Raw genomic sequence first — 56,786 nt, 5'->3', positions numbered from 1 at the left:
TACACGTATGACGCAACAATTGCTTGGTCCCCATAAACCTTGCGCACCACGCGCCCCAGGGCATCGTATGTGTAGCTGCTAGCCGTGCCATTGGCGTCAACCTGCTTCGTCTGCTGCCCTGCACTGTTATAGCTGGCAGTGGTCGCGCCCGTGTCGGGGCTCTGGCGGCTCAACAAATCACCAAGCCCCGAGTAGCCGTAGGTAGTCGCCAAGCCCTTGGGATCAATAACCGAGGTGGTCCTGCCCTCTGCGTCATACTCGTATCGCGTCTCGACCGCCAACCCGGAAACGTCCTGAAGCACCCTGCTGGGCCTTCCATAGGGATCGTAATCAAACTGCGTCTTGCGCTTCAGGGCATCCGTGATGAGCTGGACGTTGTTCGCCAGGTCATATGTAAAGTCGGTTGAATTCCCCGCTGCCGTCTTCTGAGACACCAGCTGCCCCAGCTTGTTGTAAACGCGAGAGAGCGAACGCTTCAGTCCACCACCTGCGTCGAACACCTCCTCTTTGGTGCGATTGCCTGCCACATCGAGGGTATAGCGGATGTTGTTCCCGGCCCCGTCATTGATCTGAACGACACGGTGCGCATCATCGTAGGTGTAGCTGAGGGATACTCCATCGGGGTCAACAATCGATGCGACGTTGCCTGTCGGATCGTAGGACAAGGTGGTCACTCGATCGCTGGTAGACGCAGCTCCGTCCACGCTGTTCCGCTCGGTTATCGAGGTGAGCTTGCCTCGACTGGAATAGCCAAAATCATGGATTGTGCCCGTCGTTTCCCGAACGCGCGTGACACGTCCGTTGCGGTCGTAGGCCAGCCGTGTCGTCACTTGACCTACAGCATTGGTCTCGGACTGAAGGTCACCAGCACGGTGGCAGGAGCCCCCTAGAACTCCGCAACCCGACTCATCCGCGGTGAGGTAGTAGCTGTACTTGGTAACGTCCTGAACATCAGACTGCGGCCCGTCTTCGGTAAGGACAAGACCGACTTGCGGGCATTGGGTGGCATCCACCGCCGAGCAGTAGGCGGTGGTCCATTGACGAACCCCAGCTGGTGCATTGGTCGCAGCTCCGCACGCATACCCGACCGCAGCCGGAATGGCAGGATCCACCTCGCACCGCGCGACCTCCAGGCCCAACGCGTTGTACTTCCATGAACTGCTGGAAACGGCGACGCCCGCAGAGTTTTTGACCACCCGGCTCAGGGGCAAACGCAGTGCGCCGTCCCACGTGGTCGTCGTGGTGCGCTGCTGCGGGGTATCGGCGGCGTCAACCTGTTCGGCCAGCAGCCCGTCTGCCGTGTACGTCGTCCTTGTAGTGATTCCCTTGAAATCCTTGACCGACGCCGGGTAGCCGTTCGCGTCATAGGTCATGGCCTTGTAGGGCTGATTGCACTGGGTGCCGCAAGCCGCAGAGCCGCCTGACGGCATGATCCGCCCCTTCCCAGTGTCCACAAAGCCATAGTTTGACGTTGCGCCCAGCGGCCCCTTGACCGTTACCGGCATGACGCCTTTCATGATGTAGGCGGCGTAGTCAATGGTGGTCGCGTCTACCCCACCCGCGAATTCGGCGTAGTAGGCGCGGTGGCCTGCGTTGTACTTGATCGTCTCGTAGCGGATGCCCTTCTCGTCCACGATACCCGTAAGGAACGACGTGCCGGCCACGGTTGGGCTGTTGGCCGGCTCGTTGTAGACATAGCCATTGCTCGTGCCATCCGGATAAGCAACCGATGCAAGCTGCCCTGCCGTGGTGTAGCTGAATGTCTGGGACGCACCATCCGGCAATGTCACCTTGCTCAGGCGAGAAGCGGCGTCGTAGGAGAAACCCATGGTGCGACCGCGTTCGTCGGTTACCGCTAGCAGCAATCCGGGTGCCGGTGCAATTTCCGACGGCGTGGCGGCGTCTGAATGCTGAAGGGACAGCAGCTTTTTGCCTGCGGAGTCGAAGACTTCTTTCAAAAGCCCTGCCGCGTCATAGATTTCGGTCTGGCGATTGGCTGCCAACTGCAGCGCGTAGCCCACACCATCTGGGCCGGCCACCATCACGTCAGCCACGTCAGGATCCGACGACCATCCACCGCTGACCTTGGTGAACAACTCCGAGCTGCCGTCAGGCCGCAATGCCCTCAGGTAGGTGGGCTCGCCAGCCACGCCGGTATTAGACTCGAACAACTCCAAGCGCCTATCGAACAAGTGACGCCACTGAGGCCCCAAGGAAGATCCTGGCGCACGCGGGGAACTGTTGTAGAAGCGACGGAACGTCAGTCCAGAAGGGGACTCGTAATCGGTTTCCTGCCGGTAGAAGTTACCGGTCGCCGTGTTGATCGGGTCGCCCTCGAAGGGACTGCCTGGGTCGCGGGCATTGGCTGCGGCAGCGCTGTTCCTCGCGCCTCGGGCACCTGTTCCGTCCGTGGCTGAGCCAAGCCCGGCCGAGCACCGCTTTTGGCAGCCCCCAAAGTTCTTCTGGGGCTGCCCAATGCTGATCTCGGAGGCGAAAACGCTGTCGCTGGCCTTGCCATTCACGTAGATGCGCGCCGCCCAGCCGTCGTTTCCGTAGCGAACCGTGACAACAGGCGGCTTGGTGCACTTCGGGTCCTGTTGGCAGGGAGCCTGGATTTTCCCCACCAAGAAATTCACCGCGGCACCAACGCTATCAAACGACCCAACCCCGCGGAACGACTGAACCTTGTAGGGAGGACCGTAGTAGGTCGCTGCACTTGCGGTCGATAGCCCCCCCAATGCCAAGCATAAAGAGACGATCACGGCAGCCTTGTGGCTGCGTAGAGGCATGGCTGACGCCATTGGTGCACACTCCATGTGAACAGCGGTTGGCAAATCCGGCCAAGGGGCTGTGTCCGACATCAATCCCTAATGCGCGGAACGAACATCCCCCTATCACTGGGGGCCTGCACATCCTAGAACAGCCGAATGACGGTTTTTGTGCAGGAGCACACGCTTTTCGGACAGCAACGAGACAGCGACGCGCCTCCGAAAAGGAACAACTAACCACACCGCGCTAGGTCGCGTTCGGATCCAAGTGCTTCTTGATGAGATTGAGGACCCCAATGTGACGCTCTGCGGGCAATCGGGCCAGAAGAAGAATGACTTCGGCCAGCACATCCGAACTGCCATGGAAGTAGACCGGTGGCACGCCCACGCCTCACTGAGCACCGACAGGGTCTCATGGTCAGGCTCGCGCTCTCCGCGCTCATAGCGAGATAGACGGAAAGCCAGTTGGCGCTCCCTGGTTGCCGTCCAAGACGCGGTAAGGCTTTCCGGGGTCTGCGGGTGGTCGAGGGGCGATGCCCCCCCCCTGCTTGCCGTCGAGCGGGCTCTTGGCCACGCTCAGTTCGCAGATTTGGCGGCAGGTCAGCTTAAACTTGGTGCCTCGCTGGCGCGGGGCATCTGCCTGCGCCGCAACAACCGTATCCATGGTCGATCCGCCGTGTATCCGTCGCAACATCGATTTGATGCTCTTTGAGTGACCGCCGCAACCGTGGCGCAACGAAGAACCCCGTTACTCGCCGTCAGTGACCTGGATCGATCGCTACAAACGTAGGAAGCTCAATTGCAAACCACTGATTCAAAAGCGAAACCGTCTGCATCCAAGGCCAGTGCAGAGCACACGCCCCTCATGAAGCAGTTCTTCGCAGCCAAGTCCGACTACCCGGACCTGCTGCTGTTCTTCCGCATGGGCGACTTCTACGAGCTGTTCTACGACGACGCGCGCAAGGCCGCGCGCCTGCTCGACATCACCCTGACACAGCGCGGCAGCTCCGGTGGTGCACCGATTCCGATGGCCGGCGTGCCGGTACACGCCTACGAGGGCTACCTGGCACGACTGGTGGCGCTGGGCGAATCGGTGGCGATCTGCGAACAGATCGGCGACCCGGCACTGGCCAAGGGTCTGGTCGAACGCAAGGTGGTGCGCATCGTCACCCCGGGCACCGTTACCGACGAGGCGCTGCTGGACGAGCGCCGCGACACCCTGTTGATGGCCCTGTCGCGCAACAAGAGCGGCTATGGGCTGGCATGGGCCGATCTGGCCGGCGGCCGCTTCCTGGTCAACGAAGTCGACACCGACGACGCACTCGAGGCCGAGCTGGCCCGCCTGGAGCCGGCCGAACTGCTGGTGCCGGATGAAGAGAACTGGCCCGACTTCCTGCGCCAGCGCAGCGGCGTACGTCGCCGCGCGCCGTGGCTGTTCGACGCCGACAGTGGCCGCCGCCAGCTGCTGAACTTCTTCAAGCTGCATGACCTGAGCGGCTTCGGCATCGACGACAAGCCGCGCGCCACCGCCGCTGCCGGCGCCCTGCTCGGCTATGTCGAGGAAACCCAGAAGCAGCGCCTGCCGCACCTGACCTCCATCTCGATGGAAACCGCCGGCGAAGCGATCGCGATGAACGCGGCAACGCGGCGCCATCTGGAGCTGGACACCCGCGTCGACGGCGATACCCGCAATACCCTGCTCGGCGTGCTCGACAGCACGGTGACGCCGATGGGCGGCCGCCTGCTGCGCCGCTGGCTGCATCGGCCGCTGCGCCTGCGCGAGGTGCTGGTGCAGCGCCACCACGCGGTGGAAACACTGATCGACCGTGGCGCGGACGCAGATATCCGCGAGCAGTTCCGCCGCCTCGGCGACCTGGAACGCATCCTCACCCGCGTCGCCCTGCGCTCGGCACGACCGCGCGACTTCTCCACCCTGCGCGATGGCCTCGGCCTGCTGCCGGCCGTACGTGAGGTGCTGGCACCACTGGATTCACCGCGCCTGCAGACCCTGCACGCCGCGCTCGGCGAACACGATGAATGCGCCCACCTGCTGGCCAGCGCGATCGCCGACATGCCGCCGCTCAAGCTCAGCGATGGTGGCGTGCTGGCCGATGGCTTCGACGCCGAGCTGGATGAGCTGCGCCGCCTGTCGACCCACGCCGACCAGTTCCTGGTCGACCTGGAACAGCGCGAGCGCGAGAGCAGCGGCATCGCCACCCTGAAGGTCGGCTACAACCGTGTGCATGGCTACTACATCGAAATCAGCAAGGGCCAGTCCGACCGTGCGCCGGTGCACTACACCCGCCGGCAGACACTGACCAACGCCGAGCGCTACATCACCGAAGAACTGAAGGCATTCGAGGACAAGGTACTGTCCGCCCGCGACCGTTCGCTGTCGCGCGAAAAGTACCTTTACGAGCAGCTGCTGGACACGCTGGGCACCCAGCTGGAGCCGCTCAAGCAGTGTGCTGCCGCACTCAGCGAACTGGACGTGCTGGCCGCCTTCGCCGAACGTGCGCAGGCGCTGGACTGGGCGCGCCCGGAACTGCAGGCCGAGCCGTGCCTGAAGATCGAGCGCGGCCGCCATCCGGTGGTGGAAGCGGTGCGTGACCAGCCGTTCGAGCCCAACGACCTGGACCTGCACCCGGACCGTCGCATGCTGGTCATTACCGGCCCGAACATGGGCGGTAAATCGACCTACATGCGGCAGAACGCGCTGATCGTGCTGCTGGCCCACATCGGCAGCTTCGTGCCGGCCAGTCGCGCGTTGATCGGCCCGATCGACCGCATCCTGACCCGCATCGGCGCCGGTGATGACCTTGCCCGCGGGCAGTCGACCTTCATGGTCGAGATGGCCGAAACCAGCTACATCCTGCATCACGCCACTGCGCATTCGCTGGTGCTGATGGACGAGATCGGCCGCGGCACGTCCACCTACGACGGCCTGGCCCTGGCCGACGCGGTGGCGCGCCACCTCGCCTACGAAAACCGCTGTTACACGCTGTTTGCGACCCATTACTTCGAACTGACCGCGCTGGCCGACGAACAGCACGAGGGTGGCCGCAGCGGCATCGCCAACGTGCATCTGGATGCCGTCGAGCACGGCGAAGCGCTGGTGTTCATGCATGCGGTGAAGGACGGCCCGGCCAACCGCAGCTTCGGCCTGCAGGTGGCTGCCCTTGCCGGTCTGCCGCGCGCCACCGTGGCACAGGCGCGTCGACGCCTGGCCGAGCTGGAACAGCGCGGCGGCGAAAGCCATGCCGCCGAACTCGCCCCGCAGGCGCTGGATGCACCGCAGCAGTTCGGACTGTTCGCCGCCCCGCCGAACAAGGCGCAGGAAGCGCTGGCCGCGATCGACCCGGACGAGCTGACCCCGAAGCAGGCACTGGAAGCGCTGTACCGGTTGAAGGCCCTGCTGTAACGCAGAGCGCAGGTTCCGCCGGCCCTGCCCGGCAGAACCCCGCCATGAAGTCTTCGCATTGCCGTCGTGTACACGGCGTTATGCTCGGGCGGTTCGCCCTTCACAGACCGGAGACCGCCATGAACACCGAATCCCTCGCCGCATCCCTCTTCCAGCAGCTGCAGCAGAGCCAAGGCCTGCAGCAGGTCTCGCAGCAGCTCGGCCTGGACAGCAGCCAAGCTACTCAGGCTGTCGGCAGCGCCCTGCCCCTGCTGCTCGGCGCGATGGGCCAGAACGCCAGTGAGCCGCAGGGCGCGCAGTCCCTGCTCAATGCCCTGCAGCGCGACCACCTCGGTTCGGCCGGCGGCGGTGGTGGCGGCTTCGATCTCGGCAGCATCCTCGGCGCGGTGATGGGCGGCGGCGGTGGCAACGCCACCAACGGTGCCGGCATCCTCGGCCACGTCTTCGGTGGGCAGACCTCGCAGGCGGCCGAAGCACTGGGCCAGAAGACCGGCCTGGACAGCAGCAAGTCCAGCCAGCTGCTGGCGATCCTCGCCCCCATCGTCATGTCGTTCCTGGCCCAGCGGTTTGCCCAGAGCGGCAACCCCGGCCAGCTCAGCCAGGCCCTGGGCCAGGAAGCACAGCAATCCGGCGGCGGCATCGGCAGCCTGCTCGGCGGTGCGCTCGACCAGGACGGCGATGGCCAGTTCGGCGCCAGCGATCTGCTCAAGCTCGGCGCGGGGCTGCTCAAGCGCTGATCGCGCACAACGATCCAAGCGCTGCCGACCATAGGTAGCCACTATCGCAGCGGTTGAATCAATCGAATTTACCCATCGTTAGGCGATGCCTATGGTGGGTAAGCGATCTGATTCCCTCATTCGCCAGTCCACAGGTAGAGACCCATGAAAAGCGAAGCGAAGTGCCCGTTCAACCATGCCGTCGTCGGTGATGCGACGACCAATCGCGACTGGTGGCCGAACCAGCTGCGCGTGGACCTGCTCAACCAGCACTCCACGCGCTCCAACCCCCTCGATGCGGGCTTCGACTACGCCAAGGCCTTCAACGGGCTGGACTACAGCGCTCTGAAGGCCGACCTGAAGGCGTTGATGACCGAGTCGCAGGACTGGTGGCCGGCTGACTTCGGCCACTACGGCGGCCTGTTCATCCGCATGGCGTGGCACAGCGCCGGTACCTACCGCATCGACGATGGCCGTGGCGGCGGTGGCCGCGGCCAGCAGCGCTTCGCGCCGCTCAACAGCTGGCCGGACAACGTCAGTCTGGACAAGGCGCGACGCCTGCTGTGGCCGATCAAGCAGAAGTATGGCCAGGCCATTTCCTGGGCCGACCTGCTGATCCTGACCGGCAACGTCGCATTGGAATCGATGGGCTTCAAGACGCTCGGCTTTGCCGGCGGCCGTCCCGATACCTGGGAGCCAGACCAGGACGTGTACTGGGGCCGCGAGACCACCTGGCTCGGCGGCGACGTGCGTTACAAGCACGGCTCGGAGGGTGTGGAAGAGAACCACGGCGTGCTGGTGTCCGATGACGACGCTGATGGCGACGTGCATTCGCGCAAACTGGAAAACCCGCTGGCCGCAGTGCAGATGGGCCTGATCTACGTGAACCCGGAAGGCCCGGACGGCAATCCCGATCCGGTGCTGGCCGCGCATGACATCCGCGATACCTTCGGCCGCATGGCGATGGACGATGAAGAGACTGTCGCCCTGATCGCCGGTGGCCACAGCTTCGGCAAGACCCACGGCGCCGGCCCCGCCGACAACGTCGGCAAGGAACCGGAAGCAGCGGGCCTGGAAAGCCAGGGCCTGGGCTGGGCCAACAGCTTTGGCAGCGGCAAGGGTGGCGACACCATCACCAGCGGCCTGGAAGTGACCTGGACCCGCACCCCGGCGCAGTGGAGCCACGACTTCTTCGAGATCCTGTTCGGCAATGAGTGGGAACTGAGCAAGAGCCCGGCCGGTGCCCACCAGTGGGTCGCCAAGAATGCGGATGCGGTGATTCCCGATGCGCACGATCCGTCGAAGAAGCACCGCCCGACGATGCTGACCACCGACCTGTCGCTGCGCATGGATCCGGCCTACGAAAAGATCTCGCGGAAATTCCTGACGGATCCGCAGGCCTTCGCCGATGCGTTCGCCCGCGCCTGGTTCAAGCTGACCCATCGCGACATGGGTCCGCGTGCGCGCTATCTCGGCCCGGAAGTACCCGCCGAGGAATTCATCTGGCAGGACCCGGTGCCGGAAGCGAAGCACCCGCTGATCGACGCCAAGGACATCGCCGCGCTGAAGCAGAAGATCGCGGCGACCGGCCTGAGCGTGACTGAGCTGGTGTCGACGGCGTGGGCCTCGGCCTCGACCTTCCGCGGTTCGGACAAACGCGGTGGCGCCAACGGTGCGCGCGTGCGCCTGACGCCGCAGAAGGACTGGGCGGTAAACCAGCCGCAGCAGTTGGCCAAGGTGTTGGCCGCGCTGGAAAAGGTCCAGGCCGAGTTCAACGGCGCGGGCAGCAAGCAGGTGTCGCTGGCCGACCTGATCGTGCTGGCCGGTGGCGTCGGCATCGAGCAGGCGGCAAAGGCCGGTGGCCATGACCTGAGCGTGCCGTTCACCCCGGGCCGCACCGATGCCAGCCAGGAGCAGACCGACGTCGAATCGTTCGCGGTGCTGGAACCGGCTGCCGATGGCTTCCGCAACTACCTCAAGGGCGCTTACAGCGTGCCGGGTGAGGCGCTGCTGATCGACAAGGCGCAGCTGCTGACCCTCACCGCACCGGAAATGACCGCGCTGGTCGGTGGCCTGCGCGTGCTCGGCACCAACGTCGATGGCGGTAAGCACGGCGTGTTCACCAATCGACCCGGCACGTTGAGCAACGACTTCTTCGTCAACCTGCTGGACATGGGCACGACCTGGAAGGCGACCGGCCGCGAAAGCTATGAGGGCCGCAGCCGCGGCGATGGCGCTGCACGCTGGACCGGCACCCGTGCGGATCTGGTGTTCGGTTCCAACGCCGTGCTGCGCGCATTGGCCGAGGTGTACGCCAGTGCCGATGGCGAGAAGAAGTTCGTGCAGGATTTCATCGCCGCCTGGACGCGGGTGATGGAACTGGACCGCTACGACCTGCACGGTTGACGTGACCGGGTAGATGCCAAGCTTGGTTGGCACACAACACAGCGCCCACCAAGGTGGGCGACTACCAAAGCGGTCGCACCATGCTCTGGTAGGTGCCAACCTTGGTTGGCACACGGCACAACGCCCACCAAGGTGGGCGACTATCGATGCACTCGCCGGGCATGGCCCGGCGCTACCGCGGAGGCGTCAGCGCGCCCCCGCCTTCAACCGCTGCAGGATCGGTGCGAACAACGGCGCCTGCATCGAACGCGGCGGCTGCACGGCTTCACCCTTTTCGACCGCCTGCCAGTACGATCCCGGCAGCGGCTTGTCGCCCAGTTCGTAGTCCATGCCGTCCCAACCATCCTCACGGAAGGCATAGAACGCCCAATGCACCTTCTGCTGCTCGGCCACCGCCAGCACATCGCGCAGGTAGGCGCCGCAATCCGGCCAGCGACGCATGCAGCCGAACTCACCGATCACCATCCGGTTGGCACCGATGCCATGCGTCTTCGCCCAGTCCATCGGCTGCTGCAGGTAGCTGCGCACGCGTGAGGCGTCCCAGCGCTCGCTGCGGTCGCCAAACGGCACTTCGGCGGGATAGCGGTACGGTTTGTCGCGCTTCTGGTTCGGCGCACTGGTGGCCGCGTACGGCTCATACATGTGCACGCTGTACAGCAGCTTCGTGTCGTCCAGCGGCGCAGGCCAGTAGTCGAACGCATCGGCCGCGGCATACCAGCCGGCATCAAGCATCAACGGCATGTCTGCATCGACTTCGCGCACGCTGGCAACCAGCTCCTTGTACAGCTGGCGCAGGTCGCGCGGCCCACCCTGCACCCCGGCGTACCACTTCAGCATGTCCTCGCGGGAGGCATGTTCGGCCAGCGCAGTGCCATATTCCGGCGCCGGCTCGTTGATCAGGTTGTAGCCGGCCAACGCCGGGTGCCCCTTCAGCGCGGCGGCCAGATCACGCCAGAAGCGCTGCGCAGGTGCATGGTTGTCCAAAGACTGCCACAGACGCTGGTCGACCACGTCGCCGTTCTTCTGTTTCCAGCGCAGCAGCGGCAGTGACAGCGGCACCAGCACCACCTTCAGGCCCACGGCATTGGCGTCATCCAGCGCGCGACGCAGGGTGGTCACGTCGGCCTGGACCAGTCCTTGATAGTGATCGGCATCGCCCATCAGGAAATCGCGGCCGCCGGCACTGCGCCACTTGTCCGGGGTCAGTCGTACCCAGGTAGCGCCGGTGTCACGCAGGGCCTGGAAATAGGCCTTGTCCGGCGGCGCTTCATTGAAGCTGTTGCCACCGCGCTGCGGGGTATCCCAGAAGGTGATGTCGGCGGCGAACACCGGGACGGCGGCGGACAGGGCCAGGCACAGCAGGCTGCGGCGCAGGAACATGGCGGACTTCCATGAGGAGGACGTTCCAACGTGCGGGGCGCAAGCCGAACGGTGGCTGAGCGCAGGTGCCACAGCGCCCACCAAGGTGGGCGGCTACCAGAGCCGCGCATGACCCGGTAGCTGCCAACCTTGGTTGGCATTCGCAGATTGCGTCAAAGCGCGTCGAGATCACCCAGGGCGCGGATCAACCGGCGTGCGCGCTTGTCCGGCTTGTGCTCCGGTGCCTGGTAGCCATCACGCGCGGCAATGCGCAGCGCACGCAGTTCGGCACGACGCGCTTTGGAGGCCTCGCTCTCGGCATACAACTGCTGCGCCATCGGCGCCGGACCGCGCTGGTCGCTCAGGCCCAGCACCTGGATCTCGAAATGTTCTTCACCGCGATCGACCAGCAGCTGCTCCCCCACACGCACCGCGCGCGAAGATTTCGGGCGCTGCCCGGCCACGGATACCTTGCCGGTCTCGATCGCCTGTTTGGCCAGGCTGCGGGTCTTGAAGAAGCGGGCCGCCCACAGCCAGATGTCCAGACGGACGCTGGGCGCCAACGGGGAAAGCTCGGACATCGGTAGGGACTACTCCGTTCGCTTGTTCAGGGGGCGCGGATTGTCGGGGTCGGTACGGCAACCAGTGCCCCCGATCAATGCCGGCGTTCCGGCCGCCAGATCCTGGCGCTGGCTGCCGACCAGGCACTCGGGGCGGTCGGTCGGCCGCACCTGGGTATCGCCCAGCCGGTCACCTGACGAACATGCGGCCAGTGCCGCTGCGATCAAGGGCACCGCGATCATCCGCATCGCCTGCTGTCGTTGATGCATTGCCACATCCTGCAAACCGGCTTGATGCTAGTGTGCGCCTCCCGGGAATCGATCACCACTCCATGGCCAAAGCGCCGCTTGACCTGACCTCTGGCCCGATCGGGCGCAACCTGCTGCTGTTCGCTCTGCCGATCCTGGCAGGCAACATCGCGCAGTCGCTGAACGGCTCGGTGAATGCGGTATGGGTGGGGCGCTTCCTCGGCGAAGCGGCACTGACCGCAACCGCAAACGCCAACAACATCATGTTCTTCCTGATCGGTTCGGTGTTCGGCTTCGGCATGGCCTCGACCATCCTGATCGGCCAGGCCATCGGTGCACGCGACATCGCCCAGGCACGGCGCGTGGTCGGCACCAGCGCCACGTTCTTCATCGGCCTGTCGGTGATCATCGCCATCGCCGGCTGGTTCCTGGCCCACCCGCTGCTGGCGGCGATGGGCACGCCTGCCGCCTCGCTGCCCTTGGCCGAGGCCTACCTGCGCATCATCTTCCTGGCGATGCCGACGCTGTACGCCTTCGCCTTCCTCAGCGCGGCGCTGCGTGGTGCCGGCGACTCGCGCACACCGTTCCGCTTCCTGCTGGTCTCGGTGGTGCTGGACATCGCCCTGAACCCGGTGCTGATCTTCGGCATGGGGCCGTTCCCGGAACTGGGCATCGCCGGCTCGGCCTGGGCCACGCTGGTGTCGCAGACGCTGTCGCTGGCCGGCCTGCTGCTGTACATGCGGCACAAACGGCACACGCTGTGGCTGGGCCGCGCCGATATGCACCTGTTCAAGCTGGACATGACCATCCTGCGTTCGCTGGTGGTCAAGGGCGTGCCGATGGGCCTGCAGATGGTGCTGATCTCGCTGTCGGTGATCATGCTGATGACGATGGTCAACCAGTACGGCACCGACACCGGCGCGGCCTACGGTGCGTCGCTGCAACTGTGGAACTACGTGCAGATGCCGGCGATGGCGATCGGCGCGGCGTGTTCGTCGATGGCCGCGCAGAATGTCGGTGCGCAGCGCTGGGATCGCGTGCGTGGTACCGCACGCCAGGGCATCCTGTTCAACTTCCTGCTGACCGGCGCGTTGATCCTGCCGCTGGTACTGCTGGACCAGTACTCGTTGGCATTGTTCCTGCCGCAGGGCAGCGAGTCGCTGCAGATCGCACGGCATCTGAACCACATCGTGATCGGTTCGTTCCTGTTCTTCGGCGTCAGCTTCGTGATCTCCGGCGTGGTGCGCTCCACTGGCGCGGTGCTGCCACCGCTGCTGATCCTGGCAGCGTCGCTGTGGGGCGTGCGCGTGCCGTTCGCCGAATTCCTGCAGCCGTACTGGGGGGCGGACGCGATCTGGTGGAGCTTCCCGGCCGGTTCGCTGGTATCGATGCTGCTGTCGCTGGCGTATTACCGCTGGGGTGGCTGGCGCAAGGCGCGGATGATCAGCAAGCCGGTGCACGCGGAAGAACTCGCCACGCCATCGGAGATTCCGGCCTGCCCGCCCTCGCCGGTGGCTGATCCGGATGCGGCGCTGGAAACCACCCCACCGCGTTGAACCTGTCCGGTAGTGCCGGCCGCTGGCCGGCAACCGCGCGAGCCTGCGAAGTCCATGGAGTTGCCGGCCAGCGGCCGGCACTACCGCTTCTTCTTTTCTACGTTGTGCTTGGGGGAACTACATGCGTTCGCCGGGCAGAGCGCTGGCCTGCTGCACCCAGTCAAGGAACCGCGCCTCGTCCAACGCCTCATTTTCAAGGATGTGCAGGTAGCGCGTGTCGGCGCTCTTGGACGGTTCCGGCGGAACAGGCTGCAACAGCGCACCGCGGAAGAACGCGACCTTGATGTAGCGGGCGAAGCAATGAAAGCTGAGGAACCAGCCCTCGCCGGCAGCAACGCCGTACATCGGCGAGTTCCATTTCACCGCCTTGTGCACGCCGGGCACGGCCTGTTCGATCAGTGCGTCCAGACGTGCACCAACGGCCCGCTTCCAATCCGGCATGGCGGCGATATAGGCCTGCACGGGCACATCACCCTCGCCCTTGGCGATCTGCGGGTTACCACCGGACAGCAGCTTGGGCGCAGCACTGTTGGCAGATCGCTTGGCGGGCATCGCAGGGGCCATGGGGGGGTCGAAGGCCCGAGCCTACGCCGCCGCCCGGCAGCGGTCACGGCGCACTGCGCCATGGCCTCAGAGGCTGCGGCGGAACTGCTGCCAGGTGGGCAACTTGCGGGCGCCGCGCAGGAACCACATCAGGGTGGCCATCACCAGGCCGAACATCGCGCCGGCTGCCACCCCGGCAAGCAACAGCAGCTCCAGCGCCGGGGCCCTGCCCTGCCACAACAGCAGCCACATCAGCACCGTCCAGAACACGCCGAACAGCAGGCCCTGCAGCAATGCATTGGTCAGGAAACCAGCCAGTATCGGCGGTGGCAGCGCGATACCCAGCCGCCACAGCATGCGGTGCAGCAAGGGGGCCGCTTCCCGCCGCGGTACGCCGGAACCGTCCAGGAAGCGCAATGCCACCTGGATGTCTGCCGGATATCGATGGTCGGTTTCATCCATCCACTGAAACTAACGAGACGATCCCGCAAACGCAAACGGCCGCCCGAAGGCGGCCGTCGCGGCAACAACCGAAGTTGTTTATCAGCCCTTGGTTGCCAGACGGGCAGCCTTGGCGGCAGCAGCAGCAGCCAGATCTTCCTTGATGCGGGCAGCCTTGCCTTCCAGGCCACGCAGGTAGTACAGCTTGCCGGCGCGGACCTTACCACGACGCTTCACTTCGACCGAGTCGATGATGGCGCTGTGGGTCTGGAACACGCGCTCGACGCCGTAACCGTGCGAGATCTTGCGCACGGTGAACGAGGAGTTCAGGCCGCCGTTCTTGGTCGCGATGACAACGCCTTCATAGGCCTGCACGCGCTCGCGGGTACCTTCCTTCACCTTCACGTTGACGATAACGGTGTCGCCCTGGCTGAACTGCGGCAGTTCACGGGTGATCTGGGCGGATTCGAATTCCGCGACGATGGACTTGTTCAGCTTGCTCATGGGTTACACCGATTCATTGTTCGGGTGGGCGTGTCATTCGACAGCGTAGGCTCATGCAGTCACCGGACTGTGCTGCACGTTTGTTTTGGGTACTGCGCGCCGGCCGAGGCTGGCGGTAATTGACCATCATAGCCGATAAAGCGGGGCTGGCGCTAGGGCCTGCCCTTTTCTGCAGGGGCCTGGCGGGCTTGTGCCAGCAGCTTGCGGTCGGCCTTGCCCAGCGCCTGTTCATCCAGCAGGTCCGGGCGCCGCTGCGCGGTACGGATCAACGACTGCTGCCGGCGCCAGGCGGCGATGGCGGCATGGTTGCCCGAGCGCAGCACGTCCGGCACGTCACCCAGCGGATGCTGGGCCGGCTGGCTGAAATGTGGGCAGTCGAGCAGGCCGAGGTCGCCCTCGAAACTGTCCTGAGCGGCCGATTCGGCGTCATTCAAGGCGCCTTCCTGCAGCCGGGCCACCGCGTCGATGATGACCGCAGCCCCCAGCTCGCCACCGGACAACACGTAGTCGCCGAGGGAGATCTCCTCATCGACATTGGCGGCCAGGAAACGTTCGTCGATGCCCTCATAGCGGCCACAGAGCAGGACCATGCGCGGCAATGCCGCCAGTTCCCGCACCTTGGCCTGGGTCAGCGGCGCGCCCTGCGGGCTGAGATGGATCACCCGCGCAGGCGTCGGATCGGCCTCGCGGATCGCCTGCAGGCAGGCCTGCAGCGGTTCGATCAGCATCACCATGCCCGGGCCACCGCCGAACGGACGGTCGTCCACCCGGCGGTAGTTGCCCTCGGCGTAATCACGGGGATTCCAGCCATGCAGGCTGAACAACCCCTTTTCCTGCGCACGGCCGACCACGCCCAGCCCAGCGGACTGGGCGAGGAAATCGGGGAACAGGGTGATGACGTCGAAACGCATGCTCACACTCAGAACTCGGGGTCCCAGTCGACCACGACCAGATTGGCCTCGAAGTCGACGGATTTGACGAACTCCGGCACGACGAACGGAATCATCCGCTCGCGATCACCGCGTACGACCACCACATCGTTGGCGCCGGTACTGAACAGGTGCGAGACCTGGCCGAGGGCAACGCCTTCGACGGTCTTCACATCCAGGCCTTCCAGGTCGACCCAGTAATACTCGTCGGCACTCGGCGGCGGCAGCGCACTGCGGGCCACGAAGACCTCGGTGCCGTGCATTGCCTCGACCGTGTCGCGATCCTCGATACCCGGGAAACGGGCTACAAGGTGCTTGCCGGTATCCCGGCCACGGGCGCCTTCAAGCGTCGATTCCTGCCCGTTGGGGCTGCGCAGGATCCACGGTTGGTAACGGAAAATAGCGGAACGCGGCTCGGTCCAGGACTCGAGCTTAATTTCGCCGCGCACACCAAAAGCGCCGACAACCCTGCCAAGCAGGATGCGGCGCTCGTTATCTTTCATCTGCGTTCAATCAGATGGGCCGCACCAGGGCGCGGCCCGTCAGGCTCAGGCCGCAGCGGCCTGGGACTTGCTCGCTTCCTTGATCAGGTTGCGAACTTTCTCGGTCGGCTGGGCGCCGTTCTTGACCCAATGGTCAACGCGGGCCAGGTCCAGCTCGATGCGCTTCTCGCCACCCTGTGCAACCGGGTTGTAGAAACCAACGCGCTCGATGTTGCGGCCGTCGCGGGCGCTGCGGACGTCGGTGACGATGATGTGGTAGAACGGACGCTTCTTGGCGCCGCCGCGGGTCAGTCGAATCTTGACCATGGTGGTTTTTTCCTATTGCCCAGTCGCCAGGATGGCGCGGTAAGCGGGCGATTATAGCGGCAGAGTCCGGCCGAGCCAACCCCGGGGTAGACGCCCGGGGTCAGATCCCTTTTGCCGAGCAAAAGGGATCTGACCCCAGCGACTTCCCGTTCAGGAAAGCGCCTGCCAAGGCACCCGGTCCAGCACCGCCCTGCCCTGTTCGGCCAGGGCCTGCGAACCCGGCAGCACGTAACCGTCGATGGCATCCAGCGCCCACAGCCCGCTGGCATTGCAGGCGAAGGCGGCCTGTATGCCGGCCAGCTCATTCAATTGCAGCGGGCGGATCTGCTGTTCGCCCACCCAGCACGCCTGCAGCAGCGCTTCAGCGGTTCCCCGCAGCGCAGGCGCCTGCGGCCAGATCAGCTGTTCGCCATCATGTACGGCCAGGTTCCAGGTCGTGCCCTCGCTGATCTGCCCATCGGCGGTCACCAGCAATGCATCGTCGAACCCCGCTGCCAGCGCGGCACGGCGCTGGGCGAACAGGCCGAACGTGCCGACATGCTTGATCTGCGGTAGCTCGCGCTGCCAGGTCACGCTGCGTACGCGCTTCGGTGCGGTCAGCGCGACCGGCGCGGACACGGCAACCAGTACATCCACCGGCACGCTGGCCAGCGGATCGCGGAAATCGAAACGCCGCGAAAACACGGTGACCCGCATCGCTGCGTCGACCTGGCGGGCCTGCTGCAGCGCCTGTGCCATCCACGCCTGCACCTGCACGATATCGAGCCGGCTGCCGAACAACGCCTGCGTTGCCTGCGCCAGCCGCTGCAGATGCAGATCGAGCCCCTGCACCGCGCGGCCACGAACCTGCAGCGAGGTGAAGTGGCCGTAGTTGGTCAGCGCCGGCAACAGGTCTTCGACCCGCGCCGTGGCGCCGTTGCAGGTTACCGTCATCGCAGCAGCGCCTGCGCCTGTTCCCACATATCACGCAGCACGTCGGCGGCTGGCGCTGCCGGTGCCATCCACGCCGACTGCCCGGCCCAGGCCTGCATCGCGGCAAGCCGGTTTTCCTGCGTGGCCTGCTTGCGCATCGGTCCGGTCAGGCCACGCTGCACCGGATACGGGCGCGGCGCGGGTGCGCCCTCGGCGGCAGCTGCACGCACGTAGGCGGTCGCCAGGCCACGGCCCAGGCGCCCACTGAAAGCGCGGGTCGGCCAGGTGTCTTCGGGTTCGCTGCGGGCCAACGCATCGGCCCATGCCGGTGCCAACGCCGCTTCGGGTGTGCGCAGGAAAGCCGTGCCGATCTGCACCGCGCTGGCCCCGAGCATCAAGGCAGCAGCAATGCCGCGACCGTCGCCGATTCCACCCGCAGCGATCACCGGAATACTCAGGTTGTCCGCCAGCCGCGGCAGCAGCGCAAACAGGCCGACCAGCTGCTGTTCGGCGCGTATCGGATCGAAGGCGCCGCGATGGCCACCGGCTTCGGCGCCCTGCGCGACCACCGCGTCAGCACCCGCATCCTGTGCAGCACGCGCTTCGGCCAGCGTCGTGGCGCAGGCAATCCAGGCGATGCCCGCATCCTTCAACTGCTGCACATGACGCGGCGACAGCACGCCCATGATGGTCGAGGCCACCGCCGGCCGTGCCGCAAGCAGTGCACTGAACTGCTCCTCGAAATCGGCAGGCGTGGCATCCGCTGCGCTGGCCGCAACCTCCGGCCCCCACTGCCCCAGGAAAGCACGCGTGGCGGCCTCGGCGGCCACATCGCGCACCGGCGCGGGATCGGGCAACCACAGGTTCACCTGCGCCGGCCCGCTGGACGCGGCCCGGAAGTCCTCCATCCATCGGCCGATATCAGCCGCGGGCGACAACACGGCGCCCATCGCGCCCATGCTGCCGGCGTTGGCCAGCGTGGCCGAAAGCGGAACCGGACAGGCGCCGGCCATCGGTGCCAACAGGATCGGCAGCTGCAATGAAAAACGCCGACAGAAATCGTCGGCGCGTTCGAGAATCGGCGAAAGGCTCACGCGACGCACCTGTGGGAGGAGTCGCTGCCAGCATACGCCAGACATTGTGGACGGGAGCGTCGCATCGGGCGATCCGCTCCCGCGTTGCTCAGCGTGCAGACACCGCGTAGGTGCGGACCAGCTGGCTGTCCATTTCTTCGTTGAACTTGAAGGTCACATAGCGCGCATCGTCCGCGGCGAACTCCTCCTCGGCGCTGGCGCGGCCGATCTCGGTGCCCTCGGCATCCAGCGCACGCGCCACCAGCTTGCCCTTGAAGGCCTTGTCGGCCACGACGTAGACCGCCGCGTCCTTGGAGCCCATGCCCCGGCTCTTGCCGAGGGTGACGGTAAGGCCCTGCGCGGCCAGGCCCGGATCGGCCTGCAGCGTCACGTTCATCTTCTTGTCCACGCCCTCGCCCAGCCCGGCGACGAAATCGGCAGCGGTGCCACTGATGGCACTACCGGCCTTCTGCGACACGGAGGTGTCGTCCTTGCAGGCAACCAGGCCCAGGGCCAGCGCCATCACCACGATCGACTTGTTCATGCACATTCCTTTGATTGATTCCGCGGGTTGTTCAAGCGTTCGATACAGCGCGCGCTCAGCGGAACGGCATGCCACGGCCGCCCATGGCGCCCATCATGCCCTTCATGCTGCGCATCATGCCCTTCATGCCGCCACCGGCCATCTTGCTCATCATCTTTTCCATCTGCATGTACTGCTTCATGAGCTTGTTGACGTCGGCCGGCTGGGTGCCCGAGCCGCGCGCGATGCGGGCACGACGCGAGCCATTGAGCAGGTTCGGGTTGCGCCGTTCCTTCTTGGTCATCGAGCTGATGATGGCGATCATGCGCGGCACTTCCTTGCCCTGGCTGACCTGCTGCTTGAGGTGCTCGGGAATCTGGCCCAGGCCCGGCAGCTTGTCCATCAGGCCACCGATGCCGCCCATGTTCTGCATCTGCTCCAGCTGGTCACGCATGTCGTTCAGATCGAACTTCTTGCCCTTGGCGACCTTCTCGGCCAGCTTCTGCGCCTTGTCCTTGTCGACCTGCTGCTCGACCTGCTCGACCAGCGACAGCACGTCGCCCATGTCGAGGATGCGGCTGGCGATACGGTCCGGGTGGAAGACATCCAGACCTTCCGGCTTTTCGCTGACACCGACGAACTTGATCGGCTTGCCGGTGATGTAGCGCACGCTCAGCGCGGCGCCGCCACGGGCGTCACCATCGGTCTTGGTCAGCACCACGCCGGTCAGCGGCAGCGCATCGCCGAAGGCCTTGGCGGTATTGGCCGCGTCCTGGCCGGTCATGGCGTCGACCACGAACAGGGTTTCAGCCGGGTTGACCGCAGCGTGCAGGGCCTTGATCTCGGCCATCATCGCTTCGTCGATGGCCAGGCGGCCGGCGGTATCGACCAGCAGCACGTCGACGAACGACCTGCGCGCGTCATCAATGGCGGCGCGGACGATGGCCTCCGGCTTCTGGTCAGCGCTGGACGGGAAGAACAGCACGCCCACCTGCTCGGCCAGCGTCTTCAGCTGCTCGATCGCCGCCGGACGGTAGACGTCGGCCGAGACCACCATCACCTTCTTCTTGCGCTTTTCCTTCAGGTGCTTGGCCAGCTTGCCGACCGTGGTGGTCTTGCCGGCGCCCTGCAGGCCCGCCATCAGGATGCTGGCCGGAGCGGGAACGTTGAGGTTCAGGTCGCTGGCTTCGGCGCCCATCACCGCGGTCAGCTCGTCGCGCACGACCTTGATCAGGGCCTGGCCCGGGGTCAGCGACTTCAGCACTTCCTGGCCGACCGCACGCACCTTGATGCGCTCGATCAGGGCCTGCACCACCGGCAGCGCGACGTCGGCTTCGAGCAACGCGATGCGGACCTCGCGGGTCGCCTCGCGGATGTTCTCTTCGGTCAGGCGGCCACGGCCGCGCAGGCGCTCGATGGTGCCGGAAAGGCGCTGGGTCAGGGACTCGAACATGCGGCGCAACCTGTCTGAAAGCGGGGGACAATAAGGCCCACAGTATAACGGGTCCACCGCGCTCCCCGGACTGCGACGCCAGGCCCGTCGCCAGCACCCCGGGGGTATGCGAAACTTCAACGATGACAATCGTTCTCATCGCCGTCCTGCTCTACCTGGCCGCCAGCGCCCTGCTGGTGCGCGCCCTTGGTCGCGACGACGGGGTGGCCTCGCCGGCTTGGTTGTGGCCTGCGCTGCCGGCGATGCTGCTGCATGGCGGCTACCACGTGCTGGTGGCGATGCGCACGACCGGCGGACCGGACATGCACTTCTTCGCCGCGCTGTCGCTGGTGGGCCTGGGAATGGCCTGGCTGACCTCGCTGGTGGGCGCACGCGGGCGCATGTCCACGTTGGGCGTGGTGGTGTTCCCGCTGGCCGCGCTGCTGCTGGTGGTCTACCACGGCTACGGCCACGAACCGAGCAAGCTGCTGGGCTGGCGTCTGGCCAGCCACGCCTGGTTGGCGCTGCTGGCCTACGCCACGTTGAGCATCGCAGCGCTGCTGGCGATCATGCTGTGGCTGCAGGAACGGGCGCTGCGCCGCCGTGAATTCCGTCCGTGGCTGCGTGCGCTGCCGCCGATGGCCGACCTTGAATCGCTGCTGTTCCGGGTGATCACCGTCGGCTTCGCCCTGCTAACCCTGACCCTGGTCACCGGCGTGCTGTTCGTCGACGACCTGCTGGCGCAGAAGCTGGTGCACAAGACCGTGCTGAGCGTGCTGTCGTGGATCGTGTTCGGCGTGCTGCTGATCGGCCGCCGTCGCTACGGTTGGCGCGGCACGAAGGCGGTGCACTGGACGCTGACGGCGATGCTGTTGCTGCTGCTGGCGTTCTTCGGCAGCCAGTTCGTGATCGAACTGGTGTTCGGGCATTCGCGATAGAGGCGTGCCGGCCGCCGGTCGGCACCCACCCCAACATCACCTGGTAGTGCCGGCCGCCGGCCGGCAATCGGAGCACAGTAGATCCACGCCATGCGTGGATGCCCCAGATGCTCAGGGCACCGGCTGGGCCAGGATCTTCCGCACCGAGCGGCCGCTGTTGGTGAGGATGTCATCGACCTGCCAGCAGCCCTCGCCCTTGCGCACCATCGGCAACCGCGTCACGTAGGCCTTGTTCCATACCGCATAGCGCATCTCGACCTGGCCCGCCGTGGCTGACGCCTGTTTCCAGCTGTAGCGCACGGGGCCGTCGATATCCCCGTCCTGCGCGTCCAGCCACGGATCGGAATCGATCGTGCAGATGCCCTCTTCGCGCGTCTGGCAGGCACGCTCGCTGTGCAGCGCCTTGGCAAACGCCACGCTGACCAGTGCCTGCGGCGGCTGCAGCAGGTCGCCCTTGCCGGTGGTCGCTTCGAAGAAGGCACGTGCTACGTCGGCCGGTTCCTGGCAGGTAGGCGCGGCCTGCACGGTGGGGGCCAACAGTAGCCCGGCGATCACCAACATCCCTGTCTTTCGCATGTATTTCTCCTTGAGGTAGTGCCGGCCGCTGGCCGGCAACGCAGGATCCCATGGGGTTGCCGGCCAGCGGCCGGCACTACCGGCAACACGTATGGGTAGCGCCGGGCCATGCCCGGCGAGCGCAGCGCGGCAGGGATTACAGCCCGTACCGCTCGATCGCGTCCAGGTGCGGCTGGCGATCCTGGTCGCAGGCCTCGGCCAGGCGCAGCCAGCAGTGTGGGTGCGCCCAGTCCGCCGTAGCCTGCTGCAGGAAGCGATGCAGTGCCAACGGCGCGTGATCCTGCGGCTGGGCGACAGTGAACAACAGACCCGGCAGCGTGCCGTCTTCCGCGTCCGGATCGGTCACGGTGTAGTCCGCACGGCTGTGCGACCACACCTGCCAGCCCTGCGCCTCGGCGGCTTCCACGAAAGCGTTCCACGCCTGCTCGCCCGGGTGAGCGCCATCGATCAGCCAGCTGCGCGCGAAACCACCGCGCTCCAGCACATGCACCTGCGCATAGGTCGGAATGAAGTGCTCGCGCTCCGCTTCGTCCTCTGGTGCGGGGTGCACCAGGCCGGCGTCGAACACCACCCAGTCACCCACCTGCTGTGCGCGGTTGGCCGGTGCGTTCTCGACGATGCGCGCAGTCACCGGGCCGCTGCGGCGGGCGTAATACTCCATCGGCTCGCCGCCCTCTTCGCTGCGGATGATCACCCAGCCCCAGGGCTCTTCGACCACGCCCTGCTGGCTGGACAGTTCCATGCCGATCGCTGCCGCCGAGCGGCGCACTGCATCCCAGTCGCGCGCCGCGCTGGCCGCACTCATGTGGTCCCAGTGCGCAGCGTTGGGTTCTTCCAGCAGTTCGACCAGCTGCGCATAGCAGGCCTGCGCCTCGCTGAAGCGGCCGGTCTCCATGTACATCCGGGCAAGCGTCCCGCGCGCACCGTTCGAGCCCGGCGACAACGTCAGCAACGCCTGCGCGGCCTGCTCCAGCGCCGGCCAGTCGGACGCGCGCCGTGCGCGCTGCACCTCGCACCAGTGCGCGAACACCGGCACGCTGTCGCGGTAGGTCGCGGCCAGCCTGCGCAGGCCGTCATCATCGCCCTGCTCGGCCAGCCAACGCATCAGCGTGTAAGCCGCTGCGCCATCTTCCTGCGCGTGGCTGCGCACGAAGTCCCACAGCAGTGCCTGCGCTTCGCTCTTCGCGCCACAGGCATGCAGCGCCGACGCGGCGACCTCGGCCAATGCGCCGTCATCCGGCCGCTCGGCGTGCGCCTGCAGCAGCCACTGCGCTTCACGCTCGGGATCGCGTGACTGGTTCTGTTCGCCCTGCGCTTGCAGCCACGCCAGCAGTTCATCAGCAGGCACCGGTAGCGGTGCCGTCACCGGCAGCGCCTCGATCCGTGCCGCCAAGCCAGCCACCAGCGCGGCAGCGCCACGGTCCTGCCGCAGCTGCGCCAGATGGGTGCGGGCCAGGCCCAGCTGGCGCTGTGCCACCCAGCGTGCACCGCGCTGCAGGGCCAGTTCCAGGCTCAACGCAGCGATTTCGATCACCAGGCGATGCGCGCCAACAGTGGCGAAGTGCTCGATGATGGTGTTGAAGCGCGTGCCCAGATCCCAGGTGTTGCGTTCGCCATCACGACTGCACAGCGTCGAAGCGGTATTCGCCCACAGCCGCCAGTGGTTCGGCGTCAGCTCGCTCCAGGGCACCAGCTGTTGCAATGCCTCTTCATCACGCCCCAGCTGAGCCAGTGCCCAGGCCTTGGACAGACGGCGCGGCACCGTGCAGTTGGCCGGTTCGTATTCGCCTGCGGCGGCTACTTCGGCTTCGCGCTGCTCGATCAGTGCCAGCGCCTCCGCCGCACGGCCGCTGGCCAGCAGGATCTTGATCTGCATTTCCGGGAAGCTGTCGAACACTTCCTTGCCGCGCGCCTGGATCGCCGCCGCCTGCACCTGCAGGTAATCCAGCGCATCCTGGCCGCGGCCGTCATCCAGCAGCGCGTCGGCCTTCTCGCAGCTCAGGCACTGGAAGCAGGCCCAGCTCGGGTCGATGCGGCCCAGCGTCTCGTCGCAGACTTCGATGCGCTCGGGCACCCAGCCCGGACCATCGATGTTGCCGTAGCACGCGGCAAGATCCTGGGTGACGCAGATCGACTGCGGGCAGTCCAGGGTATCGGCACGGTGTGCGCGCTCGAACAGCGCTACCGACTCGCCCAGCGCACTTTCACCTTCCACGCGGTTGCCGACGCGGTTGCGCAGCGCCCAATGACCGACGTAGACGTCGACCCAGGGGTTGTCCAGCGCCTTGCCCAGCGCGCGCGCTTCGGGAAGCAACGCATCGACGCGGTCGACCTGCAGTTCACTGACTTCATCGGCAAGGCGGGTCAGCAGGTGGGCGTTCTGTGCCTGCCCGGCCTGGCGCAGGTCTTCCTGCAGTTTTTCGACCCAGTTCCAGATATCCATGGGGGTAATGCTCCTGTCTAGCGAAGGCTGGATGAGAGGGGGCGGTGCTCAGCGCAGCAGCTGCTGCAAGGCACCGGCAATATCAGTGAATGCACCATTGAGATCGGGACCCGGCGTCGCCGCACTCCGCTGCAACGGCCGGCCCTGCGCGGACACGATGATCTTCAACGAGCGCAGCAGGCGCGCGGCCGACGCGGCCTGCGGGTGGCCATCGCGCTGGGCCTGCAGCAATGCCTGCACCGCTGGATTGTCCAGGTTGAGGTAAAGCCGCGACGGCGCACGCGCCTCGATGCGCGCGGTGAACTGGCGCGCCAGCCGCAATGCAGCCATCGATACGCGCTTGTCGTTCTCGTCGTCTTCCAGGCGCTGCTTCAGTTCGGCTTCGCGGTCGGGCACCACCACCACCGGCAGCGCCTCGGGGCTGAACCGCGCCGGCAGCAGCTGTTCGCCATCGCCCAGATGTTCGCGAAGCCAGGCCAACTGCGTATCGTCAAGGCTGTCGTCGGTGCGGAACAGTGCGCGATTGCCCTGCTCGGTACCGAGTTCGACCAGCCGCAGGCCTTTGGCCTGGGCCCAACGGCGCAGGAATGGCACCACGGCATAGCGATGGCCATGCGCGACCGGCACACCCATCGCACGGAACAGCATTTCCTCGAAGCCGCCACCGTTGTCGAGGATCACATGCACGGCGCCGCGCGCCGGCAATGCGCTGGCCGGCAGGTCACCCTGCGAGGTCGGCACGCGCACGTGTTCCAGCAGCAGGTCGAACAGGCGCTCATCGCACAGCGCCGCGCCCAGCAGGGCCTCGTTGTGGCGGCTGAGCACGCGTCGCCAGGCTTCGGGCTGCTGCCGCGCAACGTCGGCCAGGCCATCGATCAGCGCTTCCAGCAGGGCGTGCTGTACGGCGCGATAGTGGTCATCGCGCTGCAGGTCCTCGCGGCTGGCGGTCGGGGTCAGCTTCGACGATTCGATCACCCCGCCGATGAAGCCAGCCCACGGCGGCAGCAGGTCGCGCGCATCGTCGTCCAGCAGCATGCCGCGCACGAACACCGACAGGTTGCGGTTGTCGCTGGTGCCATAGGTGGCACCGTCCTGCACCCAGAGCATGCCGACGGCATCACTGCTGCCATCGGACTGCAGCGGCATCGTCACGATGGGCTCGAAATCGTGTTCGAAGCGGGCAGCGAACTGCTGCGCCTGGCGGCGTGCCTGCACCGGATGCAGCACGACGTCACCCTGCCCGCGCCACGGCGGCGGTTCGGGATTGATCGCGGCGGTCGCCGCACCGATGAAGATCGGCTCGGACAGCAGAGCGCAGTAGCGGCCCAGCACCTCGTGCAGGCGCGCTTCGTTGGCCAGCGGCAGGAAGTCCGGATGCAGCTCCAGCTCGACCTCGGTACCGATCGCGCGCGCCGGCACTTCGCTGACGGTGTACTGCTCGGCATTGCTGGACACGTACAGGTGGCCCAGCTCGGGTGACTGGTAGGAGGTGGTACGCACGCTGACACGGCGCGCCAGCACGAAGGCCGACAGGAAGCCCAGACCGAACATGCCGATCAGGCCTTCATTGTCCTCGCCGTCCTGGCGCAGGCCGCGGGTGTAACCGACACCGACCGTGGCCAGGTAATCGTGGATTTCCTGCCGGGTCAGGCCGGCACCGGTATCGGTGATGCGCAGCACGCCTGCGGCAACATCGACCTGCACGTCGATGCGCGACACACTCTGGATGCCGGGCTGCTCGATACGGCGACGGATGATCGAGTCGTGCGCGTTCTGCACCAGCTCACGCAGCGCCACCATCGGAGTGGAATACAGGTGCTTGCCCAGCACCGTCATCAGTCCATTGAGATCGACCCCGGCGCGGCGGATTTCGGCGGCGGGGGTGCTGAACATCGGGTCCTGCATGTAATCGATTACTCCTTGCCACGGAAAGGCGCCAGGGGGCGCCTTCGTCGAGCCGGGAAAACTAGCACAGGCAGGCTGAGCGCTGCTGTGCCGTCGGCCGAATCTGCGGGTCCGCGCACGGACCCGGCCCCGGTCACGCCGCGTCGATGGCCTCGGACAGGCGTTCGACCGCGATCACCTCCATCCCCTTCACCGAGCCACCCTTGGGGGCATTGGCCTTGGGCACGATGGCGCGCTTGAAGCCATGGGTCGCCGCCTCGCGCAGGCGGTCCTCGCCGTTGGGTACCGGCCGGATCTCACCGGACAGGCCGACTTCACCGAACGCGATGGTCTTCTCGGCCAGCGGACGGTCCTGCAGCGAGGACAGCACCGCCAGCAGCACCGGCAGGTCGGCGGCGGTCTCCTGCACGCGGATGCCACCGACGACGTTCACGAACACGTCCTGGTCGCCGACCATTACGCCGCCATGCCGATGCAGCACCGCCAGCAGCATGGCCAGGCGGTTCTGTTCCAGGCCCACCGCCACGCGGCGCGGATTGGACAGCGGCGAGGCGTCGACCAGCGCCTGCACTTCCACCAGCAGCGGCCGGGTGCCCTCGCGGGTGACCATCACGCAGCTGCCCGGCTGATGCGTGCTGGCACCGGACAGGAAGATCGCCGACGGGTTGGAGACTTCCTTCAGGCCCTTGTCGCCCATCGCGAACACGCCCAGCTCGTTGACCGCACCAAAGCGGTTCTTGAACGCGCGCAGCAGGCGGAAGCGGCTGCCGCTCTCGCCTTCGAAATACAGAACGGCATCGACCATGTGTTCCAGCACGCGCGGGCCGGCGATGCCGCCCTCCTTGGTTACATGGCCGACCAGGAACACCGCGGTTCCGGTTTCCTTGGCGAAGCGCACCAGCCGTGCCGCGCTCTCGCGCACCTGGCTGACCGAACCAGGCGCAGCGGTCAGCGTCTCGGTCCACAGCGTCTGCACCGAATCGGCCACGATCAGCCGCGGCCCACTCTTGGTGGCGTGCTGCAGGATGGATTCAACACCGGTCTCGGCCAGCGCGTTGACGCCCTCCAGCGGCAGCTCCAGCCGGTGCGCACGACCGGCGACCTGGGCCAGTGATTCTTCACCGGTGACGTAGAGCACCGGCAGCACCGCGGCCATCTTGGCCACGGCCTGCAGCAGCAGGGTGGATTTGCCGATGCCCGGGTCGCCGCCGACCAGCACCACCGCGCCTTCGACCAGGCCGCCACCGAGCACGCGGTCGAATTCACCGATGCCGGTGCTGACCCGGTTGTGCTCGGTCTGCGCGACATCCTTCAATGCGGTGATCTTCGGCGGGTCGATCTTGCCTGCCCAGCCAGCACGGCGCGAGGCGGGCGCCTTGGCCGCCGCCGCGCTCTCAAGGACGATTTCCGACAGCGCGTTCCAGGCATTGCACTCGGTGCACTGGCCTTGCCACTTGCTGTATTCGGCGCCGCATTCATTGCAGACATACGCGGTGCGGGCTTTGGCCATCGGAGATTTCCTGCAGGGGCAACGAGCGTGGCAGGATAGCCGAGCCGGGTCGCAGCTGCTGCGACCACTCAAGTCCCACCCGTTGGTGCCGATAGCGGTGGCGGGCGTGCGCCTTGCGGGCGCCCTTCCCTCCCCCTCTGGATTCAACATGACTGGTAGTTACAGTCAGAGCCTGGTCGCCATCTCGTTGCTGGTGGCCATCCTGGCATCGTATACCGCGCTGGACATGGCCGGCCGCCTGGCCACGGCCGAGGGCCGGGTCGCGCGCTGGTGGCTGGCTGGCGGTGCCGCGGCGATGGGCCTGGGCATCTGGTCCATGCATTTCATCGCGATGCTGGCGTTCAAGCTGCCGATTCCAGTCGGTTTCGACCTGGCGATCACCCTGTACTCGCTGGCCGTATCAATCGGCGCGTCGGCCTATGCGCTGTGGCTGGTGTCGCGGCCCAGCCTGCCGCTGCAGCGGTTGGCCGCAGGTGCGGTGCTGATGGGACTGGGTATCGCGGCCATGCACTACCTGGGTATGGCCGCACTGCGGATGGAGCCCGGCATCGATTACCACCCCGGCTGGTTTGCCGCATCGATCGCGGTGGCCATCGGTGCCGCGGGTGCAGCGCTGTGGATTGCCTTCCGGCTGCGCGTAGAGCAACGCAACACGGTGCGCCTGCGGGTACTGGCGTCGCTGGTGATGGGCCTGGCCATCGTCGGCATGCACTACACCGGCATGGCCGCCGCGCGTTTCCCGGCAGGCAGCGTCTGCGGCGCGGTCGGCAGCGGCGGCATCGATCCCCGCTGGCTGGCAGTGCTGGTGATCGTGACGACTCTGGCAACGCTGGGCATCGCCCTGGTTGCCTCGTTGTTCGACCGCCAGATGCGCGTGCGCACCGGTCTTCTGGCCGATTCCCTGGCACACGCCAATGACAAGCTGATCCAGGCGGCACTGCACGATCCGCTGACCCAGCTGCCGAACCGCATGCTGCTGCAGGATCGGATCGAGCAGGCCATCGAGAAGGCGCAACGCCGCCAGCAGTCGGTGGCGGTGATGTTCTGCGACCTGGACGGCTTCAAGGCCGTCAACGATGCCTATGGCCACCAGCTGGGTGATCGTCTGCTGGTCGCGGTGGCCCAGCGCATCGGGGCGCAGCTGCGGCCGCAGGACACCCTCGCCCGCCTCGGTGGCGACGAGTTCGTGATCGTGCTGGCCATCGATGCGCCTGACGATGCGGCGGTGGTCGCCGAGCGGGTGATCGCGGCGGCCAGCGAACCTTTCGTGCTGGATGCGGCGGAACTGCAGGTCACCGCCAGCCTGGGCATTGCCCTGTATCCGGACGATGCCGGCGACGAACGCGAGTTGATGGCACATGCCGATGCGGCGATGTACCACACCAAGGAAACCGGCCGGAACGGCTACACCTTCTTCATTCCTTCGATGCAGCTCAGTGCCAACCGCCAGCTGCGCCTGCTGCAGGACCTGCGCAAGGCGATCGCGCGCAATGAACTGCTGCTGCACTACCAGCCGAAATTCCCGGCAGCCGATGCAGCCGCCACCGGCGCCGAGGCGCTGCTGCGCTGGCAGCATCCGGAGCTGGGCCTGCTGGCACCGGACGTGTTCATTCCCATCGCCGAACGCAGCGGTCTGATCCTGCCGATCGGCGACTGGGTGCTGGACCAGGCGTGCGCGCAGCTGCGGGCCTGGCATGACGGCGGACACAGTGAATGGACGATGGCGGTGAACCTGTCGCCGCTGCAGTTCGCCTCGCCGGCCCTGCTGGACAGCGTGCGGTCGGTGCTGGAACGGCATCGCATCGACCCCGCGCGGCTGACCCTGGAGATCACCGAAACCACGGCGATGAAGGATGTCGAAGCCAGCCTGGCGATCCTCAACGATCTGACCGCGATGGGCGTACACATCGCCATCGACGACTTCGGCACCGGTTATTCCAGCCTGCTGTACCTCAAGCGCATGCCGGCCACCGAGCTGAAGATTGATCGGGCGTTCGTGCATGACCTCGAACGCAATGACGAGGATGCGGCCATCGTGTCCTCGATCATCGCACTGGGCCGCACCCTGCAGCTGCAGGTGGTGGCCGAGGGCGTGGAGACCCAGGCGCAGCGGGATTACCTGAGTGAGCTGGGCTGCGACCAGCTGCAGGGCTATCACCTTGGACGGCCGATGGACGCCGAGGAGTTCCTGCGCAAGGTGGGTTGAGAGGCAACCGCATCCACGCATGGCGTGGATCTACTGGCTGCCGGCCAGCGGCCGGCACTACCGGACAACGGAAAAACAAAAAGGCCGCCCTGGGGCGGCCTTTCTGCGTGGCAACGTCGCGAAGACGTCAGTGCATCATGTGCACGTTCATGTTGTGCATGACCCACAAGGTACCGACCACGATGATGCCGATCACCACCACGGTGAAGGCCGCAGCGTTGACGTTCCAGCGGCTCTCCGACGAGCGGTCCAGGTGCAGGAAGAACACCAGGTGGACCAGCATCTGCAGCACCGCGGTGATGGCGATCACCACACCGTTGACGGTGCGCGAGAAATCACCCGACATCACCATGTAGAACGGGATGACGGTCAGCACCACCGCCAGCACGAAGCCGATCAGGTACGACTTCACGGTGCCGTGGCTTTCGCCACCGGCGGCGTGGTCGTGTGCATGGTTGTCATGTGCCATTACAGCGCTCCATTGAGGTAGACGACGGAGAACACGCCGATCCAGATCAGGTCCAGGAAGTGCCAGAACAGGCTCAGGCACGCCATGCGGGTCTTGTTGGTCGGGGTCAGGCCGTACTTCTTCAGCTGCACGAACATCACCAGCAGCCACAGCAGGCCGGCGCTGACGTGCAGGCCGTGGGTACCGACCAGGGCGAAGAACGCCGACAGGAAGGCACTGCGGTCCGGACCATAGCCCTGATGGATCAGGTGCTGGAACTCATAGACTTCCATGCACATGAAGCCGAAGCCCAGCAGCCAGGTGATGCCCAGCCACAGGAACATCTGACCAACCTGCTTGCGGTGCATGGCGATCATGCCCAGGCCGAAGGTCAGCGACGAGGTCAGCAGCAGCGCGGTTTCCCACGCCACGAACGGCAGCTCGAACAGGTCCTTCGCGCCGGGGCCACCATCGGTGCCACCGGCCAGCACCACGTAGGTGGCAAACAGCGAGGCGAAGATGAGGCAGTCGCTCATCAGGTACACCCAGAAACCGAAGACGGTGTTGCCGCCGGTGTCGTGGTGCTCGTGGTCGTCATGGCCATGGGCCGCCGCGTGTGCGGCGTGCCCGTGGTTCACGGTCGAGGTATTGGTGCTCATGCCTTCAGCTCCGACTTCACCAGGCCCTGGGCTTCCAGGTGCTTGCGGTGTTCGTTCTCGATGCGTTCCACCTCGGCAGCCGGGACCCAGTAGTCCACGTCCTGGTCGAAGGTGCGGTAGATGAACGTGGCGATCATGCCGACGAAGCCGATGATGGCCAGCCACCAGATGTGCCAGATCATCGCAAAGCCGAACACCATGCTGAAGGCGCCGATGACAACGCCGGTGCCGGTGTTGCGCGGCATGTGGATGTCGGTGTACTTGGCTGGCTTCGGCCAGGCTTCACCACGCTGCTTGCGCTCCCAGAAATCGTCCAGCTCGGTGACTTCCGGCAAGGTGCCGAAGTTGTAGAAAGCCGGCGGCGAAGAGGTTTCCCACTCCAGCGTACGGGCATCCCACGGGTCGCCGGTGAGGTCGGCAGTCTTCTTGCGGTCGCGGATCGACACGGCCACCTGGATGATCTGGCACAGGATGCCGGCACCCACGATGAAGGCGCCCACAGCGGCAACCAGCAGGAACGGCTCGTAGGCCGGGTTGACGGTGCTCTGCAGACGACGGGTCATGCCCATGAAGCCCAGCACGTACATCGGCATGAAGGTCACATAGAAGCCGATGAACCAGCACCAGAACGCGCACTTGCCCCAGAACTCGTTGAGGCGGAAGCCGAACATCTTCGGCCACCAGTAGGTGATGCCGGCGAACATGCCGAACACCACGCCGCCGATGATGACGTTGTGGAAGTGGGCGATCAGGAACAGGCTGTTGTGCAGCACGAAGTCGATGGCCGGGATCGCCAGCATCACGCCGGTCATGCCGCCGATGGTGAAGGTGACCATGAAGCCGATGGTCCACAGCACGGGCGTGGTGAACTGCACGCGACCGCGGAACATGGTGAACAGCCAGTTGAAGATCTTCACGCCGGTGGGGATGGAGATGATCATCGTCGTGATGCCGAAGAAGGCATTGACGTTGGCACCCGAGCCCATGGTGAAGAAGTGGTGCAGCCACACGATGAACGACAGCACGCCGATGCAGGCGGTGGCGTAGACCATGCCCTTGTAGCCGAACAGGGCCTTGCGCGAGAAGGTCGCGATGACCTCGGAGAACACGCCGAAGGCCGGCAGCACCAGGATATAGACTTCCGGGTGACCCCAGATCCAGATCAGGTTGATGTACAGCATGGCGTTGCCGCCACCGTCATTGGTGAAGAAGTGCGTACCCAGGTAACGGTCCAGGGTCAGCAGCACCAGGGTGATGGTCAGCACCGGGAAGGCGGCGACGATCAGCACGTTGGTCACCAGAGCGGTCCAGGTGAAGACCGGCATCTGCATGAGCTTCATGCTCGGGGTGCGCATCTTGAGGATGGTGATGAAGAAGTTGATACCACTCAACGTGGTACCCAGACCCGCCACCTGTAGTCCCCATATGTAGTAGTCCATACCTACATTGTTGCTGTACTCGATGCCCGACAATGGCGGGAAGGCCAGCCAGCCGGTGGCGGCGAATTCACCGATCCACAGCGACAGCATGATCAGCACCGCACCGGACACGAACAGCCAGAAGCTGAGCGAGTTGACGAACGGGAACGCGACGTCGCGCGCACCGATCTGCAGCGGCACGGCCAGGTTCATCAGGCCGGTGATCAGCGGCATCGCCACGAAGAAGATCATGATCACGCCGTGGGCGGTGAAGATCTGGTCGTAGTGGTGCGGCGGCAGGTAACCCTCGGACCCGCCGACGGCGATGGCCTGCTGGGTACGCATCATGATCGCGTCGGAGAAACCGCGCAGCAGCATGACGAAGGCGACGATGATGTACATCACGCCGATCTTCTTGTGATCCACCGAGGTGAACCACTCCTTCCACAGATAGCCCCACAGCTTGAACTTGGTGATCAGGGCGACGACGCCCAGGCCACCAAGGATCGCGCCGATCAACGTCGTCAGCACAATCGGATCGTGGGGGATCGACTCAAGAGAGAGTTTTCCCAACATGTTCATTCTCCCGAACCCGCGTGGCCGGCATGGCCTGCGTGTTCGTGTTCGGTGGCATCCAGGTTCTCACCGGATTCCTTGGAATCGTGGGCCTCGCTCGGGGCATGGCCCTCGTGCGCTTCATGGCTGGCAGCGTCGGCAGCAGCGGCACCGGCGTGGGAATGCTTCATGCCGTAGTGCTTGTTGTCGCCCATGTGCTTGGCCAGAACCCAATCGAACAGGTTCTCTTCAACCTTGCCGAAGTAGGTGACCGGGTACCACTCGGAATTCTTCGCTTCGCCCAGCGCCTTGAACGAGGCCTTGTCCAGGGTCTGCTCGCCGGCACGGACCTGCTCCAGCCACTGGCGGTACTGCGCATCGGTGACCGAGTAGGCAGTGAAATGCATCTTGGCGAAGCCTGCACCGCTGTAGTGCGAGGACATGCCCGGGAATTCACCCAGTTCGTTGGCGATCAGGTGGAGCTTGGTCTCCATCGCCGCCATCGAATAGATCATGCTGCCCAGGTGCGGGATGAAGAACGCATTCATCACCGTATCGGAGGTGATCTCGAAGTTCAGCGGGGTGTTGACCGGGAACTTGATCTCGTTGACGACCGCGATCTTCTCTTCCGGATAGATGAACAGCCACTTCCAGTCCAGCGAGATCGCCTGGATGGTGACCGGCTTGACGTCCGATTCCAGGGGCTTGTACGGATCCAGCGCGTGCGAGGACCGCCAGGTCAGCACTGCCAGGACCAGCACGATCATGCAGGGGATCGACCACACCACCACCTCGATCGCCGTCGAGTGGGACCACTTCGGCTCGTAACGGGCCTTGGTGTTGGAGGCGCGATACTTCCACGCGAAGGTCAGGGTCATGATGATGACCGGGATGACGACCAGCAGCATGAGCACGGTGGCCGTGATCAGCAGTGTCTTTTCATCCTGGCCGATCTGGCCCTTCGGACTGAGGATGGCCACGGCATCGCAGCCGGTGAGCATCACCAGCAATGCGAGCAGCAAGCCCGGGCGCAACCAGCGCCCAAGGGTTTTCAACGGAATCATCGGTCGATCCAATTGCGAGGGAATGCCGTTCCCCGTCCTGCCCGCACCGGCCAAAGCCGGGCCCACCCGTCCAGAAGACAGGCAGGTAAGGTGGGGTCGAGTCAGCCTTTCAATTTTAGGCCGTCACCCACCATTTAAGAAAGGCATTGACAATGATCAGGCGCAGGAAAGGCCCGGATCTGGCTGCGACACGTTGTCGCACCACGCCATTGTGGCGGGCAGAACGTGCGGGGACGGCAGCGTAGCATCCACCATGGCGATGACGAGGCCCCTCGTTCGGCAAAGTCGACTGAACAGGTTCAGCAAGTCTTGAGCTCCCTTTCTTCGAGGAACCCGGCATGGACAGACCCTTCAGCGTTGAACGCATCGACCACGTGGTGCTGCGGGTGCGCGAGCTGACCCGCAGCGAAGCCTTCTATGGCCAGGTGCTGGGGTGCGCTGTGGTGCGGCGGCGCGAACACCTGGGCCTGGTGCACCTGCGCGCGGGTGCGTCGATGATCGATCTGATCAGTCTGGACGGCACGCTCGGTCGCCACGGCGGTAGCTGGCCGGGCAGCGAAGGCCGCAACGTCGACCACCTGTGCCTGCGCGTCGAGCCCTTCGACGAAACCGCACTGGTCGCCCACCTTGCTGCACACGGCGTGCCGGTGCTGGGGCCGGCCGAGGTCAACTTCGGCGCCGAGGGCGATGGCTTGTCGTTGTACTTCAAGGATCCGGACGGCAACACGGTGGAACTGAAGGGGCCTGCGAACGAAGCCAGTCGATGAAGCGAGCACTGCCTCCGACCCGTGCCATGCCCCCGCTATCCGCCCTGGAACCGCACCGGCACACGCAGGATGATCTGCTTGACCGTGGTCACCGGCCGTGTGGGAGTGACGTGCCATTTCAGCGCAGCCTCACGGGCGGCGCGATCCAGCGCTGGGTGCCCGCTGCTGCGGTCCACGCTCACATCGAGCACGCGGCCCTCGGCTGACAGAGTGATCAGCAGCTCGACGCTGCCCTCCGGCGCCGTCTCCCCGTCACCACGCGGATAACGCGGCGGCTGCCGGCGCGCCATCGCCGCCAGCTGCGCGCCGAGCGCCTGTTCGGGATTCAACTGCGGCGGCGGCGGGCTCACGGCCATCGGTGATGGTGCGTCCACGGTCACCGGCGGTGGTGCGGCAGCCACGGGCGCTTTGAACACGACCGTTACCTGCCTGCGCTCGCCGCCCGTGAGCACCTTCGACGCGCTGTGCCAGGTGCGCGCGCCCTGGCGCGCGGCCTCATCCAGCACGGCACTGCCACTGCTGCTTTCAATCAGCACCGAGGTGACCACGCCGCTCTGCCAGACATCCACCTGCAGGGTCACCGTGCTGTCGGCCTGCACAGGCGCGCGCAGCGGGATGCCGTGGCGCAGGTCCTTGAACCCGGCGGCGGGCAGGTCGACCAGCACCTGCCCATACTCGGCAGGTGGCGACGGCGGCGGCAGCAGTGGCGACGTACGCAGCGCCAGGCCCTTGCGATCAACCAGCATCCCCGCTGGCGGCATCGCGCGTTGCGCCTGCCTGGCGATGTCCGCTTTCGAAGTTGCCGGCGGTGAAGGCTCCGAGACCACCGGGCCCGCCGGGTCTGCAGCGGTGCCGGTGGCGTCCGGAGCCTCGCCTTTGCCTGCCTTTGCCTGCCGATCATCATCGCCCAGCAGCAGCGTCGCGCGCGCCTTCAGGATCTCCATGCGGTCTTCGGAGGCGCTGGCCAGCAGCGTCGAGAGCATGAACACGTCGCTGCCAAGCAGCAGTGTATTGACGTCGAACCGGGCCGGATCAGCCGAGGCGGTCTTGTCGCTGCGGTCGATCAGCCCGGCGATCACCAGCGCGCCCAGCGCGAGCTCTTCGTCCGTGTCGACCATCGTCGACGCGTAGGCATTCCACAGGCGCTCCTCCAGCGGTGCATAGGCGAACAACACCTCCTGCGTACCGTGGACGCGCCACAGGCGCTCTTCCAGTGCCGCGTCGCCCTCACGGTCGAATGTCTTGCGCGGCGACCAACGTGAGCGGATCGCCAGCTCTTGCAGATCCGTCGCCAGCAGGCGCATTGCAACCGACGTACTCGACGGCGAGAGTTTCCACATCTGCTGCAGCAGCTCGATCTGCTTCAGTTCCACCTCACGCGCTTCCTCGGCGGTAAGCCGCTCCACCATCGCGCCCGCGTCGCTGGCCAGCCCTCCCGTCCTTTGCGTGCGACGGCCGGAACGGGCAGCAAGGGTCTCGATGGTCTCGTTGTACGCCGCGCGCAGGCGCTCGTACTCCGTGCGGTCTTCGCGCAGCGCCGGGCCATTGCGCGCCCACAGATCCAGCTCCTGCATCAGCGCCTGCGTCCGCTGCAGATCGCCGCGGGCAGCGGCACGCGCTGTTTCGTGCACCTTGTTGAGCATTTCCCGCTCGAAATGCCCGCGCGAATACCAGCGCGGAACCGTCGTGCGATCTTCGCCGACCACGACCGAGCGCGCTCCTTGCATGCTCCCCGCTCCCGCAGCCCCACCATCGGAAATGCCGGTGACAACAAAGATGACGAACGACAGGAAGCCGAACATCACCGACGCGATCAGATAGTCCACGGCCCGGTCCTGCACCGCCACTCGCAGGAACGACAGCACCGATACCGCACCGCCGATCAGCAGCGCTGCACGCAGTGCCGCTCTGCCATCGCTCAACGCGCCGCTCGACAGCAGCCGTCCGAGCCAGCCGATCGAGCCGTAGACCAGCACGCCGAGGTCGCCCCAGAACGGCGCCATCCCGAGCAGGGCCAGCAGCAGCACGGCCAGTACACCCAGCAGCTTCATGGGCGCTTGCTCATGATCAGCATCGGCACGAACAGGATGAACAGCAGGATCGCGATCACCAGCATGGCCATCTGCACGGCCAGCCCCACGCCATCCCAGATGCCTGGATCCACCAGCGCGCTGTAGCGGCGATAGGCCGGCATGCCCCAGCCCATCACCCAGCCCAGCAGCAACGTGCCGATCACCGCCATCGTCACCCGCGACATCACCCCGGGAACACCGCTTGCCGCCGACGCCTGTACGGCCACCGGCTGCGCCTGGTTACCGCGAGCGGCAGTGCGTGCGCGCTGCTTGCGGGCCTTGGCCGGCTTCTGCCGCGAGCGGGTCTGCGACGCGCGTGCGCTGCCGGCCAGCAGTTCGGCGCGTGCGCAGGCGGCACACGGCATGCCGACAAAATGCTGATGGGCCGCATCCTTGCCACACGTCACCAGTTGCCCGGCGTTGCGCCGCGCGTAGTCCAGCAGCAGCGTGGCCCATTCCTGCGCCGAAGGCCGCCGCCGCGCCTGCGTCGAGAACGCACGATCAAACATGTCGCGCAGTGCCGGCGGGAACATCTCATGCCCACTGACCGGCGAGGGCAACATCCGCGGATGCGGTTTGCCGCGCGCATACGGGTACAGGTTGGCGGCGATGCGCGCCGGCAGGTCGCTGGGCACCGTCGCCCCCTGCGGCCGGCCCGCATACGGATGCAGTCCGGAATTGAGCAGCTGGAACACCATCACCGCCAGCGCGAAGCGATCCTGCGCCTCCTCCTGGCCCGGCTTCACCCCCGGCTGCTGGAACTCGGACGCCAGATAATCGGTGGTGACCTGCCCGGCCGGGAAGCGCTCGCCCTTGCCTTGGATGCTGAAACCATCGCAATCAAGCATCGCGATGAACAAGGTGCTGCGATAGAACCGCACGTTCAGCGGCTTGAGGTCGACCACATAGTGCTGCCGCCGGTGCAGCGCAGCCAGCATCACCGCCAGGTTGGCGGCCAGCGTCATCTTTGCGCCCAGGCCGGTGGGCAGGCCCTCGGCACGCGCCTGCCTCTCCTGCAGCACATGTTCCAGATCGCTGGTGCCCGACAGATCCAGGATCGGCATGGTGAAACCGATGAAACGCCCGCTGCGGTCCCGCAGCAGAGTCAGCGGCCAGGCAATCTGCACCTGGTCGGCGCCCTGCCCATCCATCGGCGGCAGGTCCGGCTGCAGCTCCAGCATCGCCTGCAGCTTGCGCTCGTAGACGCGCGCGTCCTTGTCCGAATGGTAGAGCTTGGCCACTTCGCGCGGCCGCTCCTTGAGGGTGAACACACTGCCCGCACCGCCACTCTTGAGCAGCCGCTCCAGGGTCAGCGGTCTGCGCTGCGCGTCGTAGACCTTTTCGCCGCTGCGCCCGGGCATGTGCTCAGGCCGGCAACGCGACCAGCAACGTCTTGTCGTCGCCAGTAATCTGATCGGTGCGCGGGTCAGCCAGCGTGGCATGCAACGCCTGGCTGCCGTGGGTCTCGTCCACGCCGGCCAGATAACGGATCACCGGTGCGATGAACGGTTGGAACAAGCTGTCGCCCGCGCGCGACATCGCAAACGGCTGCACGCCATCGGACATCAGCACCAGCGCGTCGATGGCCCCTTCGAAGCGGGTCAGCCGCAGCTGCTCGCGCCAGTTGCCTCCGGTCACGAACCACGTTTCGTTGGCGTACTCGCCGTTGGCAGGCAGTGACACGGCATCGGGCGACTCATTGCTGAACGCACAAGCGGCCACGCCGTCGCCGACATGGAAGAACCAGCCGCCATCACGCGTGGCGACCGCCCCAACCAGCGTGCAGGCATGGTCGGAGAGCTTCAGGCCCTGGCTCAGCGCAAGCATCGCCAGCTGACCGCGCGCATCGTCGACGGCGGTTTCGATGATGGTGCGCAACGCTTCCACCGGCAGTGCCAGTGGATCGGCGCCGAGCTGGGCAGATCCGGTAACCGACGCCGCCACGCTGCTGGACACATGCCGGGCGCCCACATCGCTGTGCGACGCGGAGCCTGCACCGTCGCAGACCACCGCGACCAATGTCTGCCCCACCTGCACCGACGCATAGGCGTCCTGGCAGGGCTGCCCGCGGTCCAGATGGGACCGTCCCGTGGCCGATGCGGCCATCACGCGCCAGGCCATGGTCAGACCGGCACTTGCGACCAGCTGTCGGTGGCCGGCAGTTGCACCTGGCCACCGGGCGTCGAATTGGAGACCACCCGCATGCTCGCGCTCAGCCACAGGAACAGCTCCTTGAACTGCAGGCCCTGCAGGCGCTTCACGCCGCGCTCGCCATTACGGCTGAACTGACCCAGCACGCTCATGTCAGCATTGCCGACGGCGATCGGGAACACCGCCACCTTGTTCTGCTGCTCGGCATCGCGACACTGCTCCGCCACCGCTTCCCAGGCATCGGTGGGCTGGCCATCGGACATCAGGAACAGCCACGGCCGGGTGTAGGCAACACCGGCCTGGCGGAAGCGCGCCTTCTCGTCTTCGATTTCCTGCAGCGCCAGTTCCACCGCCGCACCGGTCGGCGTGGTGCCGTTGGCCGACAGCGTGGGCGCAGCGAAATCCATCGCGTCGCACCAGTCACCACTGATGGCGGCGTTGTCCATGCCACCGTATTCAACCAGCAGCACACGCACGCGCTTGGCCGCGATCACATCGGCCTTCAGCTCCTGCTCCAACAGCTTGAGGCCCGCATTCAACTGCTCGATGGGGCCGCCGCTCATGCTGCCGGAGCAGTCCAGCACCAGGATCAGCGGCGTGCGCTGCTCACTGTTGTCGACCAGCGAAACATCGGGAATTGCGGCAATGGACATGATGGGAAGCCTCCGTGCGGGTGAACCGGTGCAGGTGATCTGCGCGGCCGATTATAGGGGGAGCTGGAGGTCCAGGGGACGAGGTCTCACGGGGAGCCGTGCCGGCCAGACAAAAAGCTCCGACTGACTTCACGCGACCGGTAGCGATCCAACAGCCCAGGGTCCAAATCGCCAGCAGACCCAAGAAGTCCTGTTCCCACGATTCCGGCCAGAAGGAAGAGCGTTGCTTTCACCGTCCACCAAAAACGCCCTCCTTGGGCAGGATCCGGTGGGAAGTTGACTGGCCTGTCATTTGTGCCTGGCTCTTGCTTCCCCCGATCAGGCAGGGAGCATCTCCCAAACTAACCAACAACGGGCACCCATTTATGCCCCCTTCTCCCAAGGACCACCAACGATCTTTCCCCGCCATATTCCTTCTATTCCAGGCGCAACAACGATGATCTTAGCGGTGAGATCACCGTCTGATCCTGTCACGGGCATCCCTTCTTCGAGAACCATATGCTCTCTTCCCAGATCCTCCAGCGTCCCCGTTAGGTTGAGCCTCAGGAAACCATCAAAATCTATATTGTTGAAGTCGACAAATATTCTGAGCTCAGACATCTATGGCCTCTGCAAGCTTTCAACGGCCGGAACCGGATTGGATACTGCAGGGGAAAACAATCGACTGACTGCTTCCGGCTCAAGCCCCACAACTGTGGCGTGTATCGAACCTACGACCAGTTGCCTACGACTCCAAATCAACGATTGCCTAGCGGCTGGACGCATCAGTCTGATCAGCGATAGCGCCGACGAAATCGATGATCTCTTCGATCTCGACGCCTCGTTGATTAGGCTCATCGTCAGATCCCAAACCGGTCTCCGAAAACTCTTGCACCAATGCATCGATCAGCGACTCGCGGTCCTGTTTGACAAGGTGCTTGATGCTCTCTTCAGGCAAGTGAAAGCTGTGCTTCGCTGCGATTTCAGCCAACAGAGAATACAGACGGGACGAGATAGACCGATTCATTTCACTTCACCTTCAGGCCTCTCAACCCATCGCTGCGTCTTGGAGACGGTGATTCGCCGAATGAACCGCGGCAGCAGATATCTGGCGTCCAAGATCAGTGCATCACGTCGTCAGCAGGCCAGGATGAAAAAGACTGGATCGCCGCGTTGAGCAAAAATTTCGGCGAAGATCAGCGGATCACTCCTAGAAAGGTCATATGGGCAGAAAACGTCCGCACAATATCCATCCCGATGCTCCACGGATACTTTGACCGCATCGAATCCGACATCGTCACTTTGCGGCAACCATACGCTGGAAGCTAAACCGTACGCGATCGCGCCATCCTCCCGTTCCTGAAGTGCCGACTCAAGCAACCTCATCCGATCTGCGGCGCCTCCACCATCAATCTGGACGCCCGATTGCACCATATCTCCAGTGGAAGCCAAGCAAACTCCAAACGGGTGAAACTCTCCATGTTCGACAAGCATCTTTCTGGCGAACTGCAGCATGTCTTCGAGTATTCTCGCGACCTCTTCTTTAGGCGTCATCTTTTAGGTCCTAGGTCATCTCGTCGAACAATTGTCGACTGCCGCTCCACCGTAGAGCTTACCTTAGTATTCGTCCCCGTTACGACGACATGCTCTTGCCCAGTCGTCTGAGCCCGTTGCGCTCTGACGTGCGATGAATCAGACAGTCGCTTTGTATCCTTAATTTCACCGACCTACCGAGAATTCTTGGCATAGCCCCGCCCCATGCAGCCGCCAATTCAGTCACCACTTAATTTGAAAACCGATGAAATTCGAACAGACCTACGGCTTCTACGGCACGTATACCAAAACCACCTCGTATCGATATCCATCACCAACTTCGTACACGTGAGCCTGAAGCACTAGATCACTCCTTCCCTCCTCTTCTGTGTAAAGATCAACCAGAACATTCCAAAAATCTCCATACCAGATGCAGACGGAAGAGTTCCAGGACTCATCTGGCAGCCTTTTCAAGTGTGCGCCATACGCGCGAATGCTCTCTAGCGCGCTTGCCCACACATCTGGGGCCTGAAGGGTTACCTGCGGTAGCGATGGTTCGCCCCCTTGAATCAGAGCATCGACGATGGCTGCGAGCGTGGGCCGCCAAGCTTGCGGCACCGCAATCTCGTTCTCACCATCTTTAGCTATGGTCGTCTCATTCATTGCTAATCTCTCCCGTGCAATTGCTTGTGGCAGTCCAAACAGACCTCGGCATGATTGGAGGATGTTGTAGGACCACCGTCGGCGTGTCGCTCGACATGATGCCCGGCGGAATTGCTCCGATCAATTGACGTCCCGCAGCCCGTCGCGCACTTTCCACCTTGTTCAGCTCGCTTGGATTCTCGTGCGGAATCAGTGAACAACCGCTGTGGGTCTCGTCGTGCTACTGGAACTGCCCCCGGCCCCGTGGGTGGCTTTGGAAGATCTCCAACCATCTTGCCCGCGTCGCCGAGCTTTTCAGCTGTGCGCGCACCGTCAACAGCCTTCTCAAGTCCCCTGGCGGCCTTGATTGCCGTACCCGCGCCTCCGGGAACAAAGGGCACTGCAGCTGCCGTCGCATCAATCGCCACACCGATTGAGTCGACAATACCCGCCCCCACATTACCTTGGCTAAAGTTCGAGTAGGCACTCGTCGCGCCCATCGCAATGTTCGCAACGTCCCATACGGTCTCGACAATGCGTCCATCAGGATCTTTGAACTTGTACGGATTTACATTTGCATACCGGTACCGATTGGATGCCTCGCGACTGATTGAACAGCTACGGGATGCTCATGACTGCCAGCCATGGGCTGGCACTACTGAAGCAGCCGGCCAGCGGCCGGCACTACCAACGGCCGTGCCCACCAAACAAAAATCCCCGACCAAGGCCGGGGCTTTTCATTACAACTTGTGCCGAAAATAGGAATTGAACCTACGACCTACGCATTGCCGATCGCCAGCGACTGTCAAGAAGTTGGCTCGAATGAGGAGATTTTCCTGGAAGAACAAAACGATCTTGCTCATTCAATCGCGACGAAAAAGTACTCCCCTGCAGGAAACTGCCAAAAAGCTGGAGCGACTTCTCCCGGCATGGTCAAGAGAAGCGCTCCCGGCACGTCCAACGCCACGGCCGAGAGGGTCCGGCCATCGGCGAAATGGAAACGAATTCCGGAGTCAACGATCAGTCCGCCGCCTTGCCAACGCACGATCTCGGCCCGGACAACATCGAGATCTTCCGGCAACTCCAGATTGTCCAATTCGCATGTCGATTCAATAGCACCTCTCGACAGAACTTCGACGTTTATCGTCCCGAATTCATCCCATCCCTGAGCAACGGTACTGGAAGATGTCAATTCAAGGGACATATCCGGATCAAAATCCAGGATGACCTGCCAAGCCGACCTCGCCGCCTGCATCTTGGGAATCCTGCATGCAAGAAGCCGACGTCCTCGGAGCCCAGCAGCCAATGTACCCAGCTCCGCACCCTGCAGTTGCAGCCGTAAATAGCGTACCCCATCGGAGAGTTGTTCAATCGTAGTGCAGGGTTTCATGTGGCTTATCACCATTTGCAGGGATGTCGATGCTTTTGCCGCCGGGGCTATTTGTCTAGCGACAAAAACGCCATTCTCTCCAATCTGTGCCCCGGCAGGAGCACTGCCTGCCTTGGCGGACTCGGCAACGTGTTTCGAGATCAATCAGGATGGCGAGCCGTTCATGCTGGTGGACAACTCGGCAGACAGATTGCTGGCAATCGCATTCGTTAAGTAGTGCAGCTTTGTTTCCGAGTGGCCTCGGCCTCAGGGGCAAGGCCACTCCTCGTCCGGCTGCATCTTCTGATTGAGCTGCCTTGCGCGCCGGTCGGCGTAGGCGAGCTCCGGTGGAGAGGGCCAGGGATACCGCAGCGCCTTGTCGGCCTCATCGGGTGAACGGGCGGCAAGAATATTCTGGTCGCAGGAGGCAGCGTCTCCACCGCAGACATAGTGCTGCTGCAGCGCTATGGATGGCGGATCGTCCAGCCCCTTCCCAAAGCATGGCGCTGCACCAAATTCGTGCACTTGGGGGCATTCGCTGTTTGTCGCGCTGGCCGTGGGCGTTGGTCGCTGGTGGCGATACATCTGGCTTGCAGGTGGTGAGGCTGGTTGCAAGGACAGGACTACCGACACCGTCTCTTTATGATCTCAACCAAAGAAAAAATGCCAAATATCAATATATATCCAGCCCAGATCTTCAACTACGAACTCAATGGGTGGGGTCTATCGGCCTGCAAAGAGATGTAGTAAAGCACCCCCATCAGCAAAACACCGCCCAACTGCGCGCCAAGAAAACCTCGAAGAACCTGATTCACTTCTTCTCCTCGACTTTTAATTTTGCGCTCCCGGCAGCCCTCCTCTAGTCAAGGGTTGCAACGCCATCAACCATCAGCCCGGGCTTTCGCAACAGACCGCTCCGCAGTCGATTGCACCTCGCGGATGTAAGCCTCGAGCCCTACGCACCGCGACCTCTGAATCAGACCCTCGAGCTGCCTATCATAATCTTCAGCAGAAGCGCAATTGATGAGAGCCACCGGGACAGCATGAAAAATACTTGCAATTCTCGATGCAACATCCATCGATTCCGCGGCCCTTATCTCAATCAGTGCCAGACCAAGCATATGAAGGACAACATCCCTCTTCCCCCTCGCATCAAATTCACCAGTCATTTTACAGATCTCCATTTGGCGCCGAACTTTTGAATACGATCTTCAAGTCGCCTGAAGCGGGTCGACACACCGCCTGCAGCCCCCCCTACCCTGCGCATCCTTCAGTCCCTTAAAGAGCCTTGAAGCGCGGCTCGGCATTCGTAACGCAGGGGGGATTTTGTCGGAATCCAACTCCAAGGCTGAGGCCGAAGGGGCCATTTTGAGTTGGACAAGACGCTTGACTATAAGCACCAGCGAAGCCGAGGGCGGTGCCTCGCGAGGGATTGAACGGCTACGGGATGCTCATGACTGCCAGCCATGGGCTGGCACTACTGAAGCAGCCGGCCAGCGGCCGGCACTACTAACGGCCGTGCCGGCCAAACAAAAAGCCCCGACCAAGGCCGGGGCTTTTCATTACAACTGGTGCCGGAAATAGGAATCGAACCTACGACCTACGCATTACGAATGCGCCGCTCTACCAACTGAGCTATTCCGGCTGAGCAGGCAATTTTACGGTCGCCCTACCCCTGCGGTCAATGCGGTCGTGACGATTGCCGTCAAACGCCCACCCACCCGAGCCCTCAGCCCGCCCCCACCCGGTTGCCGCACTCCCGCCCGGCCGCGAAATCGGCCAGGTTGCCCAGCGTGATCGCCGAGATCTCCTGCAGCGCCTCCACGGTGAAGAAGCCCTGGTGGCCGGTCACCAGCACGTTGGGGAAGGTCATCAGCCGCTGGAAGGCCTCATCGTCGATGATCTCGCCGGACAGGTCCTGGAAGAACAGCGCGCTTTCCTGCTCGTACACGTCGATGGCCAAGTGGCCGAGCCGGCGCGACTTCAGCGCGCGGATCACCGCGTGGGTATCGACCAGCCCGCCACGCGAGGTGTTGACCAGCATCGCGCCGGGCTTCATCCGCGCCAGCGAGGCGTCGTCGATCAGGTGCTGCGTATCCGGGGTCAACGGGCAATGCAGTGAGACGATGTCCGAGCGCGAGAGCAGCTCGTCCAGTTCAACCATCGCGCCGATCCCGGCGAACGCCGGCGAAGGATACGGATCGTGCCCCAGCACGGTGCAGCCCATGCCGCGGAAGATGCGCGCGGTGGCCAGCCCGATCTTGCCGGTACCGACGATGCCCACGGTTTTGCCATACAGGGTGCGGCCGAGCAGACCATCCAGCATGAAGTTGCCTTCGCGCACACGGTTGTAGGCGCGATGGGTCTGCCGGTTGAGGGTCATCACCAGCGCCAGTGCGTGTTCGGCGACGGCTTCCGGCGAGTAGGCCGGCACGCGGGCGACGAACAGTCCGAGCGCATTCGCGCTGGCCAGGTCCACATTGTTGAAGCCGGCGCAGCGCAGCAGCACCGCGCGCACACCCAGTGCGTGCAGGACCTGCAGCACCGGTGCATCAAGCCTGTCGTTGACGAACACGCAGACGGCGGCGCAGTCCTGTGCCAGCGCGGCGGTGTGCACATCCAGCGCGGCGTCGAAGTACACGAACTGGAACGGCTGCCCTGCCCCTTCGCGCAGGTTGGCTTCCTCGATAAAGCGGCGATCGTAGGGACGGGCACTCAAAACAGCGATCTGCATGGGAAAGTCTGCGCGGAAATCCGCCACGACCATAGCGCACCCGCACATCGATGGGGATGGCACCGGCGGCGTGACAGCCGCCGGTGCCGGTACTGCCTTAGAACGTATAGCCCAGGCCCAGCATCACGCCGTTCTGCAGCTGGCCGTCGCGACGCTCACCCACGTAGTCGACCATCACCGACAGGCGATCGCTGGCGCGGCTGGTCACGCCCAGGTTCCAGGCCAGCACCTGCTCGCCCACGGTCTGGCTGCTGGCACCGAATACCAGGTCCGGCGCAGCGGCGAAGCCGGTGCTGTAACGGGCCTGGGTGTCGCCCAGTTCCTTCTGCCAGACCACGCGCGCGCGCGGAGTGATGCGCTCGCCGTTGTTGCCTTCGAAGGTCTTGAACAACTGCAGGCCCGCGCCGACGCGGATGCTTTCCAGGCTGTCACCACGCCCGACCAGCGCGCCAGCACCCTGCCCTTCATTGAAACGGGTGGCCGAGGTGCGCGCGTAGTCGACCACCGGCAGCAGCGGCTGGATCACCACACCCTTGGCGGTGGTGAACGAGAAGCCGTGCTCCAGGCGGGCCGAGATCGCATCGTTGTTGTACTTGGCACGCAGCGGGCCCTGCAGGCCGTCGATGCCCTCGATGCTGCGGCGGGTGTCGTGGCGCAGATCGGTGTAGCGCACCGAGGCCGAGAGGTAGCCACGCGAGTAGGTGGCATCCAGGTAGCCGCCCACATCCAGCGCGCGCACATCAGCAGTGAAGCCGGAACCATCGCGCCCCTTGGTCGACATGTCCGCAGCGGCAACGCTGACACCCAGGGTCACCCGGTCGTCGGCCAGCTGCGTATCGGCACCGAGCACGATGCCGCCGACGGTATGGCTCAGGCCGGCCACGCCGCCCTCACCGTCGATGCGGCCATGGCTGCCGAAGCCGCGGCCCCAGAGGCCGTGGTTGCGTGGTGCTTCGCCGCCGAAGTCGGTGTTGCCACCGCCCGCCCCCGCCGGCTCCACCAAGTGCATCGCCAACTGGTTGAACAGGCTGCCATTGGCCATGCCCGGCTGCGCCGAAGCCGCCTGCGCTGCCTGTGCGGCCAAGCCGCCGGCGTCACCGCTGCCGCTGCGTCGTGCGGCCTGGTGCTGCTGCACTACGCTGCCAATGCTGCCGACCAGCGCGTTGTCGGCCAAACGTAGGCTGGCATGCCCATCACCGCGCAGCGCACCGGCCTGCTGCGCGATCAGATCGCGGTCAGCGAACTGCAGTGCCCCCAACAGCGGCTTCAGGCCGGCATCCTGGCGCTGGCCGGCCGTGGCCAGCGCACGGCCGAGACCGTCGTTGCCGTTGCTGCCGGTGAGCTGCGCGAGCTGGTCGAAACCGGGGTTCGCGGTCAGCGACAGGCCCTCGGCGGTCTGCTTGATGTTGAAGCTCAGCAACGAGTTGTGGCGTGGCCGGAACACCTCGCCGTTGGTGATGCTGGCCGTATAGCCGGTGTCGCCCAGGCGCACCGCATCGGTGAAACCGCCCTGGTAGATCGGGCCGCTCACCAGTTCGCGCTGGTAGTTGCCGGCGTAGAAGCCCTGCGCCACGTTCAGTTCCAGGTGCGCGCCCGGCGAGATGACCAGTGCACCCTCGTTGGTGCCGCTGTCGTAGAAGTCGCCCACACGCAGGCGGCCACTGTTGGTGCCGCCCGCCTCGGTGACGTCGAACAGTACCTTGCCGCCTGGCATGATGTTGACGTAGCCGTGGGTGACCAGGTCACCACCACGCGGCATCAGGGTGCCGTACACGCGCAGGCGGTTGAAGCCATCCTCGCGGAACGAGGGGCCGGTGCCATCGAGCAGTGCGTTCGAGTCGGTGGCAACCGAGGCGATGTCGCCGTGGCCGACCACCATGCCGGCCGCCAGCACGCGCAGCTCCGGGGTGCGCAGGGCACCGCCTTCCAGGGCGATGGTGCCGTTCTCCACCAGCATGAAATCGGCGCCGGTGGTTTCGGCAGTGCGCCAGGTGCCGCCCTTGGCGACGCGGATCACGCCGGCCGAGTTGCCCAGCGTGGAGGCATCCAGCTCATCCAGGCGCAACTGGCCCAGCAGGAGCTGCCGTGTGCCCGGGTCGTTGAGGTAATCCTGCACTGACGCCGGGCCGATGCCGTTCGGGCCGGCGCTGGAGCGGTTGTAGATGTTCACCGCATAGTTGATGTACGTGGTGGCGAAGTCGGTATCGTTCCAGCGCGCGAAGTCGTCATCGACGAACGCCTGCAGCTGGCGAGCGGTGCGCAGGTAGCCCGGGTTGATGTCGCCGCTGACATTGCCGGTGACGGTCAGGGTGTCGCCCGGATCGCGGTAGCCGCCGGCAGTGATGATGTTGTTGCTGTAGATGTCCTGGCCGGGGAAGGTCTCCAGCTTGCGGCCGCTGCCATCGGGATCGAAGCTGACCGACGGACCGGTGGTCCGGGCCGGATCGCGGAACACCAGCAGGCCGTTGGGCTGCACCACCTCGTACATGGCCTTGTGCAGCAGCCCGGCATCCATGCCGCCGCCGTAGTTGCCGGTGTAGATCTCGGTCATCCGCGGCGACGGCGTATAGATCACCTTGCCACTGTTGCTGGCGGCGTGGATCTGCACCGAGTCGACCAGCGGCAGGTCACCGGCCAGGTAACGCTCGACGCCACCGGACTGCATGATCGAGCAGGACGAGATGCAGTGGCCGGACACGATCGTGTTCAGGCCGTTGCTGCGGATCACTCCCTGCAGCCATTCGCCCGCGATCAGCGCGCCACCGTTGGAGGTGCGCAGCACGACTTCGCGGATCGGCCGGCCTTCGGCCTGCGCCTTGGCCAGCAATGCGGGCAGCGCGACCACGTCGGCGAAGGTGACACCGCCGCTGAGCACGACGCGATCGCCCTGCACGTGATAATTCATTGCCATGACGTCATCCATCTGGCCCAGGGTTGCGATACCCACCAGGCCTGCCAGGGCGATGCTCAACTTCGAATGCTTCATTGCGTTCTCTCTCTCCGCCCGCACCACGCGGGTCGAAAGCAGAACGCAACAGCAGGGCGGACGCCCCCAGTCGGCGGCGAGAAAAAACATGAATGCATTCACAATGGAAATACAGAAGAAACGTGGGCTTCCCCATCCGGTCACCGTCGCGTAAAACTCGGTGACGCGTCCGTCATTGTCGTTCGAGGCCCTCCCCTGTCCGTGCCCTCCCCTTTGCTCCGTCCTGCGCCGGATCTGCCCGGGGTTCCGGACATCTTCATCGCATTCGTACGCGAGGAACGTGCGCCGCTATGCGCTTTCCTGCGCGCCCGCGGTGTCGGCCCCGAGGATGCCGAGGACATCGCCCAGGACTGCATGGAGCGCTTGATCCGCTACCGCGCGCACAGCACCGAGGAACTGCGGCTGCTGCTGTACCGCATCGCCCGCAACCGCCTGGCAGACCGCGGACGCTCTCCGCTATCGCGCAACCACCTGTCACTGACCGAACGCGACGGCAACGAAGAAGCCGCCAGTGCTTCTCCTGATCCGCTGCGTCAGGCAGAATCCGGGCAGATGCTCGCCCTGCTGCGCCAGGCACTGTTCAAGCTGCCCGAACGTGCCCGCGAGGTGTATCTGCTCAACCGCATCACCGGGATGAGCTATACACAGATCGCCCGGCATTGCGGCATCACCGCCAAGACCGTGGAAAAACACATTGCCCGTGCATTGCAGGGCCTGCGCAAGGAGCTGGGCCCCGATCCTCTCCACAATGATGGAGACACCGAATGATCCGCAACGACAACAGGGATGACACGTTGCTTTTTGAACACGCAAGCGCCTGGGTAGCCCGGCTGGACGCCCCCGACTGCAGCCCCGAAGAGCGTCAATCCTTCGAGGACTGGCTGGCCGAGGATCCCGCGCACGTCAGCGCATGGGTACAGGCCGAGAAGCTGCACCAGCGCAGTGCCAGCCTGGCCAGCGACCCGTGGCTGCGCACCGCCGCCGCGCGCACAGCACGCAGACCGCAGCGGCGTTGGCTGCCCGGTGTCGCTGCCGCTGCAGGCGTCTGCCTCGCCGTTGGCCTGGGCTGGATGCTGTACACCGATGGCAATCCCACACCGCTGACTTATGCCAACGCCAGCCTGCTGCCGCAGCAGCGCACCCTGGCCGATGGCAGCATCGCCACGCTCGACGCCGGCACCACGCTCACCGCACGCTTCGGCTGGCGCAAGCGCGAGCTGGCGCTGGAACACGGCCGCATCCAGCTGCAGGTCGAACCCTCATCGCGCTCGCTGCGGGTGCAGGCCGGCGGCAGTTCGATCCGTGATATCGGCACCACCTTCCAGGTTGAACGCCTGACTGACGGACGGGTCGAGGTCGCGCTGCTGGAAGGCGTGGTGGAAGTCACCAGTGGCAGCGCGCAGCACACGCTCTCGCCGGGCCAGCAGCTGCAGGTCCTGGCCTCCGGCAAGATCCAACCGGGCCCGCAGCTGTCCTCGACCGCCGCCGCCGAAGCCTGGCCACAAGGCAATCTGGTGTTCGACGGCACGCCCCTGGCCACCGTGGTCGAACGCATGAACCGCTATGGCAGCACGCCACTGGTGGTTGCCGACCCGGATATTGCCGACCTCGCGGTCAGCGGCACCTTCCGTGCAGGCGACGCGCATGAACTGCTTTCCGCCCTGGAACTGGGGTGGTCCATTGCTGGCCAGCCGCGCTCGGATGGCGCGCTGGAACTGCGCCGCACCTACTGAGGCGGCGGCCGATGCCGGCGCCGGACGTGCTTCGCTGGGACGTGTCCGGGTGGAACGTGCTTCGCTGGGGTCTGCTGCAGGCCCTGTTGTGCGTTGCGCTGCTGCCCGGTGTGGCGGCAACGGCGGCGGCAGCAGAAGCCATCGCGCAGGTCGACTACCGCATCGCTCCCGGCGCCCTGTCGCCGGCACTGCAGCAATGGGCACGCCAGAGTGGCATTGCCCTGGTGTTCGACACGCGTGAACTGGCCGACCTGCGCACCGGCGGCGTCGCTGGCTCGCTGGCGCCGGCAGCTGCACTGAAGCAGCTCGTCGCCGGCATGCCGGTGAACATCCTGCAGACACCCGGCGGCGGATTCGTGGTGCGCCGGCATGCGGCCCCACCCGCAGTGGTGGCGCAGCCGGCACGGCGACCACCGCCGCCCGCGCCACCGAAGCCGGTGCAGGTGGAGCTGGCGCCGATCCATGTCACCGGCAGCCGGTTGCCGCGTACCTCCGTGCAGACCACGCTGCCGGTAACGGTGATCGACCGCGAAGACATTCTGCGCAGCGGCTACGGCACGCTGTTCGACCTGTTGCGCCACCTGCCCGGCATGAACGGCCACCCGCCGCTGAGCACCTCGCGCAGTGGCGACTCGCTGTACCTGCCGGTCGGCGCAGCAGCCACCACCAGCCTGGACGGCATGGGCCCGCGCGCGACCCTGTTCCTGGTCAACGGACGGCGCCTGCCGCGCTACCCGATGGTCTCGCTGGAAGAAGGCGGGCTGACCGATCTGGGTGGCATTCCGCTCAGCTTCGTCGAGCGCATCGAACTGGTGCGTGGCGGTGCTTCGGCCATCTACGGCGCCGACGCGATGTCCGGCGTGGTCAACATCATCCTGCGCGACCAGGCCGAGGGGCCGGAGGCCACGCTGCAATCGGGGGCCAGCAGCCGTGGCGATGGCGATCAGTACCGGCTGCAGGCGGCAACGGGGGGCGTGCGCGATGGCGGCGACCGCTGGTTCGCCGGCATCGACCTGCATCGCCTGCAGCATGTGGCCGGTGACCAGCGCGACTGGCATGCGGAAACCTCGCTGTACCCGATCGGGCTGATCATGGCCAACGGCGATTACTATCCGGCCACGCAGTGCCATCCGCCGTTGCAGCGCGAAGACGACGGCTGCTGGTTCGACAACGCGCGCCCACGCTCGCTGCAGCCAGCATCGGAAACACTATCCGGCTACCTGCGCTATCGCCATGAACGCGGTGACGGACGCTACGCCTATGTGGAAGCACGCGCCAGCCACAACCGCCAGCGTTTTGAACTGGGCCCGACCGCCGTCGCCCTCAATTTCAGTCGCGGTGCCATCCTCAATGTGGTGCTGCAGGAAGGCGGCGAAGTACGCCCGCGCGTGCATGCCACCGAAGGCGACCTCACGGTCGGCATGGGCCGTGAGCGCCCCGGCCGCAGCTGGGATGCCGGCCTCAGCGCGCAGCGCAGCCAGGTGGACCTGCGCACCGAAGGCACCGTGCGCAGCGAGCGCCTGCTGGAAGCCGCACGAACGCTGGATTTCCTGCCCGGCTTTTCCACCCTGCCGCCGGGGCTGGCAGAGGAGCTGTTCCCGGCCATCCACAACCGCGGACGTACCGAGCAGTGGCAGGGCTGGTGGGGCATGCAGCGCACCCTGATGCCACTGCCCGGTGGTGCAGCACAACTGGCGACCGGCATCGATCTGCGCCACGAGCGCTGGACCTCGTTGCCTGATCCGCTGCTGGGCAAGGGCGAGTTGGCGCTGGGCCTGCCGATGGAGCAGCGCCGGCTGTCGCGGCAGAGCAACGCCGCCTACGCCGAACTGGGCCTGCCGTTGGCGCCGACACTGCGCCTGGACGTGGCCGCGCGGCTGGACCGCGATGGCGGTGACACCGCGTTCTCGCCGCGTGCCGGCCTGCGCTGGAGTCCGAGCCCGCACTGGTCGTTCCTGCTGGCCAGTGGCCGCGGCTACCGCGCGCCCAGCATCTTCGAGCGGCGGCGACCGCCGGGCTACTTCGGCCTGTATCCCCTGCCCGCATCGGCTTCCCTGCCGCCGTGCGCGCGCCCGCTGCGCGGTGGCGGCTGCGCGGTGGAAGTAGAGGTGGTCGAGAACGATGCGCTGAAAGCGGAGACCTCGCGCAGCCACTCGCTGGCCGCAAGCTGGACACCCAACGATGTGTTCTCGCTGTCGCTGACCCACAACATCGTCGAGCTGCGCAACGAGATCCTCGCCCTGCAACCCAGCGATGCACTGTGGAATCCCGGTACCTGGGAGCTGGATGAGCAGGGCCGCCTGCGTGATCTTCGCCTGTCATTCGACAACATCGGCCGCACCACCTCGCGCAACTGGGTACTGCGTGGCGAGTACCGGGTGGATGCCGGCCGCAACGGGCAGTGGCTGTTCTCGCTGGATGCATTGAAGCAGCAGGAACTGCGACGTGATCGCAGCCATGGCGAATCGGTGGATCTGCGCGGGCATGCCACGCCGGCGAACGCGGGCATCCTCAACGTGCAGTGGCAGAACCCGTCCTGGGACATCGCCCTGCGTGGCAACCGCGTCGGCCGCACCCGCGCATGGCTGGCAGGTGAAGCATGCACGCAGGAGCAGCATGACCAGCGCCGCTGCATGAACCCTGCGCAGCTGCGCTGGAACCTGCATCTGGCACGCCGGCTGAGCCCGCGCGTGATTGCCGCTCTGGACGTGCACAACCTGCTCGATACGCGGCCGGTGAACTACCTTGTCGGCAGCGGCGGGCAGATGCCCGGGCTGGACGATCCACTGGGGCGCTACTTCCTGCTGACCCTACAATTCCGCTGAGCGTAGTACCCTACGCCGCTTGTTCCACGGCGTCGAAGGCGAGTCATGAAAGCCTACCTCTGGTTCCTGGGCGCGCTCATGTTGTTCTTCGCGCTGCCCTTCCCCTGCCTTCTCTACTTCGGCACCAGCTGGCCGCTGGACGTGGGCGACCGCAGCGCGCCGTGGTTGGCGCTGGGTCTGCTGGCGACATCGCTGACGCTGTGGCTGGTGCTGCTGTACGCCTTCCTGCATTACCTGCTGCTGGCGCCACCGCGTGCATTGCAACGCGTGCGCAGCATCCTGGCCGACGGCGAGCCACGCAGCGCGCGCATCGAGCAGGCAGAACAGACCGGCGTGCAGGTGCGCGGCTTCGCGCAGTGGCGGCTGCAACTGGCCTTCGACAATCTATCCGGCACGCCGATCACCGAAACGCTGATCGTGGTCGACAGCAAGCCACAGCTGCAGCGTTTTGCCGTGGGCAAGCAGTTGGGAGTACTGCTCAGCCGCACGCCGGGCCCCTCGCCCAACCTGATGCTGGAAGGCGCGCAACCGGAACTGGACAGCGCCAGCCTGTGGCGCCGTGCGATCGGCGGCGTGATCGGTGTCATCGTGGTCGCTGCCGCGTACGTCATGGCCTACCGGCTGCAAAGCGATGGCATGGGTTGGACGTTCCTCGGTTTCGGTCATCCATTGCTGATCTGCCCGCTGGTGCTGTGCAGCTACCTGATCGGCCTGCGCCTGCTGGCGCGCCTGTTGGCCGGTACGCTGCAGATCGACGCGCGCGGCGAAGCCCTCAAGTACCGCGGCATCGGTGCCGAAGCGCGGGTGCTCGACGTGCGCCAGACCGGCACCTACGTCAACGAACAACCGCAGGTGGAGTTCCAGCTGGAATATCTCGACCGCGAGGGCAACGTGCAGCAGGCCAGCGTGCGCCGCTTCGTTGCGCTGCTCGAACTGGCCAACATTCCACGTGGGCAGGTCGACATCCTGTACGACCCGGATGATCGCCGTAGCGTGCGCATGGAGGAAGCGTGAAGCGGCCCGTGTCCACACCGCTGGTGTTCGCTGGCGTGGTGCTTGCCCTGGCCGGTGTCGCCACGGCGGGCGGTGCATTGCAGACCGTCAACGCGACCCTGCGTAGCGCTGCATCGACCACGCCTATGGATGCAGCGCAGCAATACCCCTGGGAACAACCGTTGCGCACCACGGCCATCGCCACGCCACGGGCGGCAGCCGAACCGATGCAGGTGCCCGGGCGCACGCGGCCGAACCTGCTGCTCGACGCCGAGCGCCTGCAGGCTGCAAGGCAGGCGCTGGAAGCGATGCCCGGACTGGCCGGCGAACGCTTGGTCGTCTTCCACAGCATCCACTTCCATGACGACGGCCGCATCGACATCGACCTGGTCGATCCACAGCAACCAGGCCATGTGGATGGTTACCACTACCAACGCGGGCAGTGGCGCAAGGGCGATGCGGTGAACCCGCAACAGTTCGCGCCGACCATCACCCTGCGCCGCAGCAGCACCGCACTGGCCAACATCGATTTCGATGCCGTGCCACGGGTGACGCAGGCCCTGCAGCAACAGCGCAATGCACTGATGCGTACACCTGCCGACGTCGGCCATGTGTATGTGGTCATCCGCAAGGGCGGAAAGCTGGTGTGGCTGCCGGATGAAGTGGCCGGCGACCGCCAGACCGTGCGCCTGCGCTACGACGCCAGGGGCAACCTGCAGTAGAAAAAGGGGACGGAGGGGATCAAGTCGCAAGTGGCGCGACGAGGGCCAAAGCGACTTGATCCCCTCCGTCCCCTTTTCTGCTACCTCACCGAGCGGGCGATGGCGTACTGCGCGGCGTAGTACGTGGACAGCACCAGCAGGCTGGCCAACGGCAGGCCGCCGCCGAAGCGATCCCATGCCAGCATTGAATCGCTGGCCACGAACAGCAGTGCACCACCGGCGGCCCAACGCGCACTGCCCGCTTCCAGCGCATCGGCGTGCGGCCGCTTCCAGTAACGGGCCAGTGCCAGCACCGCCATGGCGGCCAGCACCACGACGTAGGCCAACACCGGAACGCGCATCGGCAGCGGCAGATGCGGCCACAGGCCGGCGACGTTGATCAAAGCGAATGCAGCAAGCAGCACGAACGCAGCGAGCAGTCCGCGACCCGCGCGCAGGCCGGCACGGAACGCGGCGATGTAGCACAGATGCGCCAGCAGGAAGGCAACCAGGCCGGGCACGAACGCGTCGATCGGCAGCATCAGCGCGATATCGCCAACGCAGGACAACAGCATGCCGGCCAGCACCGCGCGCCGATAGTGCGCATCCGCCACCGGCCGCGCCTGCCAGGCGATGGCGGCGATCAGCAGCGTGGTCGCCGGCTTGGCCAACCAGTGCAGCCACCGCCCGTCGCCGTCCAGGTAGGCGCCGACGATGGCCAGCACGGCCACCACCAGGATCAGCCCATCGCGCGTGCGCAGCTTCATCGTGCCTTCCACAGCTCTGCAAGGCGGTCCGGGCGGCCGGCAATGCGTTCCAGCACTGGATACTGCAGGCCCCCGTGGTAGTCGATCTTCATCGTATCGATGCGGTCGAACTGTTTGACCAGCAGCGTGATCGGCGTCTTGTCAGTGGCCGCTGCAGCCACCGCATCCTTCAGGCGCTGGCTGCTGTACTCGCGACCGCCAATGGCGATCACCTTCATGCCTGGCGCCAGGCCGGCATTGAACGCCGGGCTGTCCCAGATCACATCGCCGACCACGCCACTGTCGAGCACCGTCGCGCCCAGCGAGTAGGCCAGCAGCGCTGCCTTCGCGCGCTTTTCCTGTGCCTTGTAGGCCTCGTTCGGCGCATCGCGGTAGACCAGCTTCCAGCCCGCCAGTTCCAGGCCGCCGGTCAACGATCCGTTTCCATCCAGCCGCTGGCGCAGGAAGCTCGCCCAGTCGTATGGCGCGATGCCGTTGAGGGTCGCCACCACGTCATCGAAGGTGTACGGATTGACGTCCCAATCGCCGTTGCCGACGCCGAAGAACGCACGCGCGAAATCATCCAGGCTGCGACGGTTGCCGGTCAGCCCCCGCAGCTTGCCCTCCACTTCCAGCCACAGCATCTGCCCGCCGGAGTAGTAGTCCTCGCTCATCTGATAGTTGCGGTACGGCAACGTGCGGCGCTGGGCGATGGTCGGATCGTTGGTGGTGTCCTGCAGCGGGCGCCAGGCCAGGCCCGGGCGGCCGCGATCGTAGGTTGCCGCCACGTTGGCCAGCATGTCGCGCGCCTGCTCAGTAGTCCACAGACCCGAACGCGCGGCCAGCACCTGGCCCCAGAACTGGGTCTGGCCTTCGTACACCCACAGCAGGCTGTCGCCCATCGGTGTATTGAAATTGGCCGTGGCCAGGTCGGCACCGCGACGGTACTTGCCGTTCCACGAGTGGGTGTACTCATGCG

Annotated in this window: 49 protein-coding genes and 1 tRNA gene (2 of these 50 only partly in view); 13 read left to right on the top strand and 37 right to left on the bottom strand. The window is 65.2% G+C overall.

The window, feature by feature from the left end; translation table 11 throughout:
- Positions 1-2,789, bottom strand: the 5' portion of a protein-coding gene (locus ACQ5SA_RS08020) for an RHS repeat-associated core domain-containing protein (protein ID WP_499313890.1). The gene continues 1,759 nt to the left of window position 1, outside the view; 2,789 of the gene's 4,548 nt are visible here — the first part of the coding sequence; it begins with the start codon at positions 2,787-2,789; its stop codon lies beyond the left edge, outside the window.
- An 844-nt stretch (positions 2,790-3,633) separates the two neighbouring features.
- On the opposite strand from ACQ5SA_RS08020, the gene mutS reads away from it, so the two are divergent.
- The 3 genes from mutS (at position 3,634) to katG (ending at position 9,311) form a co-directional block, all read left to right on the top strand.
- A complete protein-coding gene (gene mutS, locus ACQ5SA_RS08015) occupies positions 3,634-6,189 on the top strand; it encodes a DNA mismatch repair protein MutS (RefSeq protein WP_499313888.1) in 2,556 nt (851 codons plus the stop codon).
- 119 nt (positions 6,190-6,308) lie between these two features.
- The gene (locus ACQ5SA_RS08010) at positions 6,309-6,926 is read left to right on the top strand and encodes a DUF937 domain-containing protein (RefSeq protein WP_499313886.1); all 618 of its coding nucleotides are present in this window, start codon (positions 6,309-6,311) and stop codon (positions 6,924-6,926) included.
- Between the two features lie 144 nt (positions 6,927-7,070).
- Positions 7,071-9,311 carry a catalase/peroxidase HPI gene (katG, locus tag ACQ5SA_RS08005; protein WP_499313885.1) on the top strand — a complete coding sequence of 747 codons (2,241 nt, stop codon included), beginning with the start codon at positions 7,071-7,073 and terminating at the stop codon, positions 9,309-9,311.
- Between the two features lie 186 nt (positions 9,312-9,497).
- Here katG and ACQ5SA_RS08000 read toward each other — a convergent pair whose 3' ends face one another.
- The 3 genes from ACQ5SA_RS08000 to ACQ5SA_RS07990 all read right to left on the bottom strand — a co-directional run bounded on the left by ACQ5SA_RS08000 (position 9,498) and on the right by ACQ5SA_RS07990 (position 11,500).
- Positions 9,498-10,691, bottom strand: coding sequence for a glycoside hydrolase family 5 protein (locus tag ACQ5SA_RS08000; protein ID WP_499313883.1), 1,194 nt, complete (start codon positions 10,689-10,691; stop codon positions 9,498-9,500).
- A gap of 152 nt (positions 10,692-10,843) precedes the next feature.
- Positions 10,844-11,251 carry an RNA-binding S4 domain-containing protein gene (locus ACQ5SA_RS07995; RefSeq protein ID WP_353102010.1) on the bottom strand — a complete coding sequence of 136 codons (408 nt, stop codon included), beginning with the start codon at positions 11,249-11,251 and terminating at the stop codon, positions 10,844-10,846.
- Between the two features lie 9 nt (positions 11,252-11,260).
- Positions 11,261-11,500, bottom strand: a complete 240-nt coding sequence (locus ACQ5SA_RS07990; RefSeq protein ID WP_230110536.1) for a hypothetical protein — start codon at positions 11,498-11,500, stop codon at positions 11,261-11,263.
- A gap of 62 nt (positions 11,501-11,562) precedes the next feature.
- Here ACQ5SA_RS07990 and ACQ5SA_RS07985 point away from each other — a divergent pair, with 62 nt between their 5' ends.
- Complete coding sequence (locus tag ACQ5SA_RS07985) at positions 11,563-13,035, top strand: MATE family efflux transporter (protein ID WP_499313881.1); 1,473 nt, start codon at positions 11,563-11,565, stop codon at positions 13,033-13,035.
- A 117-nt stretch (positions 13,036-13,152) separates the two neighbouring features.
- Here ACQ5SA_RS07985 and ACQ5SA_RS07980 read toward each other — a convergent pair whose 3' ends face one another.
- The 10 genes from ACQ5SA_RS07980 to ffh all read right to left on the bottom strand — a co-directional run bounded on the left by ACQ5SA_RS07980 (position 13,153) and on the right by ffh (position 20,222).
- Positions 13,153-13,587: a DUF1801 domain-containing protein gene (locus ACQ5SA_RS07980; protein WP_499313879.1), complete on the bottom strand. Its 435-nt coding sequence runs from the start codon at positions 13,585-13,587 to the stop codon at positions 13,153-13,155.
- Between the two features lie 78 nt (positions 13,588-13,665).
- Positions 13,666-14,040, bottom strand: a complete 375-nt coding sequence (locus ACQ5SA_RS07975) for a DUF6404 family protein (protein WP_230110532.1) — start codon at positions 14,038-14,040, stop codon at positions 13,666-13,668.
- A gap of 81 nt (positions 14,041-14,121) precedes the next feature.
- Positions 14,122-14,523: a 50S ribosomal protein L19 gene (gene rplS, locus ACQ5SA_RS07970; protein ID WP_108265390.1), complete on the bottom strand. Its 402-nt coding sequence runs from the start codon at positions 14,521-14,523 to the stop codon at positions 14,122-14,124.
- Between the two features lie 152 nt (positions 14,524-14,675).
- Positions 14,676-15,434 carry a tRNA (guanosine(37)-N1)-methyltransferase TrmD gene (gene trmD, locus ACQ5SA_RS07965; protein ID WP_312786070.1) on the bottom strand — a complete coding sequence of 253 codons (759 nt, stop codon included), beginning with the start codon at positions 15,432-15,434 and terminating at the stop codon, positions 14,676-14,678.
- 8 nt (positions 15,435-15,442) lie between these two features.
- Complete coding sequence (rimM, locus tag ACQ5SA_RS07960) at positions 15,443-15,955, bottom strand: ribosome maturation factor RimM (RefSeq protein ID WP_089239644.1); 513 nt, start codon at positions 15,953-15,955, stop codon at positions 15,443-15,445.
- A 45-nt stretch (positions 15,956-16,000) separates the two neighbouring features.
- Positions 16,001-16,261, bottom strand: coding sequence for a 30S ribosomal protein S16 (gene rpsP, locus ACQ5SA_RS07955; RefSeq protein ID WP_025873821.1), 261 nt, complete (start codon positions 16,259-16,261; stop codon positions 16,001-16,003).
- 150 nt (positions 16,262-16,411) lie between these two features.
- Positions 16,412-17,194 (bottom strand): aminotransferase class IV family protein, encoded by a 783-nt coding sequence (locus tag ACQ5SA_RS07950; RefSeq protein ID WP_499313875.1) that lies wholly within the window; start codon positions 17,192-17,194, stop codon positions 16,412-16,414.
- Positions 17,191-18,267, bottom strand: coding sequence for an NAD(P)H-dependent flavin oxidoreductase (locus ACQ5SA_RS07945; protein WP_499313874.1), 1,077 nt, complete (start codon positions 18,265-18,267; stop codon positions 17,191-17,193). The genes ACQ5SA_RS07950 and ACQ5SA_RS07945 overlap by 4 nt, the downstream gene beginning before the upstream one ends.
- 88 nt (positions 18,268-18,355) lie before the next feature.
- Positions 18,356-18,790, bottom strand: a complete 435-nt coding sequence (locus ACQ5SA_RS07940) for a hypothetical protein (protein ID WP_089239638.1) — start codon at positions 18,788-18,790, stop codon at positions 18,356-18,358.
- A gap of 55 nt (positions 18,791-18,845) precedes the next feature.
- Positions 18,846-20,222 carry a signal recognition particle protein gene (gene ffh, locus ACQ5SA_RS07935; RefSeq protein WP_499313873.1) on the bottom strand — a complete coding sequence of 459 codons (1,377 nt, stop codon included), beginning with the start codon at positions 20,220-20,222 and terminating at the stop codon, positions 18,846-18,848.
- Between the two features lie 122 nt (positions 20,223-20,344).
- On the opposite strand from ffh, the gene ACQ5SA_RS07930 reads away from it, so the two are divergent.
- The gene (locus ACQ5SA_RS07930) at positions 20,345-21,139 is read left to right on the top strand and encodes a cytochrome C assembly family protein (protein ID WP_499313871.1); all 795 of its coding nucleotides are present in this window, start codon (positions 20,345-20,347) and stop codon (positions 21,137-21,139) included.
- A 111-nt stretch (positions 21,140-21,250) separates the two neighbouring features.
- On the opposite strand, the gene ACQ5SA_RS07925 is transcribed toward ACQ5SA_RS07930, so the two are convergent.
- The 4 genes from ACQ5SA_RS07925 to radA all read right to left on the bottom strand — a co-directional run bounded on the left by ACQ5SA_RS07925 (position 21,251) and on the right by radA (position 27,573).
- Entirely contained in the window at positions 21,251-21,715 is a 465-nt protein-coding gene (locus ACQ5SA_RS07925) for a YqhG/Tai3 family protein (RefSeq protein WP_499313870.1), read from the bottom strand.
- Between the two features lie 136 nt (positions 21,716-21,851).
- Positions 21,852-24,158 (bottom strand): tetratricopeptide repeat protein, encoded by a 2,307-nt coding sequence (locus ACQ5SA_RS07920; protein WP_499313868.1) that lies wholly within the window; start codon positions 24,156-24,158, stop codon positions 21,852-21,854.
- A 48-nt stretch (positions 24,159-24,206) separates the two neighbouring features.
- Positions 24,207-26,063, bottom strand: coding sequence for an ATP-binding protein (locus ACQ5SA_RS07915; protein WP_499313866.1), 1,857 nt, complete (start codon positions 26,061-26,063; stop codon positions 24,207-24,209).
- Positions 26,064-26,196: 133 nt separating this feature from the next.
- Positions 26,197-27,573, bottom strand: coding sequence for a DNA repair protein RadA (gene radA / locus ACQ5SA_RS07910; RefSeq protein WP_089239626.1), 1,377 nt, complete (start codon positions 27,571-27,573; stop codon positions 26,197-26,199).
- A gap of 148 nt (positions 27,574-27,721) precedes the next feature.
- On the opposite strand from radA, the gene ACQ5SA_RS07905 reads away from it, so the two are divergent.
- Positions 27,722-29,779: a putative bifunctional diguanylate cyclase/phosphodiesterase gene (locus ACQ5SA_RS07905; RefSeq protein ID WP_499313864.1), complete on the top strand. Its 2,058-nt coding sequence runs from the start codon at positions 27,722-27,724 to the stop codon at positions 29,777-29,779.
- Positions 29,780-29,906: 127 nt separating this feature from the next.
- On the opposite strand, the gene cyoD is transcribed toward ACQ5SA_RS07905, so the two are convergent.
- From cyoD to cyoA, 4 genes are read right to left on the bottom strand one after another with little or no spacing between them, the layout of a single operon-like run.
- Positions 29,907-30,248 carry a cytochrome o ubiquinol oxidase subunit IV gene (gene cyoD / locus ACQ5SA_RS07900; protein WP_025873831.1) on the bottom strand — a complete coding sequence of 114 codons (342 nt, stop codon included), beginning with the start codon at positions 30,246-30,248 and terminating at the stop codon, positions 29,907-29,909.
- Entirely contained in the window at positions 30,248-30,886 is a 639-nt protein-coding gene (gene cyoC / locus ACQ5SA_RS07895; RefSeq protein ID WP_099821051.1) for a cytochrome o ubiquinol oxidase subunit III, read from the bottom strand. The genes cyoD and cyoC overlap by 1 nt, the downstream gene beginning before the upstream one ends.
- Positions 30,883-32,880 (bottom strand): cytochrome o ubiquinol oxidase subunit I, encoded by a 1,998-nt coding sequence (gene cyoB, locus ACQ5SA_RS07890; protein WP_230110514.1) that lies wholly within the window; start codon positions 32,878-32,880, stop codon positions 30,883-30,885. The genes cyoC and cyoB overlap by 4 nt, the downstream gene beginning before the upstream one ends.
- A gap of 2 nt (positions 32,881-32,882) precedes the next feature.
- The gene (cyoA, locus tag ACQ5SA_RS07885) at positions 32,883-33,923 is read right to left on the bottom strand and encodes a ubiquinol oxidase subunit II (protein WP_499313861.1); all 1,041 of its coding nucleotides are present in this window, start codon (positions 33,921-33,923) and stop codon (positions 32,883-32,885) included.
- 338 nt (positions 33,924-34,261) lie between these two features.
- On the opposite strand from cyoA, the gene ACQ5SA_RS07880 reads away from it, so the two are divergent.
- Positions 34,262-34,690, top strand: coding sequence for a VOC family protein (locus ACQ5SA_RS07880; RefSeq protein ID WP_499313859.1), 429 nt, complete (start codon positions 34,262-34,264; stop codon positions 34,688-34,690).
- 35 nt (positions 34,691-34,725) lie between these two features.
- Here the strand turns inward: ACQ5SA_RS07880 and ACQ5SA_RS07875 are convergent, their stop codons facing one another.
- The 10 genes from ACQ5SA_RS07875 to ACQ5SA_RS07830 form a co-directional block, all read right to left on the bottom strand.
- Entirely contained in the window at positions 34,726-36,741 is a 2,016-nt protein-coding gene (locus ACQ5SA_RS07875) for an energy transducer TonB family protein (protein ID WP_499313858.1), read from the bottom strand.
- The gene (locus ACQ5SA_RS07870; protein ID WP_499313857.1) at positions 36,738-38,123 is read right to left on the bottom strand and encodes a hypothetical protein; all 1,386 of its coding nucleotides are present in this window, start codon (positions 38,121-38,123) and stop codon (positions 36,738-36,740) included. Before ACQ5SA_RS07870 ends, ACQ5SA_RS07875 begins: the two co-directional genes overlap by 4 nt.
- A gap of 4 nt (positions 38,124-38,127) precedes the next feature.
- Entirely contained in the window at positions 38,128-38,883 is a 756-nt protein-coding gene (locus tag ACQ5SA_RS07865; protein WP_353098628.1) for a PP2C family serine/threonine-protein phosphatase, read from the bottom strand.
- Positions 38,884-38,885: 2 nt separating this feature from the next.
- A complete protein-coding gene (locus tag ACQ5SA_RS07860; RefSeq protein ID WP_180163983.1) occupies positions 38,886-39,566 on the bottom strand; it encodes a vWA domain-containing protein in 681 nt (226 codons plus the stop codon).
- A 363-nt stretch (positions 39,567-39,929) separates the two neighbouring features.
- A complete protein-coding gene (locus ACQ5SA_RS07855; RefSeq protein WP_353098629.1) occupies positions 39,930-40,166 on the bottom strand; it encodes a hypothetical protein in 237 nt (78 codons plus the stop codon).
- A gap of 148 nt (positions 40,167-40,314) precedes the next feature.
- The gene (locus ACQ5SA_RS07850; protein ID WP_353098630.1) at positions 40,315-40,572 is read right to left on the bottom strand and encodes a hypothetical protein; all 258 of its coding nucleotides are present in this window, start codon (positions 40,570-40,572) and stop codon (positions 40,315-40,317) included.
- 110 nt (positions 40,573-40,682) lie between these two features.
- Positions 40,683-41,099: a hypothetical protein gene (locus ACQ5SA_RS07845; RefSeq protein ID WP_353098631.1), complete on the bottom strand. Its 417-nt coding sequence runs from the start codon at positions 41,097-41,099 to the stop codon at positions 40,683-40,685.
- A 270-nt stretch (positions 41,100-41,369) separates the two neighbouring features.
- Positions 41,370-41,741 (bottom strand): DUF7668 domain-containing protein, encoded by a 372-nt coding sequence (locus tag ACQ5SA_RS07840; RefSeq protein ID WP_353098632.1) that lies wholly within the window; start codon positions 41,739-41,741, stop codon positions 41,370-41,372.
- Positions 41,742-41,743: 2 nt separating this feature from the next.
- The gene (locus ACQ5SA_RS07835; protein ID WP_499314011.1) at positions 41,744-42,331 is read right to left on the bottom strand and encodes an HNH endonuclease; all 588 of its coding nucleotides are present in this window, start codon (positions 42,329-42,331) and stop codon (positions 41,744-41,746) included.
- Between the two features lie 248 nt (positions 42,332-42,579).
- Positions 42,580-43,110 carry a hypothetical protein gene (locus ACQ5SA_RS07830; RefSeq protein WP_499313853.1) on the bottom strand — a complete coding sequence of 177 codons (531 nt, stop codon included), beginning with the start codon at positions 43,108-43,110 and terminating at the stop codon, positions 42,580-42,582.
- A gap of 449 nt (positions 43,111-43,559) precedes the next feature.
- On the opposite strand from ACQ5SA_RS07830, the gene ACQ5SA_RS07825 reads away from it, so the two are divergent.
- Positions 43,560-43,952, top strand: a complete 393-nt coding sequence (locus ACQ5SA_RS07825; RefSeq protein WP_353098634.1) for a hypothetical protein — start codon at positions 43,560-43,562, stop codon at positions 43,950-43,952.
- A gap of 706 nt (positions 43,953-44,658) precedes the next feature.
- Here ACQ5SA_RS07825 and ACQ5SA_RS07820 read toward each other — a convergent pair.
- From ACQ5SA_RS07820 to ACQ5SA_RS07810, 3 genes are all read right to left on the bottom strand, one after another.
- Positions 44,659-44,734 (bottom strand) — tRNA-Thr (locus tag ACQ5SA_RS07820).
- 84 nt (positions 44,735-44,818) lie between these two features.
- The gene (locus tag ACQ5SA_RS07815; RefSeq protein ID WP_499313852.1) at positions 44,819-45,823 is read right to left on the bottom strand and encodes a 2-hydroxyacid dehydrogenase; all 1,005 of its coding nucleotides are present in this window, start codon (positions 45,821-45,823) and stop codon (positions 44,819-44,821) included.
- Between the two features lie 97 nt (positions 45,824-45,920).
- Positions 45,921-48,809 carry an autotransporter domain-containing protein gene (locus ACQ5SA_RS07810; protein WP_499313850.1) on the bottom strand — a complete coding sequence of 963 codons (2,889 nt, stop codon included), beginning with the start codon at positions 48,807-48,809 and terminating at the stop codon, positions 45,921-45,923.
- 213 nt (positions 48,810-49,022) lie between these two features.
- On the opposite strand from ACQ5SA_RS07810, the gene ACQ5SA_RS07805 reads away from it, so the two are divergent.
- The 5 genes from ACQ5SA_RS07805 to ACQ5SA_RS07785 are packed head-to-tail and all read left to right on the top strand — an operon-like array spanning position 49,023 to position 55,082.
- Entirely contained in the window at positions 49,023-49,577 is a 555-nt protein-coding gene (locus tag ACQ5SA_RS07805; protein WP_353098637.1) for an RNA polymerase sigma factor, read from the top strand.
- Positions 49,574-50,542 (top strand): FecR family protein, encoded by a 969-nt coding sequence (locus ACQ5SA_RS07800; protein ID WP_353098638.1) that lies wholly within the window; start codon positions 49,574-49,576, stop codon positions 50,540-50,542. The genes ACQ5SA_RS07805 and ACQ5SA_RS07800 overlap by 4 nt, the downstream gene beginning before the upstream one ends.
- Before the next feature lie 11 nt (positions 50,543-50,553).
- Positions 50,554-53,367, top strand: coding sequence for a TonB-dependent receptor domain-containing protein (locus ACQ5SA_RS07795; RefSeq protein ID WP_353098639.1), 2,814 nt, complete (start codon positions 50,554-50,556; stop codon positions 53,365-53,367).
- A 45-nt stretch (positions 53,368-53,412) separates the two neighbouring features.
- Entirely contained in the window at positions 53,413-54,381 is a 969-nt protein-coding gene (locus tag ACQ5SA_RS07790) for a hypothetical protein (protein WP_499313847.1), read from the top strand.
- Complete coding sequence (locus ACQ5SA_RS07785) at positions 54,378-55,082, top strand: hypothetical protein (protein WP_499313845.1); 705 nt, start codon at positions 54,378-54,380, stop codon at positions 55,080-55,082. The genes ACQ5SA_RS07790 and ACQ5SA_RS07785 overlap by 4 nt, the downstream gene beginning before the upstream one ends.
- An 80-nt stretch (positions 55,083-55,162) precedes the next feature.
- On the opposite strand, the gene ACQ5SA_RS07780 is transcribed toward ACQ5SA_RS07785, so the two are convergent.
- Positions 55,163-55,828, bottom strand: a complete 666-nt coding sequence (locus tag ACQ5SA_RS07780; RefSeq protein ID WP_499313844.1) for a lysoplasmalogenase — start codon at positions 55,826-55,828, stop codon at positions 55,163-55,165.
- On the bottom strand, positions 55,825-56,786 hold the 3' portion of the coding sequence (locus ACQ5SA_RS07775) for a M61 family metallopeptidase (RefSeq protein ID WP_499313842.1). It continues 922 nt past the right edge of the window; 962 of the gene's 1,884 nt are visible here — the last part of the coding sequence; the start codon falls outside the window, past its right edge; the stop codon is at positions 55,825-55,827. The genes ACQ5SA_RS07780 and ACQ5SA_RS07775 overlap by 4 nt, the downstream gene beginning before the upstream one ends.

It is taken from the genome of Stenotrophomonas indicatrix, assembly GCF_050573115.1.
Lineage (GTDB): Bacteria > Pseudomonadota > Gammaproteobacteria > Xanthomonadales > Xanthomonadaceae > Stenotrophomonas > Stenotrophomonas lactitubi_A.
This window is presented reverse-complemented; position numbering and strand designations above follow the sequence as displayed.

Excerpts from the sequence above, each read along its gene's own strand:
- rplS (WP_108265390.1), bottom strand. The coding sequence starts at position 14,523 with ATGAGCAAGCTGAACAAGTCCATCGTCGCGGAATTCGAATCCGCCCAG.
- mutS (WP_499313888.1), top strand. The coding sequence starts at position 3,634 with ATGAAGCAGTTCTTCGCAGCCAAGTCCGACTACCCGGACCTGCTGCTG.
- ACQ5SA_RS07855 (WP_353098629.1), bottom strand. The coding sequence starts at position 40,166 with ATGTCTGAGCTCAGAATATTTGTCGACTTCAACAATATAGATTTTGAT.
- ffh (WP_499313873.1), bottom strand. The coding sequence starts at position 20,222 with ATGTTCGAGTCCCTGACCCAGCGCCTTTCCGGCACCATCGAGCGCCTG.
- ACQ5SA_RS07985 (WP_499313881.1), top strand. The coding sequence starts at position 11,563 with ATGGCCAAAGCGCCGCTTGACCTGACCTCTGGCCCGATCGGGCGCAAC.
- ACQ5SA_RS07860 (WP_180163983.1), bottom strand. The coding sequence starts at position 39,566 with ATGTCCATTGCCGCAATTCCCGATGTTTCGCTGGTCGACAACAGTGAG.
- ACQ5SA_RS07995 (WP_353102010.1), bottom strand. The coding sequence starts at position 11,251 with ATGTCCGAGCTTTCCCCGTTGGCGCCCAGCGTCCGTCTGGACATCTGG.
- rimM (WP_089239644.1), bottom strand. The coding sequence starts at position 15,955 with ATGAAAGATAACGAGCGCCGCATCCTGCTTGGCAGGGTTGTCGGCGCT.
- ACQ5SA_RS07870 (WP_499313857.1), bottom strand. The coding sequence starts at position 38,123 with ATGCCCGGGCGCAGCGGCGAAAAGGTCTACGACGCGCAGCGCAGACCG.
- cyoD (WP_025873831.1), bottom strand. The coding sequence starts at position 30,248 with ATGGCACATGACAACCATGCACACGACCACGCCGCCGGTGGCGAAAGC.
- ACQ5SA_RS07875 (WP_499313858.1), bottom strand. The coding sequence starts at position 36,741 with ATGAAGCTGCTGGGTGTACTGGCCGTGCTGCTGCTGGCCCTGCTCGGG.
- ACQ5SA_RS07810 (WP_499313850.1), bottom strand. The coding sequence starts at position 48,809 with ATGAAGCATTCGAAGTTGAGCATCGCCCTGGCAGGCCTGGTGGGTATC.
- ACQ5SA_RS07840 (WP_353098632.1), bottom strand. The coding sequence starts at position 41,741 with ATGAATGAGACGACCATAGCTAAAGATGGTGAGAACGAGATTGCGGTG.
- ACQ5SA_RS07950 (WP_499313875.1), bottom strand. The coding sequence starts at position 17,194 with ATGACGGTAACCTGCAACGGCGCCACGGCGCGGGTCGAAGACCTGTTG.
- ACQ5SA_RS08010 (WP_499313886.1), top strand. The coding sequence starts at position 6,309 with ATGAACACCGAATCCCTCGCCGCATCCCTCTTCCAGCAGCTGCAGCAG.
- ACQ5SA_RS07940 (WP_089239638.1), bottom strand. The coding sequence starts at position 18,790 with ATGAACAAGTCGATCGTGGTGATGGCGCTGGCCCTGGGCCTGGTTGCC.
- ACQ5SA_RS07865 (WP_353098628.1), bottom strand. The coding sequence starts at position 38,883 with ATGGCCTGGCGCGTGATGGCCGCATCGGCCACGGGACGGTCCCATCTG.
- ACQ5SA_RS07800 (WP_353098638.1), top strand. The coding sequence starts at position 49,574 with ATGATCCGCAACGACAACAGGGATGACACGTTGCTTTTTGAACACGCA.
- ACQ5SA_RS07880 (WP_499313859.1), top strand. The coding sequence starts at position 34,262 with ATGGACAGACCCTTCAGCGTTGAACGCATCGACCACGTGGTGCTGCGG.
- ACQ5SA_RS07780 (WP_499313844.1), bottom strand. The coding sequence starts at position 55,828 with ATGAAGCTGCGCACGCGCGATGGGCTGATCCTGGTGGTGGCCGTGCTG.
- ACQ5SA_RS07795 (WP_353098639.1), top strand. The coding sequence starts at position 50,554 with ATGCCGGCGCCGGACGTGCTTCGCTGGGACGTGTCCGGGTGGAACGTG.
- rpsP (WP_025873821.1), bottom strand. The coding sequence starts at position 16,261 with ATGGTCAAGATTCGACTGACCCGCGGCGGCGCCAAGAAGCGTCCGTTC.
- ACQ5SA_RS07920 (WP_499313868.1), bottom strand. The coding sequence starts at position 24,158 with ATGGATATCTGGAACTGGGTCGAAAAACTGCAGGAAGACCTGCGCCAG.
- cyoC (WP_099821051.1), bottom strand. The coding sequence starts at position 30,886 with ATGAGCACCAATACCTCGACCGTGAACCACGGGCACGCCGCACACGCG.
- ACQ5SA_RS07915 (WP_499313866.1), bottom strand. The coding sequence starts at position 26,063 with ATGCAGGACCCGATGTTCAGCACCCCCGCCGCCGAAATCCGCCGCGCC.
- ACQ5SA_RS07925 (WP_499313870.1), bottom strand. The coding sequence starts at position 21,715 with ATGCGAAAGACAGGGATGTTGGTGATCGCCGGGCTACTGTTGGCCCCC.
- ACQ5SA_RS07815 (WP_499313852.1), bottom strand. The coding sequence starts at position 45,823 with ATGCAGATCGCTGTTTTGAGTGCCCGTCCCTACGATCGCCGCTTTATC.
- ACQ5SA_RS07930 (WP_499313871.1), top strand. The coding sequence starts at position 20,345 with ATGACAATCGTTCTCATCGCCGTCCTGCTCTACCTGGCCGCCAGCGCC.
- katG (WP_499313885.1), top strand. The coding sequence starts at position 7,071 with ATGAAAAGCGAAGCGAAGTGCCCGTTCAACCATGCCGTCGTCGGTGAT.
- ACQ5SA_RS07905 (WP_499313864.1), top strand. The coding sequence starts at position 27,722 with ATGACTGGTAGTTACAGTCAGAGCCTGGTCGCCATCTCGTTGCTGGTG.
- ACQ5SA_RS07850 (WP_353098630.1), bottom strand. The coding sequence starts at position 40,572 with ATGAATCGGTCTATCTCGTCCCGTCTGTATTCTCTGTTGGCTGAAATC.
- ACQ5SA_RS08000 (WP_499313883.1), bottom strand. The coding sequence starts at position 10,691 with ATGTTCCTGCGCCGCAGCCTGCTGTGCCTGGCCCTGTCCGCCGCCGTC.
- ACQ5SA_RS07790 (WP_499313847.1), top strand. The coding sequence starts at position 53,413 with ATGAAAGCCTACCTCTGGTTCCTGGGCGCGCTCATGTTGTTCTTCGCG.
- ACQ5SA_RS07980 (WP_499313879.1), bottom strand. The coding sequence starts at position 13,587 with ATGCCCGCCAAGCGATCTGCCAACAGTGCTGCGCCCAAGCTGCTGTCC.
- radA (WP_089239626.1), bottom strand. The coding sequence starts at position 27,573 with ATGGCCAAAGCCCGCACCGCGTATGTCTGCAATGAATGCGGCGCCGAA.
- ACQ5SA_RS07845 (WP_353098631.1), bottom strand. The coding sequence starts at position 41,099 with ATGACGCCTAAAGAAGAGGTCGCGAGAATACTCGAAGACATGCTGCAG.
- trmD (WP_312786070.1), bottom strand. The coding sequence starts at position 15,434 with ATGCGTTTCGACGTCATCACCCTGTTCCCCGATTTCCTCGCCCAGTCC.
- ACQ5SA_RS07825 (WP_353098634.1), top strand. The coding sequence starts at position 43,560 with ATGGCGGATCGTCCAGCCCCTTCCCAAAGCATGGCGCTGCACCAAATT.
- cyoB (WP_230110514.1), bottom strand. The coding sequence starts at position 32,880 with ATGTTGGGAAAACTCTCTCTTGAGTCGATCCCCCACGATCCGATTGTG.
- ACQ5SA_RS07830 (WP_499313853.1), bottom strand. The coding sequence starts at position 43,110 with ATGAAACCCTGCACTACGATTGAACAACTCTCCGATGGGGTACGCTAT.
- ACQ5SA_RS07975 (WP_230110532.1), bottom strand. The coding sequence starts at position 14,040 with ATGGATGAAACCGACCATCGATATCCGGCAGACATCCAGGTGGCATTG.
- cyoA (WP_499313861.1), bottom strand. The coding sequence starts at position 33,923 with ATGATTCCGTTGAAAACCCTTGGGCGCTGGTTGCGCCCGGGCTTGCTG.
- ACQ5SA_RS07990 (WP_230110536.1), bottom strand. The coding sequence starts at position 11,500 with ATGCATCAACGACAGCAGGCGATGCGGATGATCGCGGTGCCCTTGATC.